The organism is Aliagarivorans marinus DSM 23064 (assembly GCF_000429485.1).
GTDB classification, from domain to species: Bacteria; Pseudomonadota; Gammaproteobacteria; order Enterobacterales; family Celerinatantimonadaceae; genus Aliagarivorans; species Aliagarivorans marinus.
On the sequence record NZ_KE386908.1, the window covers coordinates 369,109 to 426,779 of the forward strand.

47 protein-coding genes, 1 tRNA gene, 1 pseudogene and 1 other annotated feature (1 of these 50 running past the window's edge) are annotated in these 57,671 nt (G+C 54.3%); of the genes and pseudogenes, 29 read left to right on the forward strand and 20 right to left on the reverse strand.

Translation table 11 applies throughout. The features are described 5' to 3' along the window. The first annotated feature begins 1 nt into the window (after position 1). The 4 genes from G461_RS0119220 to G461_RS0119235 all read left to right on the forward strand — a co-directional run bounded on the left by G461_RS0119220 (position 2) and on the right by G461_RS0119235 (position 3,793). Positions 2 to 78 (forward strand) — tRNA-Arg (locus G461_RS0119220). A 508-nt stretch (positions 79 to 586) separates the two neighbouring features. Continuing rightward, positions 587 to 844 (forward strand): OadG family protein, encoded by a 258-nt coding sequence (locus tag G461_RS0119225; protein WP_026959721.1) that lies wholly within the window; start codon positions 587 to 589, stop codon positions 842 to 844. A 20-nt stretch (positions 845 to 864) separates the two neighbouring features. Then, a complete protein-coding gene (oadA, locus tag G461_RS0119230) occupies positions 865 to 2,649 on the forward strand; it encodes a sodium-extruding oxaloacetate decarboxylase subunit alpha (protein ID WP_026973058.1) in 1,785 nt (594 codons plus the stop codon). A 10-nt stretch (positions 2,650 to 2,659) separates the two neighbouring features. Beyond that, on the forward strand, positions 2,660 to 3,793 hold the full coding sequence (locus G461_RS0119235) for a sodium ion-translocating decarboxylase subunit beta (protein WP_026959719.1): 1,134 nt from the start codon (positions 2,660 to 2,662) through the stop codon (positions 3,791 to 3,793). Positions 3,794 to 3,861: 68 nt separating this feature from the next. Here G461_RS0119235 and G461_RS26245 read toward each other — a convergent pair whose 3' ends face one another. Further along, a complete protein-coding gene (locus G461_RS26245) occupies positions 3,862 to 4,029 on the reverse strand; it encodes a hypothetical protein (protein ID WP_169720175.1) in 168 nt (55 codons plus the stop codon). 311 nt (positions 4,030 to 4,340) lie between these two features. On the opposite strand from G461_RS26245, the gene G461_RS0119245 reads away from it, so the two are divergent. From G461_RS0119245 to luxS, 5 genes are all read left to right on the forward strand, one after another. Next, positions 4,341 to 4,769 (forward strand): YqaA family protein, encoded by a 429-nt coding sequence (locus G461_RS0119245; RefSeq protein WP_026973059.1) that lies wholly within the window; start codon positions 4,341 to 4,343, stop codon positions 4,767 to 4,769. Between the two features lies 1 nt (position 4,770). Beyond that, complete coding sequence (locus G461_RS0119250; RefSeq protein ID WP_035480732.1) at positions 4,771 to 7,620, forward strand: M16 family metallopeptidase; 2,850 nt, start codon at positions 4,771 to 4,773, stop codon at positions 7,618 to 7,620. Between the two features lie 156 nt (positions 7,621 to 7,776). Continuing rightward, positions 7,777 to 9,348, forward strand: a complete 1,572-nt coding sequence (gene gshA, locus G461_RS0119255; RefSeq protein WP_035480735.1) for a glutamate--cysteine ligase — start codon at positions 7,777 to 7,779, stop codon at positions 9,346 to 9,348. Positions 9,349 to 9,364: 16 nt separating this feature from the next. Further along, positions 9,365 to 9,979: a transglycosylase SLT domain-containing protein gene (locus tag G461_RS0119260; protein ID WP_035480737.1), complete on the forward strand. Its 615-nt coding sequence runs from the start codon at positions 9,365 to 9,367 to the stop codon at positions 9,977 to 9,979. A 31-nt stretch (positions 9,980 to 10,010) separates the two neighbouring features. Continuing rightward, on the forward strand, positions 10,011 to 10,520 hold the full coding sequence (gene luxS / locus G461_RS0119265) for an S-ribosylhomocysteine lyase (protein WP_026959714.1): 510 nt from the start codon (positions 10,011 to 10,013) through the stop codon (positions 10,518 to 10,520). Between the two features lie 57 nt (positions 10,521 to 10,577). Here luxS and G461_RS0119270 read toward each other — a convergent pair whose 3' ends face one another. Together G461_RS0119270 and G461_RS0119275 are read right to left on the reverse strand one after the other, a co-directional pair. Then, positions 10,578 to 11,858: an HlyC/CorC family transporter gene (locus tag G461_RS0119270; RefSeq protein WP_026959713.1), complete on the reverse strand. Its 1,281-nt coding sequence runs from the start codon at positions 11,856 to 11,858 to the stop codon at positions 10,578 to 10,580. 148 nt (positions 11,859 to 12,006) lie between these two features. After that, a complete protein-coding gene (locus G461_RS0119275) occupies positions 12,007 to 12,801 on the reverse strand; it encodes a cytochrome C assembly family protein (RefSeq protein ID WP_026973063.1) in 795 nt (264 codons plus the stop codon). 200 nt (positions 12,802 to 13,001) lie between these two features. On the opposite strand from G461_RS0119275, the gene ffh reads away from it, so the two are divergent. Further along, the gene (gene ffh, locus G461_RS0119280; protein WP_026973064.1) at positions 13,002 to 14,402 is read left to right on the forward strand and encodes a signal recognition particle protein; all 1,401 of its coding nucleotides are present in this window, start codon (positions 13,002 to 13,004) and stop codon (positions 14,400 to 14,402) included. Between the two features lie 71 nt (positions 14,403 to 14,473). Here ffh and G461_RS26655 read toward each other — a convergent pair whose 3' ends face one another. The 4 genes and pseudogenes from G461_RS26655 to hpf form a co-directional block, all read right to left on the reverse strand. Further along, on the reverse strand, positions 14,474 to 14,842 hold the full coding sequence (locus G461_RS26655; RefSeq protein ID WP_425393852.1) for a CZB domain-containing protein: 369 nt from the start codon (positions 14,840 to 14,842) through the stop codon (positions 14,474 to 14,476). Positions 14,843 to 14,902: 60 nt separating this feature from the next. Beyond that, a pseudogene (locus G461_RS26660) lies at positions 14,903 to 15,526 on the reverse strand (methyl-accepting chemotaxis protein); the annotation flags it as partial. Between the two features lie 275 nt (positions 15,527 to 15,801). Beyond that, positions 15,802 to 17,802, reverse strand: coding sequence for a 3-deoxy-7-phosphoheptulonate synthase (aroF, locus tag G461_RS0119290; protein ID WP_035480739.1), 2,001 nt, complete (start codon positions 17,800 to 17,802; stop codon positions 15,802 to 15,804). Positions 17,803 to 17,817: 15 nt separating this feature from the next. Continuing rightward, positions 17,818 to 17,940, reverse strand: a sequence feature (Phe leader region). 104 nt (positions 17,941 to 18,044) lie between these two features. Then, the gene (gene hpf, locus G461_RS0119295) at positions 18,045 to 18,407 is read right to left on the reverse strand and encodes a ribosome hibernation-promoting factor, HPF/YfiA family (RefSeq protein WP_026959709.1); all 363 of its coding nucleotides are present in this window, start codon (positions 18,405 to 18,407) and stop codon (positions 18,045 to 18,047) included. Positions 18,408 to 18,697: 290 nt separating this feature from the next. Between hpf and G461_RS24900 the strand changes: the two genes are divergently transcribed. The 6 genes from G461_RS24900 to G461_RS0119325 all read left to right on the forward strand — a co-directional run bounded on the left by G461_RS24900 (position 18,698) and on the right by G461_RS0119325 (position 28,563). After that, a complete protein-coding gene (locus G461_RS24900) occupies positions 18,698 to 20,911 on the forward strand; it encodes a putative bifunctional diguanylate cyclase/phosphodiesterase (protein WP_084429394.1) in 2,214 nt (737 codons plus the stop codon). Between the two features lie 83 nt (positions 20,912 to 20,994). Next, positions 20,995 to 22,767 (forward strand): extracellular solute-binding protein, encoded by a 1,773-nt coding sequence (locus G461_RS0119305; RefSeq protein WP_035480740.1) that lies wholly within the window; start codon positions 20,995 to 20,997, stop codon positions 22,765 to 22,767. 6 nt (positions 22,768 to 22,773) lie between these two features. Then, positions 22,774 to 23,868, forward strand: coding sequence for a microcin C ABC transporter permease YejB (locus G461_RS0119310; RefSeq protein ID WP_026973067.1), 1,095 nt, complete (start codon positions 22,774 to 22,776; stop codon positions 23,866 to 23,868). Continuing rightward, positions 23,868 to 24,926, forward strand: a complete 1,059-nt coding sequence (locus G461_RS0119315) for an ABC transporter permease (protein ID WP_026973068.1) — start codon at positions 23,868 to 23,870, stop codon at positions 24,924 to 24,926. The genes G461_RS0119310 and G461_RS0119315 overlap by 1 nt, the downstream gene beginning before the upstream one ends. 1 nt (position 24,927) lies before the next feature. Further along, positions 24,928 to 26,499 (forward strand): ABC transporter ATP-binding protein, encoded by a 1,572-nt coding sequence (locus G461_RS0119320; RefSeq protein ID WP_026973069.1) that lies wholly within the window; start codon positions 24,928 to 24,930, stop codon positions 26,497 to 26,499. A 138-nt stretch (positions 26,500 to 26,637) separates the two neighbouring features. Beyond that, positions 26,638 to 28,563 carry a transglycosylase SLT domain-containing protein gene (locus G461_RS0119325; RefSeq protein ID WP_026973070.1) on the forward strand — a complete coding sequence of 642 codons (1,926 nt, stop codon included), beginning with the start codon at positions 26,638 to 26,640 and terminating at the stop codon, positions 28,561 to 28,563. Positions 28,564 to 28,653: 90 nt separating this feature from the next. Here G461_RS0119325 and pdxH read toward each other — a convergent pair whose 3' ends face one another. After that, positions 28,654 to 29,307, reverse strand: coding sequence for a pyridoxamine 5'-phosphate oxidase (gene pdxH, locus G461_RS0119330; RefSeq protein WP_026959704.1), 654 nt, complete (start codon positions 29,305 to 29,307; stop codon positions 28,654 to 28,656). A gap of 185 nt (positions 29,308 to 29,492) precedes the next feature. Here pdxH and G461_RS0119335 point away from each other — a divergent pair, with 185 nt between their 5' ends. The 7 genes from G461_RS0119335 (at position 29,493) to G461_RS0119365 (ending at position 37,401) form a co-directional block, all read left to right on the forward strand. Next, positions 29,493 to 30,515, forward strand: a complete 1,023-nt coding sequence (locus G461_RS0119335) for a LacI family DNA-binding transcriptional regulator (protein WP_026959703.1) — start codon at positions 29,493 to 29,495, stop codon at positions 30,513 to 30,515. Between the two features lie 327 nt (positions 30,516 to 30,842). Then, positions 30,843 to 31,667, forward strand: a complete 825-nt coding sequence (locus G461_RS0119340; RefSeq protein WP_026973071.1) for an SDR family oxidoreductase — start codon at positions 30,843 to 30,845, stop codon at positions 31,665 to 31,667. Positions 31,668 to 31,688: 21 nt separating this feature from the next. Further along, complete coding sequence (ltaE, locus tag G461_RS0119345; protein WP_026973072.1) at positions 31,689 to 32,702, forward strand: low-specificity L-threonine aldolase; 1,014 nt, start codon at positions 31,689 to 31,691, stop codon at positions 32,700 to 32,702. After that, the gene (locus tag G461_RS0119350) at positions 32,702 to 34,003 is read left to right on the forward strand and encodes a CinA family nicotinamide mononucleotide deamidase-related protein (RefSeq protein ID WP_026973073.1); all 1,302 of its coding nucleotides are present in this window, start codon (positions 32,702 to 32,704) and stop codon (positions 34,001 to 34,003) included. The genes ltaE and G461_RS0119350 overlap by 1 nt, the downstream gene beginning before the upstream one ends. 89 nt (positions 34,004 to 34,092) lie before the next feature. Continuing rightward, a complete protein-coding gene (msrP, locus tag G461_RS0119355) occupies positions 34,093 to 35,097 on the forward strand; it encodes a protein-methionine-sulfoxide reductase catalytic subunit MsrP (protein WP_026973074.1) in 1,005 nt (334 codons plus the stop codon). A 17-nt stretch (positions 35,098 to 35,114) separates the two neighbouring features. Beyond that, positions 35,115 to 35,735, forward strand: a complete 621-nt coding sequence (locus G461_RS0119360) for a protein-methionine-sulfoxide reductase heme-binding subunit MsrQ (RefSeq protein WP_051333700.1) — start codon at positions 35,115 to 35,117, stop codon at positions 35,733 to 35,735. Between the two features lie 535 nt (positions 35,736 to 36,270). Beyond that, positions 36,271 to 37,401, forward strand: a complete 1,131-nt coding sequence (locus G461_RS0119365; RefSeq protein ID WP_051333701.1) for an extracellular catalytic domain type 2 short-chain-length polyhydroxyalkanoate depolymerase — start codon at positions 36,271 to 36,273, stop codon at positions 37,399 to 37,401. 35 nt (positions 37,402 to 37,436) lie between these two features. On the opposite strand, the gene G461_RS0119370 is transcribed toward G461_RS0119365, so the two are convergent. From G461_RS0119370 to G461_RS0119400, 6 genes are all read right to left on the reverse strand, one after another. Next, positions 37,437 to 37,640, reverse strand: a complete 204-nt coding sequence (locus tag G461_RS0119370) for a DUF2897 family protein (RefSeq protein ID WP_026973077.1) — start codon at positions 37,638 to 37,640, stop codon at positions 37,437 to 37,439. A gap of 199 nt (positions 37,641 to 37,839) precedes the next feature. Beyond that, positions 37,840 to 38,541: a hypothetical protein gene (locus G461_RS0119380; protein WP_026973078.1), complete on the reverse strand. Its 702-nt coding sequence runs from the start codon at positions 38,539 to 38,541 to the stop codon at positions 37,840 to 37,842. Next, entirely contained in the window at positions 38,535 to 39,227 is a 693-nt protein-coding gene (locus G461_RS0119385) for a M15 family metallopeptidase (RefSeq protein WP_026973079.1), read from the reverse strand. Before G461_RS0119385 ends, G461_RS0119380 begins: the two co-directional genes overlap by 7 nt. After that, a complete protein-coding gene (gene dapE, locus G461_RS0119390; protein WP_035480744.1) occupies positions 39,227 to 40,369 on the reverse strand; it encodes a succinyl-diaminopimelate desuccinylase in 1,143 nt (380 codons plus the stop codon). The genes G461_RS0119385 and dapE overlap by 1 nt, the downstream gene beginning before the upstream one ends. Next, positions 40,362 to 40,727 carry an ArsC family reductase gene (locus G461_RS0119395; RefSeq protein ID WP_026973081.1) on the reverse strand — a complete coding sequence of 122 codons (366 nt, stop codon included), beginning with the start codon at positions 40,725 to 40,727 and terminating at the stop codon, positions 40,362 to 40,364. Before G461_RS0119395 ends, dapE begins: the two co-directional genes overlap by 8 nt. 117 nt (positions 40,728 to 40,844) lie before the next feature. Next, positions 40,845 to 41,876, reverse strand: a complete 1,032-nt coding sequence (locus G461_RS0119400; RefSeq protein ID WP_026973082.1) for an AbrB family transcriptional regulator — start codon at positions 41,874 to 41,876, stop codon at positions 40,845 to 40,847. Between the two features lie 288 nt (positions 41,877 to 42,164). Between G461_RS0119400 and ompW the strand changes: the two genes are divergently transcribed. Next, entirely contained in the window at positions 42,165 to 42,800 is a 636-nt protein-coding gene (gene ompW, locus G461_RS0119405; RefSeq protein WP_026973083.1) for an outer membrane protein OmpW, read from the forward strand. 174 nt (positions 42,801 to 42,974) lie between these two features. Here ompW and G461_RS0119410 read toward each other — a convergent pair whose 3' ends face one another. Together G461_RS0119410 and G461_RS0119415 are read right to left on the reverse strand one after the other, a co-directional pair. Next, entirely contained in the window at positions 42,975 to 43,361 is a 387-nt protein-coding gene (locus G461_RS0119410) for a hypothetical protein (protein WP_026973084.1), read from the reverse strand. Between the two features lie 282 nt (positions 43,362 to 43,643). Further along, entirely contained in the window at positions 43,644 to 44,597 is a 954-nt protein-coding gene (locus tag G461_RS0119415) for a S1 family peptidase (RefSeq protein ID WP_026973085.1), read from the reverse strand. 629 nt (positions 44,598 to 45,226) lie between these two features. On the opposite strand from G461_RS0119415, the gene G461_RS0119420 reads away from it, so the two are divergent. Further along, on the forward strand, positions 45,227 to 45,598 hold the full coding sequence (locus G461_RS0119420) for a DUF6232 family protein (protein ID WP_026973086.1): 372 nt from the start codon (positions 45,227 to 45,229) through the stop codon (positions 45,596 to 45,598). A gap of 68 nt (positions 45,599 to 45,666) precedes the next feature. Here G461_RS0119420 and G461_RS0119425 read toward each other — a convergent pair whose 3' ends face one another. From G461_RS0119425 to G461_RS0119440, 4 genes are all read right to left on the reverse strand, one after another. Beyond that, on the reverse strand, positions 45,667 to 46,785 hold the full coding sequence (locus G461_RS0119425) for a fatty acid desaturase (RefSeq protein ID WP_211236302.1): 1,119 nt from the start codon (positions 46,783 to 46,785) through the stop codon (positions 45,667 to 45,669). Positions 46,786 to 47,092: 307 nt separating this feature from the next. Then, the gene (locus G461_RS24905; RefSeq protein WP_035480746.1) at positions 47,093 to 47,875 is read right to left on the reverse strand and encodes an FCD domain-containing protein; all 783 of its coding nucleotides are present in this window, start codon (positions 47,873 to 47,875) and stop codon (positions 47,093 to 47,095) included. 526 nt (positions 47,876 to 48,401) lie between these two features. Next, positions 48,402 to 51,299, reverse strand: a complete 2,898-nt coding sequence (locus tag G461_RS0119435) for a beta-galactosidase (protein WP_026973088.1) — start codon at positions 51,297 to 51,299, stop codon at positions 48,402 to 48,404. A 218-nt stretch (positions 51,300 to 51,517) separates the two neighbouring features. Next, positions 51,518 to 52,378 carry an AraC family transcriptional regulator gene (locus G461_RS0119440; RefSeq protein WP_084429396.1) on the reverse strand — a complete coding sequence of 287 codons (861 nt, stop codon included), beginning with the start codon at positions 52,376 to 52,378 and terminating at the stop codon, positions 51,518 to 51,520. 186 nt (positions 52,379 to 52,564) lie between these two features. Here G461_RS0119440 and G461_RS24910 point away from each other — a divergent pair, with 186 nt between their 5' ends. From G461_RS24910 to G461_RS0119460, 4 genes are all read left to right on the forward strand, one after another. Continuing rightward, complete coding sequence (locus tag G461_RS24910; protein WP_157360368.1) at positions 52,565 to 53,470, forward strand: carbohydrate kinase family protein; 906 nt, start codon at positions 52,565 to 52,567, stop codon at positions 53,468 to 53,470. Between the two features lie 10 nt (positions 53,471 to 53,480). Beyond that, the gene (locus G461_RS0119450) at positions 53,481 to 54,995 is read left to right on the forward strand and encodes an L-fucose/L-arabinose isomerase family protein (protein ID WP_026973090.1); all 1,515 of its coding nucleotides are present in this window, start codon (positions 53,481 to 53,483) and stop codon (positions 54,993 to 54,995) included. Positions 54,996 to 55,022: 27 nt separating this feature from the next. After that, positions 55,023 to 55,862, forward strand: a complete 840-nt coding sequence (locus G461_RS24915; protein ID WP_051326773.1) for a class II fructose-bisphosphate aldolase — start codon at positions 55,023 to 55,025, stop codon at positions 55,860 to 55,862. A gap of 497 nt (positions 55,863 to 56,359) precedes the next feature. After that, positions 56,360 to 57,671: the 5' portion of a beta-galactosidase gene (locus G461_RS0119460; protein ID WP_035480747.1), read on the forward strand. Its footprint extends 956 nt past the window's final position; 1,312 of the gene's 2,268 nt are visible here — the first part of the coding sequence; the start codon lies at positions 56,360 to 56,362; its stop codon lies off the right edge, out of view.

Consider the following 57,671-nt stretch of genomic DNA (forward strand, 5'->3'; position numbering starts at 1 on the left):
CGCGCGTGTAGCTCAGCTGGATAGAGTACCTGGCTACGAACCAGGCGGTCGGAGGTTCGAATCCTTCCACGCGCGCCATCTCTCTTCTTCTTTATAACTTCATTTTATTTCAATTGTTTGTCATGACCTTGTTGGCAGGCTGATTATCGCTCTCAACACATTTGATGACTCCATAGCGGCCACTATTGTTCGCTACAGGCCGCTGAATCCTTCCCAAGTCGTTTACCTTGTTCATGCTCGCTGGCATACGCTTTCGTAGGCTGTAGTACAAATTAGGACCTAAGTTTCAGACATTTGTGCATAAAACTTGTTAATTATTCAATCATATAGCGCCGAAGGCCTGTTCAGTTTGTGTACGCGTTATCAGCTTTTTAGTCATCAACAAGCCACTTTGATAAATGTAAACATTCTGTTAATGGCGTGACTTGGTTAAAAATAACAGCGCACACTGTATTAACAGTAAGTTTGAGCAAGATCCCAGTAGTGAGTGGAATATCCATAATTGCATAAACATTCACCATGTGTCGTTGCTTTTTTACAGAGTGCATGCAATTCTAGCTTGTCGTCTAAAAATGGAACTATTTGTATGACTAGCAATCTTTCTCATCCCTCAGTTGGGGAACAGTTGCTTGACGCAGCAGAACTCTTGGGTATCGGCATGGTGGCCGTATTCGCATTCTTGTCTCTGCTTATTCTGGCGATCGTGGTCCTGTCCAAGTTCGCACCACCTGTCGAAGCACCTGTAGCCGCAAAGCCTGCGGCGAAGCCAGTTCAAACTACTAACAATACTGCTGTTATGGCTGCAATCACTGCGGCTGTTCATCAGTATCGGAAGGCACAATAATATTTAGAGGAACCCCCCCCATGTCTAAGCCACTCGCTTTAACTGATGTCGTGTTGCGCGATGCGCACCAGTCTCTATTGGCTACACGCCTGCGTATCGAAGATATGCTCCCCATTGCTTCTGAGCTGGATAAGCTCGGCTACTGGTCACTGGAAACCTGGGGCGGCGCTACCTTCGATTCATGTATTCGTTTCTTGGGTGAAGATCCATGGGAGCGTCTGCGCGAACTGAAAAAGGTAATGCCAAACACCAAGCAACAAATGTTGCTACGTGGCCAAAACCTACTGGGCTACCGTCACTATGCTGATGACGTAGTAGCGAAGTTCGTTGAGCGTGCCGTAACCAACGGTATGGACGTATTCCGTATCTTTGATGCGATGAACGACCCACGTAACTTCCAGGCAGCGGTTAAAGCGGCTATCGAAAACGGTGCACACGCTCAAGGTACCCTGTCTTACACCACCAGCCCAATCCACACACTGGAGAACTGGGTAGGTCTGGCCAAGACTCTTGAAGACATGGGCTGTCACTCAATCTGTATTAAAGACATGTCAGGTCTGCTTAAGCCTTACGAAGCAGAAACTCTGATTAAGCGTCTGAAAGCAGAAACTGATATGGAGCTGGCACTACACTGTCACGCTACTACCGGTCTGAGCCTGCCAACCCAAATGAAAGCCATTGAAGCGGGCATCGACATTATCGATACCTCTATCTCTTCAATGAGCTGCACCTACGGCCACAGCCCAACAGAGACTGTTGTTGCTATGCTGCAAGGCACCGAGCGCGATACTGGCTTGGATCTGTCTAAACTGGAAAGCATCGCTGCTTACTTCCGTGAAGTACGTAAGAAGTACGCCAAGTTCGAAGGTAGCCTGAAAGGTGTTGATTCACGCATCCTGATTGCTCAAGTACCTGGCGGTATGTTGACCAACATGGAAGCGCAGCTTAAAGAGCAGGGCGCTGCCGACCGTATCGACGAAGTACTGGCTGAGATTCCTAAGGTTCGTGAAGACCTGGGCTACATTCCTCTGGTGACTCCAACCTCGCAAATCGTTGGCTCTCAATCAGTTATTAACGTACTGATGGGCGAGCGCTACAAAACCATCACCAAAGAGACCGCAGGCGTACTGTCTGGCCAATACGGTAAGGCTCCGGGTGAAGTAAACAAAGAGCTGCAAGCACGTGTACTAGATGGCGCTGAGCCAATCACTTGCCGCCCTGCCGACCTGATTGCTGCCGAGATGGACCAGCTGCAAGAAGAGATCGTTAAGCTGTCTAAGGAAGAAGGCTTCAAACTGGCTGAGAATGCCGTTGACGACGCTCTGACCTACGCGCTGTTCCCACAAATCGGTCTTAAGTTCCTTAAAAACCGTGGTAACCCAGATGCGTTCGAGCCAGTGCCAAGCGCTGACGACGTGAAGCCAGCCGCTGCACCTGCTAAAGCTGCTGCTAAAGGCGGCGTAGAGACTTACTCGGTACGTGTTGATGGCCAGCTGTACACCGTTGATGTAGGCCCAGAAGGCTCTATCGAAGGTGTTGCTCCAGCCGCCGCTGCTGCTCCTGCAGCTGCCGCCGCTCCAGCCCCAGCTGCCGGTGAGCCCCTGAGTGCACCAATGGCCGGTAACATCTTCAAAGTAATGGCTAAGCCAGGCGACCAAGTTCAGGAAGGCGACGTGCTGCTGATCATGGAAGCGATGAAGATGGAAACTGAAGTACGCTCCACCACTACCGGTGCAGTAAGCGAAGTGAACGTCAAGGAAGGCGATTCGGTTGCAGTGGGCGAAACCCTGCTGACCATCGCGTAAGGAGCGCTTTGTGGAAGGATTTAAGACCCTTTGGCTAACCACTGGTCTGGCGAACTTTGAGCTGGCCCAGTTGGTGATGATTGCAGTGGGCCTCGGCCTACTGTTTCTGGCCATTGCTAAGAAGTTTGAGCCGCTGTTGCTGTTGCCTATCGGCTTCGGTGCGGTGCTATCAAACATCCCGCTAGCAGGCTTTACCGATCCAGGCGGTGTGCTTTACTACGTGTACTACATGGGTGTTGATACCGGGGTATTCCCGCTGTTGATCTTCATGGGCGTAGGTGCACTGACCGACTTTGGCGCGCTGATCGCTAACCCTCGGATGTTGCTGTTGGGTGCCGCGGCGCAGTTCGGTATCTTCGCCACCTTGTTTGGTGCGATCTTGCTGAACTACGTACCGGGCTTCGAGTTCACCCTGGCTGATGCCTCGGCGATTGCGATTATCGGTGGTGCCGATGGCCCAACCGCTATCTTCTTGTCGTCTAAGCTGGCGCCACACCTATTGGGTGCGATTGCGGTAGCGGCCTACTCATACATGGCGCTGGTGCCAATTATCCAGCCGCCAATTATGAAGGCCCTGACCACTGAAGAAGAGCGTCAGATCAAGATGGACCAACTGCGTCCGGTAAGCATGCGTGAGAAGATTATCTTCCCAATTGCAGTACTGACCTTGGCTATCCTGTTCTTGCCAACCGCTACGCCGTTGGTAGGTATGTTCTGTCTGGGTAACCTGATGCGTGAATCGGGTGTGGTTGACCGTCTGAGCAAAACTGCGCAGAACGAGCTGATTAACATCGTGACCATCTTCCTAGGTCTGGCGGTAGGCTCTAAGCTGAATGCTGAGCAGTTCCTGACGTGGAACACCATCGGCATTCTGGTTCTGGGTATGATTGCCTTCGGTATCGGTACTGCCTCTGGCGTATTGATGGCGAAACTGATGAGCCGCTTGAGCGGTGGTAAGATCAACCCACTTATCGGTGCAGCCGGTGTATCTGCGGTACCGATGGCGGCACGTGTTGTGAACAAGGTTGGCCTTGAGTCTAACCCTCACAACTTCCTGCTGATGCATGCGATGGGACCAAACGTTGCTGGGGTACTGGGTAGTGCCGTAGCAGCAGGTATCCTGCTCTCGCTAGTTGGCGGCTAAGCCGAAACCTGAAACGAAAAAACCTGGTGCGTGCACCAGGTTTTTTTATGTCTGAACGTCACTGAATGCTAACGGGTCAGGTACATCATCAAGCTGAAAAAGCCAATCAGAAAGGTGCTACCACCGATGATGATGTAGTAACCAAGTCGTCCATCCTTCATGCTTTTGCCAAAGCGAAACAAGATCAAGGTCCAAAAAACCGACAGAATCAGGGGCAGTAAGAAAAATCTGGCCATGGTGAATTCCTATTGTTTTTATTCAATTTTAGTCCTATTTACGGGGGAATTCGTCAGCTGGCTTCACAGCAACGGGCTTTCTTTCATTTGTTGTCGCGGTTTATTCTAGTCGCAAAGAATATTGCGGGAAGCATGTGTGCTCGCGCTGATGGTAATTTAATCGAACGCGCAGCGCGATAGGCAATCGGGTAGAACATTTTGCTCGCACCGTCGTCTAACTCAACAGCTAAATCAACATCTTGTCATTGAGTTCAGCGCTCGAAACTGGACAATGAGCTCGCCTTACGCTGTTTACAAGGAGTGGCCCATCGATGTGGTGGTTGATGTTTTTTAGTGCGCTGTCGTCGGCAACGCTATTGCCCGGTAGCTCCGAGGTATTGATTGTCTCGTTGGCGGTACGTGAACCTGAGATGGCCCCAGCGTTGTTGGTGTCAGCGACGCTGGGCAACACCATCGGTGGCTATATCACCTTCTTTATGGGGTGGGGCGCGGTGGTGCTGGGCAGACGCTATACCGCGTGGCTGCCCTCTGAAAAAGAGCAAGCCAGAGCGATGCCGTGGCTCAAGCGCTATGGTTGGTGGAGCTTGCTACTGAGCTGGACACCGGTGATTGGCGATGCGCTTTGTCTGTTGGCCGGGGCCGCCAAGCTACCCATTATTCAAAGTGGGCTGGCGATGTTAGTTGGAAAGGCGCTGCGTTACGCGGTGCTGTTGTATGTTGCGGGATTTTTGGGAGGATAGTATGCAACGATGGTGGAAGATTGGATTGTTGCTCGGTGTACTTGCCGGATGTAGTAGTTGGCAGGACAACCCAGCGCAGTCAACGCTGCCATCGGGTGTGACGCTGATTGAAGACCATCTGCCGGAGCAGAACTCTCTCGGTGTGCACTATCAAAAGTACCAGCTCGACAACGGCCTGACGGTACTGCTCTATCCTAACGATGACTCACCGCTAACCCACGTTGACGTGACCTACCATGTTGGTTCCAGCCGAGAGGTTCAGGGTAAGTCTGGCTTTGCTCACTTCTTTGAACACATGATGTTTCAGGGCTCCAAGCACGTTGGTGATCAGGAACATTTCCGCATCGTAAACGAAGCGGGTGGCAGCATGAATGGCACCACCAACAAGGATCGCACCAACTACTACCAAACCGTGCCCTCCAACCAGCTGGAAACCGTGCTGTGGCTGGAAGCAGACCGCATGGGCTTTTTGCTGGAAGCGGTCAGCGAACGCAAGTTTGAGATCCAGCGCGATGCGGTGAAGAACGAGCGCGCCCAGCGCGTCGACAACGCCCCTTACGGCTTGATGCTGGAGCGACTCGACGAAGCGCTCTATCCGCGCGAGCATCCATACTCCTGGCAGCCTATTGGCTACGTGGAAGACCTCGACCGGGTTGATGTGAACGACCTGAAGGCTTTCTTCCTGCGCTGGTATGGCCCGAATAACGCGGTACTGACCATCGGCGGCGACTTCGACACCCAGCAAACTCTGGAATGGGTTACCCAGTACTTTGGCGGGATCCCTAGTGGCCCTGAGGCTGGCAAGCTGCCTACGCAGCCTGCCGAGCTTGATGAAAGCCGTTATATCACCTTGGAAGACCGCGTGCATATACCGGTCCTGCTGATGAGCTATCCAACGGTCTATCTCGGCCATCAGGATGAAGTGGCGCTGGATATGTTCTCTGAGGTACTCGGTGGCGGTAAAAGCTCACTGCTTTACCAGCGCTTGGTGGAGAGCGGAAAAGCCCTGTCGGCCAGCAGCTCCCATTACTGCCAGGAGCTGGCATGTACCCTGAGCGTGTATGTGCGGCTGAACCCTCAATCTGAATACACCCTGGCCGATATCGAGGCCGAGGTGGACTTGGCCATTGCCGAGTTCCGCGAGCGTGGCGTGACCGAAGAGGACCTCACACGGGTGCAAGCCTCGCTGCGCGCTTCATCGATCTTTGGCATGGAGAGTGTGCCAGACGTGGTGCGCCAACTGGCCTTTGGCGAAACCTTCCTCGATGACCCGCTGTTTGTCGAATCGGTGATTGCCCAGTTCGATGCGGTAACCCGCGAGCAAGTCGATAGCGCCTATCGCCACTATATCGAAGGCAAGCCGCGGGTGGTGCTGAGCGTGGTACCGCGCGGCAAACTCGAGCTAGCTGCTGCGCCGGTAAACTTCGAGCCTGAGCCGCGCCAATGGCCAGAGCATCACACCATCGACCCCGAGAGCTTGGCCTATCGCACGGTAGATGATGATTTCGATCGCAGCGCGCAACCGCCAGCCGGTAAAGCGCCCCAGATGAACCTGCCAGAGCTATGGCAAGTGGAGCTGAGCAACGGTATCGCCCTGCTAGGCACCTCCGAGCACAACAACCCGACGACGACCTTACGCCTACGGATGCCCGGCGGCGCCTTGTCGGAATCACCAGAGCATTACGGTATTGCCAAGCTTACCGCCGCGATGCTTAAGCAGAGCTCGCAGGTACGCAGCGCCTCAGCACTGACTGACCGCCTCGAAGAGCTGGGCGCGTCGATTAGCTTTAGCGCCGGGTTGAGCGATCAGATCATAGAAGTGCGTAGCTTGAGCGAGAACCTTGAGGAGGTGTTGGGACTGTTAGAAGATCAGCTGCTACGCCCAGCCTTTGATGAGCAAGAGTTCCAACGTGAGCAGGCGCGCTACCTGCAAAGCATAGAGCAGCGTTTTAACCAGAGCCAATGGCTGGCCAGCGTGATGGCGCAAACTCTCACATTTGGGCAAGACAGCCGTTTGGGTAGCTCCAGTTATGGCACCCGTGAGAGCATCGCCAATATCACCTTAGAAGATGTGAAGGCCTTCTGGCAGCAACACTATCAGCCACGACCGAGCCAGATGGTCGCGGTAACCAACCTCAGCGCCGAGCAACTGCAAGACAAGCTCAAGCCCTTGGTCGCCGAGTGGCAGGGTGAGTCGGCCTCTGCCGGTCGCTTGAGCCAACAGGGGCAAGCCAAGCCGGGGATCTACCTGATCGATCGTCCGGGCGCGGTGCAAACTGCCTTGCGGATCACCCGACCGGCCTTGGCCTATGATGCTACCGGTGACTTCTTCAAAGCCAACCTGATGAACTTTAACTTCGGCGGTAACTTCAACAGCCGGATCAACCAGAATCTGCGTGAAGACAAGGGCTACACCTATGGGGTGAGCTCCTACTTCTCTGGGTTTGAGCAAGGCGGCAGCTTTGTTATCTCCAGTGACATTCGCCGCGACGCCACCGCTGCTGCCATCTCTGAGCTGCTACAAGAACTGCACAGCTACATGGATAGCGGCCCCAGCGAGCAAGAGCTGGAGTACATGCGCAGCGCGGTAACACAGCAAGAGGCGCTCTCTTATGCAACGCCAAGCCAGAAGGCTTCTTTCTTGATGCTGATGCAGATGTATCAGCTGGAGCCGGACTTTGTCGAACAGCAACAGCTGATCACCAACAGCATCAGCAGCGAAGAGCTGCAGGCGCTGGCGGCACGCTTCTTCTCCCCCGAGGAGATGTGCATTGTGGTGGTGGGCGATAAACGTGCCTTGCTGCCGGATCTAGAGCGACTTGGCCTGCCGGTCCAAGAGGTGGAACTGTAAACGCTTATCCCGCCGCGTAGCGTGTCTTTACGCGGCGGGATATTGCGGTGAAAAATCAGCCGTAGAGTGCGCTGAGCGGTCGTGAAAGTAGTAATTGCCCGGCATTACCGCTATTCTTGGCGGCACTAACAGCGAATTAACAATACGGATCAAATTTTGTCGCAACTGAAGCACTTAGAGCAATTGCAGTCGCTCTTAAAGGACACCGGCTTATGTGGCATCAAACGCGGAATCGAGCGCGAAGCATTACGCATCACGCCGCAGGGCGCGTTGGCCACCGATCCCCATCCCGCTGAGCTCGGCTCAGCCCTGACCCATCCGCTTATTACCACCGATTACTCGGAATCGTTGCTGGAGTTTATTACTCCGGTATCGGAGAACGTGGCGACGTTGCTGTCGCGTCTGGCGGACATCCACCACTTCAGTGTTAAGCATATCGGTGAGCAGCGCCTATGGCCGCTCAGCATGCCATGCTACGTGGGCGACCCCGACGATATCAATCTGGCCGACTATGGTCAGTCCAATATCGGCAAGATGAAACGGGCCTATCGTGAGGGCCTTAAGCGTCGCTACGGTAGTCCGATGCAGATTATCTCGGGTGTGCACTACAACTTTTCGCTGCCGATGCACTTTTGGGAGATGAAGCAGAAGCTGGACGGCGATAGCCAGCCGCTGCAGGATTACATCTCTGAGCAATACATGGCGCTGATCCGTAATTTCTATCGCTATGGCTGGATGGTCGCCTACCTGTATGGCGCCTCACCGGCGGTATGTGGCTCGTTTGTCGATGGCAAGGGCTCCAAGCTGCCGTTTGAGACCTTGGGCCAAGGCACCCGCTATCTGCCGTTTGCCACCTCGCTGCGCCTCAGTGATCTTGGCTACACCTCCAACGAGCAGAATCACCTCGAGATTAACTACAACAGCGTGGCCGAGTACGTCAACTCGGTGCAAGCCGCAGTAAATCGCCACTCCGAGCACTTTGAAGAGTTGGGTGTGAAGGTGGACGGCGAGTACCGCCAGCTTAATGCCAACGTGCTGCAGATTGAGAATGAGCTGTACGCGCCGATCCGCGCCAAGCGGGTGGCTAAATCAGGGCAAACCCCGTCGCAGGCGCTGTCGCAGGGCGGGGTTGAGTATATCGAGATCCGTGCGCTGGACGTTAACCCATTCTCGCCTCTGGGCGTGACCGAGCAGCAGGTGCGGGTTATCGACAGCTTGCTGTTGGCGTGCTTGTTATTGCCATCAGCGCCGATGGGGCAGCTAGAGCTGCAAAACTGCCGCTACAACTTCAACCAGGTGGCAGTGCGAGGCCGTGACCCTCAGCTAAACCTGGCCATTAATGGCGAAGACGCGCCGATTGGCCAGTACATCGAACAGCTAATGACCAAGATGGAGCAAGCCGCAGAGCTGCTGGATACTTGTCGACTAGAAGCGGACTTTGCTAGTGCCTTGGCAGATGCCAAGCGTGAAGTTGAACAAGGCCATACTTACTCAGCGCGGGTGATGGATACCTTGCTCTCTCAGGATCTGGATAACAGTCGTTGGGGATTGGAGTTGGCCCAGCAGTATCGCGAGCAATTACTCGACCATCAGGGGCGAAATTGGCAGTACAGCGACTTCGCACAGATGACCCAGCACAGTTTTTCTCAACAATCTGAGATAGAACGCAACGATACGCTTTCTTTTGATGCCTTCTTAGAGCAATATTTTATCAACGCAAATCAATAGATTATCGAGACCTGACATGTTCAAACAGTGGTTGATTGTGGCGCTGACCGTGCTTAGCGTGAGCGCCTGTAGTAGCAAACCGCCAGCGCAGCCGGAAAACCTTTGCGAGATCTTCAAGGAGAAGCGCGACTGGTACAAAGCGGCCAAGAAGATGAACAAGAAGTGGGGCACCCCGGTACACGTGCCAATGGCGATGATGTATCAGGAGTCCAGCTTCAAACACAACGCTCGTCCGCCGATGCAATACTGGTTTGGCTTTATCCCGGTAGGGCGTGCTAGCGATGCCTATGGCTTTAGTCAGGCTAAGACCATGACCTGGGACGACTACATCAAGGAAACCGGCCGCCGCGGTGCGTCGCGCACCAACTTCGGTGATGCCATCGATTTTATGGGCTGGTTTACCAACAAGACCTACCAGATCAATGGTGTCTCCAAATGGGATGCCCGCAATCAGTACCTCAACTACCACGAGGGTTGGACCGGGTATAAACGCGGCACCCATCACCAGAAACAGTGGCTGATCAAAGTTGCTGGTCGGGTGGATGAGCGCTCGAAACGCTACGCCGCCCAGTACAACCAATGTAAAAAAGACCTCGATCGCAGCTGGCTGTGGCGACTATTCTTTGGTTAAATTGCCCGCTTAATTCACAGAGAGAACGACTATGCCTCTACTAGACAGCTTTACCGTGGATCACACCCGTATGCAGGCACCTGCGGTACGTGTGGCGAAGACCATGGCTACCCCGAAGCAAGATACCATCACGGTATTTGACCTACGTTACTGCCTGCCGAATCAGGAGATCCTGTCCGAAAGAGGTATTCACACCTTGGAGCACCTGTTCGCCGGCTTTATGCGCGACCATCTAAACGGTGACCAGGTTGAGATCATCGACATCTCGCCGATGGGCTGTCGTACCGGTTTCTACATGAGCCTGATTGGTCAGCCTGAAGAGCAAGCCGTGGCCGATGCCTGGCTGGCCTCGATGCACGATGTGCTTAAGGTTGCCGCGCAAAATGATATCCCAGAGCTGAACGAGTACCAGTGTGGTACCGCCGAGATGCACTCGCTGGAAGAAGCTAAAGCGATTGCGCAGAACATCATCGACCGCGGTATTGGGGTGAATAAAAACGACCAGCTCGCGCTGGGCGAAGAGATCCTAGGTAAGCTCTAGGCGTAACCGCGAGGGATTAAAAAAGCAGCTCTTGAGCTGCTTTTTTTGCGCCTGCCGCTAGCGGCTGCGCGGTTTGCGGTAGTAGCTGGGGATGACACGAGCGAGTGTCACGGTGTTGTTCTCCACCTCGATAATCTCCATCGGGTAGCCAGACAAGCGCACGCATAGGTTGGCATCGGGAATATCTTCAAGGTGCTCCACAATTAAGCCGTTAAGCGTTTTTGGCCCGTCGGTGGGCAGCTTCCAGCCCATCTCCTTATTGAGGTCGCGGATGTTGGCGGTGCCATCAACCAGATAGCTGCCATCGATCTGCGGGTGGATCTCATCGGAGGGATCCGGCGCCATATTGGTGGTGAAGTCACCGACAATCTCTTCCAGAATGTCTTCCAGCGTCACTAGCCCTTGGATATCGCCATACTCATCGACAATCAAGCCGATACGCTCTTTCTTCATCTGGAAGTTAAGCAGCTGCACGTTGAGCGGGGTGTTCTCGGGAATAAAGTAGATCTGTTTCAGTGCACGCAGCAGCGAGGTCTTATCGAACTGGCTACGCGATAGTAGGCGCAGGGCATCACGGGCGTGCACAAAGCCTACCGCATCGTCGATATTGTCGCGGTAGACCAGCACCTTGGTATGCGAGCTCTGGGTGAGCTGGCGCTGAATGTCTTCCCAGTCGTCGTTCACATCGATGGCGACGATCTCGTTGCGCGGCACCATGATGTCATCCACCGTCACCTTCTCTAAATCGAGAATACCCAGCAGCATATCTTGGTGGCGCTGGGGAATCATCGCCCCCGCTTCATGGACCACGGTACGCAGCTCTTCGCGGCTTAGGGCATCGCCCTGACTTTGGTCTGGCTTTATACGCAGCAGCCACAGTACTCCGCCAGTCACGCTGTTGGTCACCCACACCAGCGGCATCAGCAGCTTCAACATAGGGGTATACAGCCACGATGCGGGGTAGGCGATCTTCTCCGGATACATGGTGGCCAGCGTCTTTGGTGTGACCTCGGCGAAGACCAAGATAACGAAGGTCAGGGTAAAGGTGGCGATGGCGATACCCACGCTACCGAACAAGCGCAAACCAATCACGGTGGCGATGGCCGAGGCCATAATGTTCACCAAGTTGTTGCCGATCAGGATCAGGCCAATCAGTTTGTCGGGGCGTTTTAGCAGCTTGTCGACCCGCATCGCGGCCCGGTGCCGTTTGTTAACCAAGTTGCGCAGACGATACCGGTTGAGTGACATCATGCCGGTTTCAGAGCTGGAGAAGAAGGCGGAACAACAAATGAGAAATGCGAGTATCAGCAGTAAGGTACTCGTCGAGAGCTCGTCCAAGAATGGCGATCCTTATGAAATTCAACCCGACTATTTAACTGGCCTTACCAATCACTGTCAAGTATTGCTCAGTCATAGCTAACTATGGGCAACTGCAGGTGATTTTCAGGCACTGGCAAGAGCTATTTAGCGAGCCAGATAACGCGGCCTAGCGACCGAGGATCAGCTCCCGGACGATGCGCGAGCCAAAGTAAGCCAGCGATAGCAGCAGCGCGCCCGAGACACTCATGGTGGTGACGCGGCGGCCGCGCCAGCCTTGTTGGTAGTGGCCCCACAGCAAGAGCGCATACACTAACCATGCCAGCACGCTGAACACCGCTTTATGAGCTTTGCCGCTGGCGAACAGGTCACCCAAGAAGAAGTAGCCCGATACCAGACTCAGGGTGAGCAGCACAAAGCCCAGCGAGACCAAGCGAAATAGTTGGCGTTCAATCACCATCAGCGAGGGCAGGGCGGGGTGCAGTGCACTTGCTTTATGCTCTTTGAGGCTGCGGTCCAGATAGGCCAGCTGCAAGGAATAGAGCGCAGCAATCATCAGCACGGTAAACGAGGCCAGAGCCAGGCTGATATGAATCAGGATCTGCGGGCGCAACTCGAGGTGGATGATGTAATGGCTAGGGATAAAGTTAGCCAGCAGCAGCGCCAGAATGGCGAATAAGTAGATCACCGGCAATACGAACCACAGCTTGAAGGTGCGAGCCAGCACGGTGGTGGAGGTGGTGATCAGCAGGGCTATCAGGCAGGCGATGTTGAAGATACTTAAGTCTTGCCCGCCAGCAAAGAACAGCTCTTGCCACAGCCAAATGGCATGCAGGGCGATGGCAGCACCGGCGCTCATCGATAGGGGAAGACTGGCTACTGTTTGCTTATCCTTCAACGCGCGGATACATACGTAGCCAGCAAGAACATAGAGGATGCAGATTGCGACAACCAAAACACTCATAAAAAACAGTAGCCTGGAAAATGAATTGCACCAGTATACGCATGCGGGCAGGGCTCTGCCAGAGCCGATTCATAGGAAAGGGAATGCTGAATTCTTGCTGCTGGATGAGCGCTGTACAAAGCACTGCCTATTCTCGATGCTTGCGGGTATAATACCCCGCTAAATTAGGTAGTCGCTTTTTCGGAATCACAGGATAAGGCATGTTTCAAAATCTCTCAGACCGACTCTCCAAAACGCTGAAGAACATCAGCGGACGCGGTCGTCTTACCGATGACAACATCAAAGAAACCCTGCGCGAAGTGCGTATGGCTTTGCTGGAGGCTGACGTCGCCTTACCGGTGGTACGCGAATTTGTAAAAACCGTTAAAGAGCGCGCCCTCGGCCAAGAAGTTAACAAGAGCCTAAGTCCGGGCCAGGTATTCGTTAAGATCGTCCAGCAAGAGCTTGAAAAGGCGATGGGCGAAGCCAATGAAGAGCTGAACCTGGCCTCGCAGCCGCCTGCCGTAGTGATGATGGCGGGTCTGCAAGGTGCCGGTAAAACCACCTCGGTGGGTAAACTGGCGCGCTTCTTAAAAGAGCGTCACAAGAAGAAAGTGATGGTGGTGAGCGCCGACGTATACCGTCCGGCCGCGATCAAACAGCTGGAAACTCTGGCCGGCGAAGTGGGCGTTGAGTTCTTCCCAAGCAGCGTAGAGCAAAAGCCGGTTGATATCGTAAACGGCGCCATCGATGCTGCGCGTAAGCAGTTTGCTGATGTGCTGCTGGTGGATACTGCCGGCCGTCTGCACGTCGACGAGCAGATGATGGACGAGATCAAGTCCTTACACGCGGCGGTTGAGCCGGTGGAAACCCTGTTCGTGGTCGACTCGATGACCGGTCAAGATGCGGCCAACACCGCCAAGGCCTTCAACGATGCACTGCCGCTGACGGGTGTGATTCTGACCAAGGCCGACGGTGACGCCCGTGGCGGTGCTGCCCTGTCTATTCGTCATATCACCGGTAAGCCGATTAAGTTCATCGGTATGGGCGAGAAGAGCGATGCGCTGGAGCCCTTCCACCCTGAGCGTATTGCCTCGCGTATTCTCGGCATGGGCGACGTGCTGTCGCTGATCGAAGAAGTTGAGCGCAAGGTTGATAAAGACAAGGCGCAAAAACTGGCGCAGAAGGTCACTAAGGGCGACGGCTTTGATTTGGAAGACTTCCGTGAGCAGCTGGCGCAGATGCGCGACATGGGCGGCATGATGGGGCTGATGGACAAGCTACCCGGCATGAGTAATATGCCTGCGCATATGAAAGATCAGATGGACGACAAGCTCACTGTGCGGATGGAAGCGATTATCAGCTCCATGACTCCCGGCGAGCGTGCCCGCCCTGACATTATCAAGGGCTCTCGCAAGCGTCGTATCGCCGCCGGTTCTGGCGTGCAGATCCAAGACGTGAACAAGCTGCTTAAACAGTTTACCCAGATGCAAAAAATGATGAAGAAGATGAAGGGTAAAGGCGGCATGCGCAAGATGATGAGCCAAATGAAAGGCATGATGCCTCCCGGCGGAATGGGTGGCATGGGCGGTGGCTTTGGTGGCGGCCGCGGTCGCTTCTAAGCGACTCCCAACCCCGAATAGTAAAAAACGCGCCTCAAGGCGCGTTTTTTGTTTAACAGTGCGGGTTTAGGTTAGCTCGCCAATCGCGCAAAGCAGGCCATCACCTCATCGCTGGCGGTTTCTAGCTGTTCCAGCAATTGGTTACGCTGGGACTGCTGCTCCGCAGCTAGCGCCTGCTCGGCCAAGCGATGGGCCTCTTGATGTGGGCGCTCTAGGGCGCGGAAGGCTTGGTTGTCGGCAAACTGGTCGCGGCCTTGGCCTTGTAGCCACTCGCCTACGCCACAGGCGCTAGGGTCGCCAATCTCAGCCGAGCCACTGTTTGCGTCAATGGCCTCGTACACTCGCGCTTTCCACGCCAGGTGCTGGGCACGGGCTGCTTCAACACTGCCCAGATCGGCGTGCTGCTCGAGCACACTCTGCATGCTTTTCGACAGCAGCATCGCTTCATCGATGGTTTCGGTGCCTTGACCGGCCTGTTCGACCAGCTCGGTACAGATGCTGTGGGTTTCGCTCAGGTGTTGGTCGGTGGTTTCGGTGTCCGCTTCAATCTGCGATACCAGCGATGCTACCTCGCTACTGGCTTCGCTGGCGCGTTTCGCCAGGGCGCGTACCTCATCGGCCACAACCGCAAAGCCACGGCCTTGCTCACCGGCGCGTGCCGCTTCAATCGCTGCGTTGAGGGCCAGCAGGTTGGTCTGCTCTGAGATATTGGCGATGATGCCCACGAACTGAGTGATGTTGCCGGCCACTTCTTTCAGCTTCGACAGGCTCTCCATGCTCAACGAGGCGTGCTCACTCAGGCGCTCTAACTCCTTGTTGATACTGGCAAGGCTTGCCGAGGAGTAATCAAAGGCGCTGGCGCCGTCGTTATACTTCTGGCGCTGCTCTTGTAGCGAACCGCTAAGATGGCGCAGGTTATCTTTAACTGCGTCTACACCTTGGAAGCTGCGCAGCAGCAGCTGGCTGTGCTTGTCTTGCTCTGGGTCACCGAGGGGGCGGGCTGCCAGTGCTTGATTCTCTGCTTGAAGCTCGGCCACTTGCTGCTCAAGTTGCTGGTTCTGTTTCTCCAGCTCCAGATGGCGAGCTTGTAATTCGTTTAGTTCCTTGGTGTTCTTCCAAAACATGCGTTTACCTATTAAAGCGAATAGTAATAACAGCGAGAATGTGGCGACATGCTACGCGGCGGATATGACGTTAAAGTTAACGTAAACAAACTGCCTTGGTACTTTAAACAATGTCGTGGGTAGCGCCTAGTGATAATCCGTCAAAATGCCAAATTAAGCAGATTTATCAGAGGATTAAGTGAGGCAAAGCAAGGCGAGGAGCTGGTTCGGGTAAGTATAGGAGTGGGCAAGGGGGCGCTGAGCCGCCGGCATGGCCGGCGACTCGTTTAGGGTAGTTAGCTGTATAGCTCGCTCAAGGTATGTGAGAACTGCGGGAAGTTAAGCGACTTGGCATTGTCGACCTTGGCTTGCTCTGGGTCCGGATGCAGCCACAGCAGCAGGCCATCGGCCCCGAGCTGTTTGGCGGCCTTGGCCAGTGGTGCAATCTGTTCGCGCCGCTCGATGGCCTCGCCAGGGTTCACTATCACCGGCAGGTGGGTGCGTGAGCGCAGCAGCGGGATGGCACTTAGGTCCAAGGTCGCCTTGCCTTGGCCCTCGAAGGTGCGCACGCCCGATTCGCACAAGATCACCTGTTGGTTGCCCTGCGCCAAGATAAAGTCGGCGGCTTTGAGCCACTCATCCAGCGAGGCAATGTTGTTGCGCTCGAGTACCACCGGACGGGTGGTTTTACCCAGCTCGCGCAGCAGGTTGAAGTTTTGCATATGGCGGGCGCGCACATACAAGATGTCTGCTTTGCTTGCCAACGTGGCGACTTGGTCGAGGTAGCTGACCTCGGTCATCACTGGAACATGGTAGTGCTTGCCGGCTTGACTGAGGTAACCCAGCCCTTCTTCGCCCAAGCCCTGGAAGCTGTAGGGCGAGCTGCGCGGCTTGAAGCACCCGGCTTGCAAGATGGCACCGCCGGACTCTTTAAGCTGCTGGGCACAAGCCATAATTTGGTTTTGGCTCTCCACTGCGCCGGGTCCTGCGATGGTAATAAACTCGCCGTCGCCAATCTGCACATCACCAACTCGAATAACCGTTGAGCTCGGCTTGTGGCTGCGACTAGATAGCGCGCCATCGTCTTGCTCGGTGTTAATCAGGGTGCTTGGCTGTTCGTCTTGCTTGCTGACCAGCGCGGTCAGTGGGATCTGGGTCGGGTCGACATCTTCGCTAGGGTAGCAGCCGAGCACTTTTACGTAGCGGGTGATGCGGCTGAGTTCCGCCAGAGCCGATTGCATCTGATCGGAGCGCACATTGGCTGACACATCGATGTAGAACATCTCTTCCCAAGGGTTGCCCTGTACCGGGCGCGACTCCAGCTTGCTCATGTTGATCTTGTGCTCACGTAGCACCAGCAAGGCTTCCACCAACGAGCCGGGCTGTTGGCTGGTGCTCATAATCAAGGTGGTACGCGCCGGCACCTGATCGGCCACTTCGATGGGCGAGGCCGATACCACAATAAAGCGGGTTTCGTTGCGGGTTTGGTTAGCGATATCAGTTTGCAGGGCTTGCAGGCCATACATCTCGCCACCGGCCGAGCTACCTAGCGCAGCAATATCCGGGTCATCGCTGTTAGCTACAATCTCCATCGCTTTGGAGGAGCTGTCGACAAACTCTACTCGTATGCCCGGCACGGTGCGTAGGTAACGGCTGCACTGCTGATAGGGCTGTGGATGAGCGTAGAGGGTGGTTAGCTGGTCGATGCGGCTACCGGGTTTGGCAAGAATGCCGTGGTCGATGTTGTTCGACAGCTCGCCGACAATCGACAGGCTGGTTTGCTGCAGCACATCGTACACCTCGTTGATACTGCCCGACGAGGTGTTCTCAATCGGCAGGATACCGTAATCGGCTTGGCCGCTTTCCACGCTATCAACAATCTCTTGGAAGCCAACACAGCCCAGTTCCACCACTTGTTTTTGGTAGCGGGAGAAGTAGCGATGGGTAGCGATATTGCTGTAGGAACCCTTGCTGCCCAAAAACGCCACGCGCACTGCGCTTTGCTGTTGGTCGGGGTTGGTCAGTTCTTGTAGAAAGGCTTGCTGGGAGAGCACCGAGTCTTCAATGATGGTGTGGTAGAGCTGGGTCACGTAGTGAGCATCCAGACCCAATTCGCGGCCTTTGTTGACCAGCCTGATCAGCAGCTGCTGCTCACGTTCTTGGTCTCGCACCGCCTTGGGGTTGGCCAGTTTGCTCTTGGCCACTTCCACACTTAGCTGGCGACGCTCGTTGAGTAGCGTCAGCAGGTTTTGGTCGAGCGAGGTTATGCGCTCGCGTATATGTTCTAGTGAAGACATCTTTTCATCCCTACATAATAAAAAACCTCCCGAGTGGGAGGCTTTAATTTGTTGTGTGCTTTCTTTTTTGCACCACCAAGGCCTCCCTAATTAGGTGGAGTAAAAAAGAAAGCAAACAAAAATCGAATCTGAACAGTTTTCATGCGTTTAAAATAAAAAGCTCGGAGAGATAAGTCAAGCGCCCCGGACAAGGGCGCTTGTATTAGGCAGTGTTAAGTGTGTTGTTTAGTTAAATATATGGACTAAGCTACGTGGGTTTCAGCCTCCTGCTCTGGTAGCTCGTGGTTACGAATCTGTTGTTTGCCCGAACGGCTGGGGCGCTTGGCTAAAGGTTTGGATTGGAACTTATGTAGCTGCCGCTCGAGCTTGTGACCCATATTGTTGATGGCTACATAAAGATCTTCGTGTTCGTCACTGGCAAATAACTGGCCGTGAGGCAGATTGATAAGAGCTTCAATTTTCATCGAATTTTTACCTTCGATGATAATCACCTTGGGAGAGATAAGTGGGATTTGATTCTTTTCTAGTTTGCTTAATCGAGCCTCAATTGCAGTTCTCATGGAAGGGGTAATGGCAACGGTTTTACTGGTAATGTCTATAATCATAGGCCTCCCTCATAACGCCAGTGAATCTAGTTCCAGATTACGGTTTTGGCAGATAAATAATGTGATCCAGCTCGCTGGTTATAGCCATTTGTTCTCGTGCTTTAAGCATTTGTGACGCCCTCAGGGAAAACCCTTTCCCGATGCCAAAAAGTTCTTGCATCACTGCCACAGACAAGGCAAATTGGAATGGATAACACAGCGATTGACTATTCACAGGGCAGTGATACGACACCTAAAAGTGATGCAAATAGCAACATTTAGCAGATGCGGGTGTGACAAAAAATTGATGCATGGAAGGCAAAAACAACCTGGCTGAACGCTCCAGCCCCCCGGCTGAGCTACCTGCTAAATCCCTCCTTGAGCTTACCCAAGTGTTGGCAAATGCTGTCAGCGCCGATTTCCTGTGCCTGTTTGCCAAGACCATTGCCCAGATTACCGAGGCCAGCGAAGTGTTGGTTGCGCCACTGCCTTCCCGCGCCAAACCGGCCAAGACCTTGGCTTATTGGACCCACCAGCAGGCGCTCGATGCTCGCCTCAGCCCAGTGACGGGCGAGCTGGCGGGTCTGATTGCGCAGCACGCTAGCCTGCGCATCGACGATTTTGCAACGGCATATCCGGGCTATCGCCTTCCCGCAAGCTTGGCCAGCGAGCCACCACATACCTTTTGCAGCGTGCGCTTAGACAATGAGCACGGCCAGCCCATCGGTTACATCGCGGCCAGCTATTCACAAGGGGCCCCCGAGCAGTTTGCCGGGCTATGTCAGCCTTTTATCGCGCGCTTGTTGGCCGAGTTTGAGCAACACAGCCTGAATCAGGATATGCGCCTGTCGGCCGTGGCCTTTGAAACCAATGAAGGCCTGCTGGTTACCGATACCGAGCTGACCATCGTGCGGGTAAACCAAGCGTTTAATCGCATTACCGGCTATCGCCAAGATGAGGTGCTGGGCCGAAAACTTAGCGAGCTCTTTCCTGGTATCGAGCTGCCAGGGATTGATCGGACCAAACTATGCGGCAAGAACTGTGAGCAGCGCTATCACGCCGAGGTGAAGCGCGAACGTAAAAATGGTCAATCCTACCTGCAGCTGGAAACCCTGACGGCGGTGACCAACAGCGACTCGCAGGTCACCCACTATGTGTTGTGCCTGCAAGATGTTAGCGCCCGCAAAGAAAGCGAGCAGAAGATCCAGCACCTCGCTTACTACGATGAACTGACCGGCCTGCCCAATCGGCGTAAATTGCGCGAAGAGCTAATGCGTTGCTTTGAGCTGGCGCGCGAGCAAGATAGCGTGGGCGCTCTGCTGTTTATCGATTTGGACCATTTCAAGAACATCAATGACTCGCTGGGCCATGCTGCGGGTGATTGGTTGTTGCAACAGGTATCGAGCCGCTTGCAGAACCTGATTCGTCAGGGGGATGTGCTGGCGCGCCTCGGCGGTGACGAGTTTGTGTTGTTGCTGGGTGAGCTGGGGCACAGCCCTCCGCAGGCCGAGCAGCAAGCCAACATGGTGGCCAAGCGCCTGATTAAAACTGTATCGCGCCCCTATTCGCTGGATGGCCAAGAGCTGCACATCGGTGCCAGCGTCGGAATTACCCTGTATCCCGGTAAACAGCAACAAGCCGACGACCTGCTCAAGCAAGCCGATACCGCCATGTATCAGGCCAAATCAGCCGGGCGGCGCACCGCGGTGTTCTTTGAGCAAGGCATGCAGCGGCGCGCCGATAAGCGCCTCAAGCTGCACAATGCCCTGCGTAGCGCCTTGGTGAACGATGAGTTTTTGTTGTACTTCCAGCCCCAGCATATGGTCTCCAATGGCGAGCTAGTCGGGGCCGAGGCCTTGGTGCGCTGGCAGCGCGAGGGCCAAGGCTTGGTATCGCCCACCGAGTTTATTCCGGTTGCCGAGGAATCAGACCTGATTATCGACATCGGCATGTGGGTGCTGGAGCAAAGCTGTAAGTCCATCGAGACGTGGCGCGAGCTAGACCTTGAGCTGCCCGAGCTGTCGGTTAATATCAGCGCCAAGCAATTCCACCATCCAGATTTTGTTGATCGCTTAGAGGAGCTGCTGTGGCGCTACAAGGTCGACACCTCGATGCTCAATCTGGAGATCACCGAGGCGGTGATCCATGGCCACGCTGAAGATACCATTCAAAAGATGGAGCAGCTCAAGGCCTTAGGGTTACGTTTCTCCATCGACGATTTTGGCGCCGGTTACTCTTCGCTTAGCTACCTAAAACGTCTGCCGGTGGACGAGCTTAAGATCGACCGCTCGTTTATTCGCGATATCCCACGGGATCGCCGCGATATGGCGATCGTTGAAGCGGTGTTGGCGATGGCCCGTCATCTAGGTTTTACCGTCACCGCCGAAGGGGTAGAGACTCCCCAGCAGCTGGCATTCCTCAAGCAGCAAGGCTGCACCTTCTATCAAGGCTACCTCTCCAGCAAGGCAATCCCCGCCGACGCCATGGAGCGATACATCCGCCGTTTTCAGCGTAAATTTGCCTAAGCCCCTTATTTTTAAGGGCCTGCTCAGGTATAACTAAGTCCACAACCGGATACTTTGCATCTTATCAGGAGGATTGGCTGACTATGCTGCGGCTTTTCGTTTGGTGCTTCAGCGTGCTGCTTGGGGTGGCGCACGCTCAGGACTTTACTCGTTCTCACGCCCTTATTATGCATGGTGAACCGGCGCTGGCAGCCGATTTTGCCCACTTCGATTACGTCAATCCCGAGGCGCCTAAGCAAGGAATGGTTACCTTCGATGCCACCGGTACCTATGACACCTTTAACCCTTTTATTGTTAAAGGTAACTCGGTGGCAGGCATCGGCCGGATCTACGATACGCTGCTAACCTCCAACCCTGATGAAGCCTTTACTCAATATGGCCTGCTGGCTGAGACCATTGACTTGGCCGAGGACTACACCTGGGTGCGCTTTAACCTGCGCCCTGAGGCGCGCTTCCATGATGGCCACCCCCTGCGCGCCGAAGATGTGGTGTTTACCTTCAACACCTTGATTGAAGAGGGCGCGCCGTTTTATCGCGCTTACTACGGCAACGTAGTGAAGGTGGAAGCCGAAAGCGAACTGGCGGTGCGCTTTACCTTCAAAGACGGCAGTAACCGAGAACTGCCGCTGATCTTGGGTCAACTGCCAGTATTGCCCAAGCACTATTGGGCAGACAAAGAGTTTAACAAAGCCGATCTAACCCGCCCCTTGGGCTCAGGGCCTTATCAGATAGACAGCTTCGATGCTGGGCGCAGTATCCGCTATGCCTTGGTCAAAGACTACTGGGGCAAGGATCTGGCGGTTAATGTGGGGCGCAACAACTTCGCCCAGATTAACTACGAATACTACCGAGATTCTTCCGTTGCGTTGGAAGCCTTCAAGGCCGGGCGTATCGATTACCGATTAGAGACCAGCGCCAAAGATTGGGCCACTGCCTACACCGGCCCGCAGTTTGACAGCGGTGAAGCACTCACGGTCAGTCTAGAGAATCATAACCCGCAAGGGATGCAATCCTTCGCCTTTAACACCCGCCGCGACAAGTTCAGCGATATTCGGGTGCGTCAGGCGCTGGGGCTGATGTTCGACTTTGAATGGACCAACCAACAGCTTTTCTATGGCGCCTATAGCCGTAGCGAAAGCTTTTTTGCTGCCTCCGAGCTGGCCGCCACTGGCCTGCCCAGTGAGGGTGAGCTGGCGCTTTTAAAACCATTTAAGGCGCAACTACCGGAAGCGCTGTTTACCCAGCCCTTCCGACTGGACAAGACCGGCGGCGATGGCAACCTGCGCCCGCAGATGCGCCAAGCCTTGGCGCTGCTAAAAGAAGCGGGCTGGAGCCTGCAGCAGGGCAAGTTGGTGGACGACAAGGGTGAGCAGTTTAAGATTGAGTTCTTGCTGTTCCAGAAAAACTTCGAGCGCATCGTACTGCCTTACACCCGCAACCTGCAGCGTATCGGCATTGCCAGTGAAGTGCGGTTGGTGGATGTATCGCAGTACATCAACCGGGTGCAGAGCTTTGACTTCGATATGATGGTCGCGAGCTTCCCGCAGTCTTCCTCGCCAGGCAACGAGCAGCGCGAGTTTTGGGGCTCCAAAGCGGCCGACCAAGTCGGCTCACGTAACGTGATTGGGATTAAGAGCGAGGTGATCGACAGCTTGGTTGAGACCCTGATCCACGCCCCGGATCGCCAAGCGCTGATCGACGCCAGCCGTGCCCTGGACCGGGTGTTGCTGTGGTCCTACTACGTGGTCCCGCAATGGCACTTAAGCGCCTGGCGGGTGGCCCACTGGAACAAGCTGCAGCGCCCCGAGCGCAATCCGCAATACGATATTGGCCTTGATTCATGGTGGGTTGAATAAGCCTTTATGACCGCTTATATCATTCGACGTTTGCTGTTGATGATCCCCACCTTGCTGGGGATCATGACGCTGAATTTTGTGATCATTCAGTCGGCCCCGGGTGGGCCGGTTGAGCAAGCCATTGCCAAGCTACAAGGGCTGGATACCTCGGCAACCCGCCGGGTCGATGCCGGGGTGGATGGCGAGCTACTCTCCACCACCATTAGCAGCGGTAGCCAGAGCCAGTATCGCGGCGCACAAGGTATGCCGCCGGAGCTGATCGCCGAGCTCGAGGAGCTGTATGGCTTTGATAAGCCAATGCTCGAGCGCTACGTGGACATGCTGTGGAATTACCTGCGCTTTGACTTTGGTGATAGCTTCTACCGCGACTCCAGTGTGATTGAGCTGATCATAGAGAAGATGCCGGTCTCGATATCACTGGGTTTATGGACCACGCTGCTGGTCTATGGCATATCGATACCCTTGGGGATCCGCAAGGCGGTCAGCCACGGCTCACGCTTCGATATCTGGAGCTCGACGGTGGTCACCATTGGCTTTGCCATCCCCAACTTCCTGTTCGCGATTATGCTGATAGTGGTGTTTGCCGGTGGCTCCTACCTAAGTTGGTTCCCGCTACGCGGCTTGACCTCGCCGGATTGGGAAACCCTTAGCGCCGGACAGAAGGTGCTCGATTACTTCTGGCACTTAGCGCTGCCGGTGACCGCTATGGTGATCTCAAGCTTCGCCACACTAACCATGCTCACCAAGAACTCCTTCCTTGATGAGATCAACAAGCAATACGTGCTGACCGCACGCGCCAAGGGCCTGACCGAGAACCGGGTGCTCTATGGCCACGTGTTCCGCAATGCCATGCTGCTGGTGATCTCCGGCCTGCCAGCGACCTTGGTCAGTATCTTCCTGACCGGCTCGTTTATGATTGAGGTGATCTTCTCCCTCGATGGTCTGGGGCTACTCGGCTTTGAGTCGGTGGTTAACCGTGACTATCCGGTGGTGTTTGGCACCTTGTATATCTCGACGCTGATTGGTTTGGTGCTCAAGCTAGTGAGCGATATCACCTATACCCTGATCGACCCTCGTATCGATTTTGAGAGGAGGGGCTAATGGGATTAGTTACCCAATGGCAGCGTATTAAAGCCAGCCCAATCAACCAACGCCGTTGGTCGCAGTTTCGTGCCAACAAGCGCGGCTACTGGAGCCTGTGGCTGTTTCTGGCGCTGTTTCTGCTCTCGCTGGTCGCCGAGCTAATTGCCAACGACGAACCGCTGCTGATTCACTATCAAGACCGCTGGATGAGCCCGCTTATGAACGCCTACAGTGAGCTGGACTTCGGTGGGGATTTTGATATTCCGGCAGACTATCGCGATCCTTATATCGTCGATCTTATCGAAGCCGAAGGCCGGCTGTACTGGGCGCCGGTGCGCTTTTCCTACGATACCATTAACTTCGATCTGACCGAGCCCGCGCCATCGCCGCCGACCTCGGTAAACTGGCTCGGCACAGATGACCAAGGGCGCGATGTGTTCGCCCGCCTGATCTACGGATTCCGCATCTCGGTGCTGTTTGCGCTGGTACTGGCTACGTCCTCGTCGGTGATCGGTGTGGCGGCAGGGGCGATGCAGGGCTATTTTGGTGGCCGTATCGACCTGCTCGGGCAGCGCTTTATCGAAGTGTGGTCGGGCATGCCGCAGATGTTCTTGCTGATTATCCTCTCCAGCTTGGTGCAGCCAAACTTTTGGTGGCTGCTCGGCATCTTACTGCTGTTTAGCTGGATGGCGCTGGTGGATGTGGTGCGGGCCGAGTTTTTGCGTGGCCGCAACCTTGAGTACGTCAAAGCGGCGCGCGCGTTGGGCCTGGGCGATGTGGCGATTATGGCGCGCCATATTCTGCCGAATGCGATGATTGCCACCGTGACCTTCCTGCCATTTATCTTTATTGGCGGGCTGACTGCACTGACTGCACTGACTGCGCTGGATTATCTTGGCTTTGGTTTGCCGCCGGGCTCGCCGTCGCTGGGCGAGATGGTGGCGCAGGGCAAAAATAACCTGCAGGCACCTTGGCTCGGCCTGACCGCCTTTTTCTCCATGTCCGGGATCTTGGTTTTGCTGGTGTTTATCGGCGAAGCGGCCCGCGATGCCTTCGACCCTCGTAAGCGGATGTAGTATGAGCGCCTTATTAGAAATTAACGACTTACGGGTTCGCTTCGGCGACGGTGATGAGGTAGTCAAAGGGGTTAACCTGGCACTAAACAGCGGCGAGGTGTTGGCGCTGGTGGGCGAGAGTGGCTCGGGTAAGTCGGTCACCGCCTTATCGGTGCTTTCGCTACTGGAGCATTCGGCCAAGGTTGAGGGCGATATCCGCCTCGATGGCGAGGCCATCCTTAATCAGCCCAAAGAGATCATGCGCGCACTGCGCGGCGACAAAGTGGCGATGGTATTCCAAGAACCGCTGACTTCGCTCAATCCTCTGCATTCCGTAGAAAAACAGATCGCCGAGATCTTGTTTATCCACCGCGGCTTAGCCCGCAAACAGGCGCGCGAGCGGGTATTGGAACTTTTGGAGCTGGTGGGCATTCCCGAGCCAGAGAAGCGGCTGGGCGCTTATCCCCATGAGCTAAGCGGCGGACAGCGTCAGCGGGTAATGATTGCCATGGCGCTGGCCAATGAGCCGAAGCTATTGATTGCCGATGAGCCAACTACCGCCTTGGATGTGACTATTCAGCGGCAGATCCTCGACTTGCTGCGCGAGCTGCAGCAGCGTCTGGATATGGCAATGTTGTTGATTACCCACGATTTGAATGTGGTGCGCCACTATGCCGACCGGGTGGCGGTGATGCGTCATGGCGAGTTGCTAGAGGAACAGACCTGCCAACAGCTGTTTGCCAACCCACAACACCCCTACACCCAAGAGTTGCTGGACGCCGAGCCGAAACGCGGCGAACTGCCGGATATGCAGCCGCAAACCATCCTGACCGCCGATGACGTCAAGGTGTGGTTCCCGATTAAGCAGGGCATCTTGCAGCGCACCGTTGACCATATCAAAGCGGTCGATGGGGTTAGCCTCAGCCTCAATCAGGGCGAGACGCTAGGAATTGTTGGTGAGAGTGGTTCGGGCAAGAGCACGCTGGCACAAGCGCTGCTGCGCTTGCTCGACAGCGAAGGCGAGATCCATTTCGAAGAACAGCCGCTTCATAGCTACAACAGCAATCAGATGCGGCGGATGCGCCAGCAGCTGCAGATCGTCTTCCAAGACCCTTTCTCATCGCTCAGCCCGCGGATGTCGGTGTTTGAGATTATCGCCGAAGGCCTGCGCCTGCACAGTGAGTTAAGCGAGAACGAGTTGGTCGAGCGGGTCAACCAAGCACTGGTCGATGTGGGTCTTAGCGCCGATCTGTCCCACCGTTATCCCCATGAGTTCTCCGGTGGTCAGCGCCAGCGGATCTCCTTGGCCCGTGCATTGGTGCTCAAGCCCAAGTTACTGGTGCTGGATGAGCCTACCTCGGCACTGGACCGCTCGGTACAGAGCCAACTGCTCGAGCTGCTGCTTGAGCTGCAGCAAAAATACAACCTCAGCTACCTGTTTATCTCCCACGACTTATCGGTGGTTCGCGCCCTTAGCCACCGGGTGATGGTGATGCAGCACGGCGTGGTAGTGGAGCAGGGCGACACCGAACAGCTGTTTGCTGCGCCACAACAAGAATACACTCGCAGATTGCTACAGGCTGCACTAATCTAAGCCGAGGGCCTGCTTGTTATTAGGGTTCATATTTAATGAATCCGAATTAACAACAGACCCTTGTGGTTGGTTGGTGCTTACTGCTAGCCTAGCCATTCTCTTTCAAGCCAAGTGACTAGCGATTCCGGGAGTGTTCTAGTGAAAGGCTTTATTCGTGCGGGGATAGCGTCGCTGCTGCTGACGCTAAGCATTCAACCTCTGCAAGCATTTACCGAGCAGCAAATCGAGTATCAACAGGTCCGAGACTGGCAGCGCAACGGCAAGTGGAAACAGGCCGATAAGGCGCTGTCTGAGCTTGAGGACTACGTGCTCTACCCCTACCTCAAGTACTACCAGCTTAAGGGCAATCTCACCCGGGTAAAACGCCAAGAGGTTGAGTCCTTCTTGCAGGCATACCCCAACTATTATCTCAGTGACGCGCTAGAGCGGCGCTTTTTGCTAGAGCTTGCCCGGCGTAAAGACTGGGCCGGTTTTCTGGCTTTCTATCCGCGCCAGCCTGCCAGTACCGACCTCCGCTGCCATCACTTTGTTGCCCACTACCAACAAGGCAACTTGGAGCAAGCGTGGCAAGGCGCTGAGCAGATGTGGCTCTATGGCAAATCACGCCCTAAGGCCTGTGACCCACTGTTCGAAGCCTGGAAGAAGGCTGGCAAGCTGACCCATCAGCTGCGCTGGGAGCGGATGCTGCTGGCCTTCGATGCGCGCAAGCCGAGCTTGATGAACTATCTGGCAAGGCCTTTTGATGGCAGCTTAGCGGCTGATGCCAAGCTGCTTGAGCAGGCTTACAAGCAGCCTAATGGTTTGCTCGAGTCTTCCAAGCTCACCATGAGCAAGGCGCGCCACCAGCAGATCGCCAGCCTGGCCATCAAGCGCTTGGCACGCAGCGATGTGGAGCAGGCGATTGCTCACTGGCAGCGCTTCGATGCGCAGATCCAACAGCAGCCACCGCTTTATCAAGTCTCGACCCGCTATTTAGTGCAGCGGGTCATCGGTAAAAAAGCTGAGCCGCTGATGCCTTGGGCTGACAAGCAGTTGGCATGGCTGGAAGACAGCGACAGCATCGAGCGAAGGCTGCGCTTGGCGGTGACCCAGCAGCAATGGAGTGAAGTGCTGCGCTGGACCGCGCGTCTGCCGGATGAGGTGAAGAAGAAAGATCGCTGGCTCTACTGGGAGGCGCGCAGCTATGCCGAACAAGGGCAGATGCCGCTGGCACGGCGGATCTGGCAGCAGCTGGCCAATGAGCGTAGCTACTATGGCTTTATGGCAGCCCAGCAGCTGGACTTAGCACCTAACCTGCGTGAACAACGCCACGAGGTGAGCCCGCTTCGTTTGCAGCAACTGAGTGAACATCCGCCAGTGCAGCGGGTGTCCGAGCTGTATAGCCTTAGCCAGATCGTCTCGGCGCGCAGCGAGTGGATGAGCTTGATGCGCAGTGTACCGCCCTCGGTGATGCTCGATTATGGGCGAGTGGCCGAAGACAAGGGCTGGCACGATCTCAGTGTGCAATCGGCGATAGTCGGCAAGCAGTGGGACCAGCTCGAGCTGCGTTTTCCACTGAGCTACAGCGATGAGTTCCGCCGCTTTGCCGACATGCGCAAGGTCGACCATAGCCTGCTTATCGCGGTGGCGCGCCAAGAAAGCGCGCTCTACCCGCGTGCGGTAAGCTCGGCCGGGGCGCGTGGACTCATGCAGCTCATGCCTGCCACCGCCCAAGAGACCGCCAAAAAGATTGGCTTCCGCTACGCCTCGCGCAGCCAGCTATATACCCCAGAGGACAATATTCGCCTCGGGAGTGCCTACCTGCAGCAGCTACTCAAACGCTATCAAGGCAACCGGATATTGGCAACGGCCGCCTACAATGCGGGGCCGCACCGGGTGTCGCGTTGGTTGGATGAGCGCGGCGATGTGCCGGCCGATGTGTGGGTGGAGAGCATTCCCTTCCGCGAGACCCGCTTCTACGTGCAGAACGTGCTGGCCTATCAGGTGATCTACCAACATCGCTTGAAGCAGCGGCCGACTCAGGTGCTGCTAGATAGCGAGTTAAAGTATGCCTATGGCGGCTAGTGAACCGTTACTTTGAACACAAAAAAGCGAGCAGGTTGCTCGCTTTTTTAATCACTGTTTGTTTTGCATGTAGTGAGTCATTTGGAACGACTACGGGCTAAGTCTATCCGCCATCCACCCTTTAGCATCGAAGCTGTAGCGGAAGCGGTCGTGTAGGCGGTCAGCCTTGCCCTGCCAGAACTCGATATTGTCGGGGATCACGCGATAGCCGCCCCAGAACGAGGGCAGAGGCACCTCTTTGTTCTCAAACTCTTTGGTGTATTGCACCACCTGACGCTCCAGCGATTCGCGATCGGCGATCACCTGGCTTTGGTGGCTGGCCCAGGCGCCGATCTGGCTACCGCGGCCGCGGCTGTGGAAGTATTCCTTCGACTCTTGATGCGACACCCGCTCAACCCGGCCCTCAATGCGCACCTGACGCTGCAGGATATTCCAGTGGAAGGTTAGACAGGCCAATGGGTGGGCCTCCAACTCTTCGGCCTTACGGCTGCCGTAGTTGGTGTAGAACACAAAGCCGCGTTCATCAAAGCCTTTTAGCAGCACCATTCGGGCAGAAGGGCGCCCGTCTGGGCCAACCGTGGCCACATTCATGGATTCAGGCAACACAATGCCTGAGCGTTTGGCATCTTCAAACCACTGGCCGAACAGGGCGTACGGGTCTTCATTACCGGTGGGTTCCGGCATATCTAACAGTACCCCTTGACCAAGGGTGAAGGCACAACGAATTTTGCTTAATAAAGACATAACGATGGAGTTCAACAAATACCAAAAATTTGACTTAGTCTAGTTGCATGGACTAGCTAAGTGCTTGGAAGTTCTTTACAGTTTACACTCAGTTAAACGATCAGACTATGCTGATTTCTATACCCTTGGTATCATGTCGCATCGTTTTTTATAGAGAAATATCATGGGCATCGAGGGAGTACTCTGTGGCAACCATTAAAGACGTTTCGCAACTAGCTAACGTGTCTATCTCTACTGTTTCACGTGTTATCAACAATACCGCTCAGGTTGCTCCTGAGAAAAAGGAAGCGGTATTGCGCGCCATGGAAGAGCTGCACTACCGTCCTAACAGCTTTGCCCAAGCCCTGGTCAGCAAGCGCTCCGATTGTATCGGTCTGGTTGTGGGTGATTTGGGTGGCGGCCCCTTCTTCGTGCAGATGATGAAAGGCATTGAAGATGTGGTGGCTGAGTCTGGCAAGTACGTTATCGTGATGTCAGGTCGACACGACGCCGACAAAGAGCGCCATGCCATCGAGATTCTGCTGCAACGTCAGTGTGATGCGGTGATTGTGCACTCTATGGCCTTAAGTGACGAAGAGCTGCAGGAGATTGCCGACTGCGACACTCCATTTATCTTTATCAACCGCTTGGTGCCAGGCTTTGAGGACCGCTGTATTCACCTGAACAACAACGAGGGCTGCTACAAAGCGACTCAGTTCCTGATTGAGAAGGGCCACCGCGATATCGCGTTTGTGACCACCGATGACTTGGCCTTTAGCGATGGTACCCATCGTTACAACGGCTATGTGCAGGCGCTGGAAGATGCCGGGATCTCACTCAATGAACAGTTGGTGGTTCGCGCCTTCCCTGATGAGATGGGTGGCAGCCGAGCGGTTGAGATGCTACTTGAGCGCGATACGCCGTTTACCGCAGTGGTTGGCTACAACGACTCGATGGTGGCGGGGGCGCTTTCGGCGCTGCGTGACCGTGGCTACAACATTCCGCAGCAAATCTCAGTGGTTGGCTTCGACGATAACCACTATGCACGCTTCGTACACCCGAAACTGACCACCGTACGCTACCCCATCGAAGACATGGGCAAGCGCGCCGCGCAGCTGGCATTGGATATCCTCGACACCAAGGATAAAGAAGGTCAAATGCCAAATATCATGGACTTAGAGTTCCATCCACAGCTGATCGTGCGCGACTCCGCAGTCACCAAAGCTTGATATTTATCATCTAATTAATAAAAGGCATGTTCTGCCTTTTATTTTCCTCTTGCTTTGAAAACCTTTTCTGGTATCGTTTTCAACACAAATGCATCATATTAGCCGCATTTGTTGTCGATGAAGCCTCGGCTTTATCGCTACTTTCCCGCTGTTTGGAAACGCGTTACCGACTCAGCGAAAGCTGTTTGCGTTTCTATAACATTTATCACGACCTAAATTTATTTAGGTCGTTTTTTTTGCCTGTCACTTTATCCTCAACAGCGCCTCTATCTCTCTGTTATAGTTCTATGCTTGCGCGCCACATAGGCCGATTCAGGGAGTGTAAGGATGTCCATTAACCGTATCAGCATTGTTGGGCTTGGCTGGCTGGGCATGCCTTTGGCTAGCCGCTTAATCGAGCTTGGCTACCAGGTGGTGGGCAGCAAACGCGCCGCCGCCGAGGTCGAGCAGGCCCGTTCGCTGGGGATAGACGCCTATCCGCTGGAGCTGGCTCCTCACATTATTGGCGACACACCTGCCGAGCTGTTCGACGCCGACTTGCTGATTATTAATATTCCCCCCGGGCGCAAACAGCACAGCGCTGAGTATCATCAAGCGCAGATAAACGCGCTGCTGGATGCAGCCAAACAGGCTGGTGTAGCCAAGTTACTGTTTATCTCCTCCACATCGGTGTATGGCCCGCAGCAGGGCAAGGTGACCGAGCAAACCCCCGAGCAGCCTGAGGAGGGCTCAGGCACCACCTTGTTACATATCGAGCAGCAACTGTTGCCGAATGGGCCTTGGCAAGCTAGTTGTCTGCGCTTTGGCGGCTTGGTGGGTGGCGAGCGCAAGCCCGGACGCTTTCTTTCTGGCAAGACCCTTTCTGGTGCTAACAGTCCGGTCAACCTTATCCATCGCGATGACTGTATCGGGGTGATTAGCGCGCTGATCAAGCGTGATATCTGGGGGGAGACCTTTAACGTATGCGCCGACGGCCATCCTTCTCGTCAGCAGTTTTACACCCGTGCCGCTGAGTGCCTGGCGCTGCCACCGCCACAGTTTAATGACCAGCCAGGGAGCAACAAATGGGTGGATAACGCCCTTATCAAGCAAACCCTGGACTACCAGTTTGTATTCCCCGACCCGATGCAGTGGCTCAGTGCCACTAAGTAACAGCTGTTTTAGAGGTAAACCATGATAGATTTTCGCAGTGATACCGTCACCCAGCCTTGTAATACCATGCGCCAACTGATGGCCGACGCCCCGGTCGGCGATGATGTCTATGGCGATGACCCCACGGTAAACGCGTTAGAGCAGTATGCGGCGGAGCGCATGGGCAAGGCCTCGGCGCTGTACTGTAGCTCTGGCACCCAAGCCAACTTGTTGGGGATTATGGCGCACTGTGGGCGCGGTGATGAGTACCTGTGTGGCCAACAGGCCCACAACTACAAATATGAAGCTGGCGGTGCAGCGGTGCTGGGCAGCATTCAGCCTCAGCCGCTGGCCAATGCCGCAGACGGCTCTATCCCGCTAGAGCTGCTAAAAGGCGCGCTAAAGCCGGATGACTTCCATTTCGCGATGACCCGCTTGCTGTCGCTGGAGAACACCATCGGCGGGAAGGTGTTGCCGCAGTCCTACGTGCTGGAAGCGGCGACCTTTGCCAAGGCGCACCAGCTCAAGTTCCACCTCGATGGCGCGCGCATCTTCAATGCGATCGTTAAATCGGGTATCGATGAGCGAGCAGCTGTTGCCCCCTTCGACAGCTTTACCATCTGCCTCTCCAAAGGCCTGGGTGCGCCAATTGGCTCGCTGCTGTTAGGCGATGAAGCGTTTATTCAGCGGGCTAAGCGCCTACGCAAGATGCTAGGAGGCGGCATGCGCCAGGCGGGTATTATTGCTGCCGCTGGTCGCTATGCGCTGGAGAACAACGTGGCGCGGCTGGCTGATGACCATAACAACGCCTTACTACTGGCCGAGCTGCTGTCGCAAATAGACGAGCTGGACAGCGATCCGAGTCAGGTGCAAACCAACATCGTCTACGCCCGTTGCCGTATGGGTAAGGCCAAGCAGTTATCTGCGGCCTTGGCAGAGCAGGGCATCTTGGTCAGCGCCGGTGAGCCGATCCGCTTTGTTACCCACCTGAATGTGGATGAGCAAGCGGTGCGTACTCTGGTGAATGCCATCAAACAGTTCTATCGGGAGGCCTAGTGCTAAAGATTGAAATGCTGAGCACCGGCGATGAGGTGCTCCAGGGCGATATTCTCGACAGCAATGCTGGCTGGCTCGGCCAGCAACTGGCTGAACACGGCCTGAAATTCAGCCGTCGCCAAACAGTGGCGGATGAGCTTGTTGATATCATCGATGCCATGGACCAAGCGGCCAAGCGCGCGGATTGGGTCATTGTTAACGGTGGGCTGGGGCCGACCTCGGATGACCTTAGCGCCGAAGCTGCCGCCAAGCTGGTTGGTAAGCCACTAGTCTGCTTTGACGATTGGCTGGACAAGCTGCAGGGCTGGTACGACGCGCAGGGCAAGAGCATGCCACAAAGCAACGTCAAACAAGCCATGCTGCCAGAGGGCTCTGAGCTGGTAGACAACCCCATCGGCACTGCTTGTGGTTTTGTGGTTGAGCACCATGGCGCCCGCCTGCTATTCACCCCGGGGGTACCGAGCGAGTTTAAGCGTATGCTAAGCGACTACTGGTTCCCGCTGCTCTCTGCGTATCAGCAGCAAGAGCAACAACAGCAGCAAGGCCAGCAGTTGGGAGTGAAGCGTTTCTACACCTTCGGCCTGTCCGAGTCATCGTTAAGCGATCGCTTGGATAGCATGGCGCTGCCACAGGGCATGCGTTTGGGCTACCGCTCCGCCCGACCTACCATCGAGGTTAAGCTGTTTGGTGATACCAACCAACCCGAGTTCGCGACCTCTGCCCAGCAGTTAGCCGAGGAACTTGGTAGCCATGTGTTTAGCGAAGACCGTGGTGATTGGAGCAAGTACCTTGGCGAGCTACTGATTGCTGCCAAAGCTAAGCTGGCCTTGGCCGAGTCCTGCACCGGCGGGTTGATAGCCAGCGAGCTGGTGGCGATCCCCGGCAGCTCCGCCTATCTGGAGCGCGGCTTTGTTACCTACAGCAATCAGGCTAAGATGGAGTGTTTGGGTGTCGACGAAGCCTTGCTCGAATCCTTCGGTGCGGTTTCCATCGAGGTGGCACAGGCCATGGCCAAAGGCGCGTTGGCCAATAGCGAGGCGGATATTGCTCTGTCGGTCACCGGCGTGGCAGGCCCTGGTGGTGGCTCGGACGAGAAGCCGGTTGGAACGGTGTGTTTCGCGCTGGCCACCCCAGAGCAATGCTTCAGCCAGCGACTAAAACTGGCGGGTCGCTCGCGTTCGGCGGTGCGGCTGGTATCGGCCTATGTGGCGTTGGATATGCTACGCCGCTATCTCACCGGCCAAGAGGTGTGCGCCGTTTACGACAGTATGCAAACGGTGGATAGACAGCAATCTCATTGAATTAAATGAAATGTTCTCCCTGACTGGCAGGTCTAAGCTATTACATATACCCGTATAGCAATGTAGACACTGACCAGTTTGGGAGCCCTATGTTTATTAAAAAGAACCGTCCCTGGGAAGAGCCGGAGTCGGCCGTTACCCCCGAGCACATCTACAAAGAGCGGCGTAGCCTGCTCAAATCCATGGGCTTTTTAGGCGCGGGCACCTTACTGGCGCAATCGGCTCCCGCTAATGCCTTCTTGTTTGGCGGCGGCGATGATCAAGCAAGCTTTGTCCGCCAGCCGCTGCAGTTCGATGATATTCCCCCAGAGCATAAAGACGGCCTAACGCCCGAGAGCAAAGCCATCTCTCACAACAACTTCTACGAGTTTGGTACCGCCAAGAATGACCCGGCTGAGAATGCTCAAGGCTTTAAGGTCGAGCCCTGGACGCTGCGCATCGACGGCTTAGTGGATAAGCCTCTGACGCTGGATTACGACGACTTGTTTGCCCGCCCGCTAGAGCAGCGGATCTACCGGTTGCGCTGTGTGGAGGCGTGGTCGATGGTGATCCCTTGGGTGGGCTTCTCGCTCAGTGACATACTGGCCCAAGCCAGCCCCAAAAGCGATGCCAAGTATGTGGCCTTTGAAACCCTCTACGACCCAGAGCAGATGCCCGGGCAGAAGAGCCGACGCATCGGTGGCGGCATCGATTACCCCTATGTGGAAGGACTGCGTATCGATGAAGCGATGCATCCGCTAACCATGCTGGCTGTAGGCATGTATGGCACAACCCTGCCACCGCAAAACGGCGCACCAATCCGCTTGGTGGTGCCGTGGAAGTATGGCTTTAAGAGCATCAAATCGATTGTGCGGATCCGCTTGACCGATCGCCAGCCGCCCACCACTTGGAATCTGCTAGCGCCCCATGAATATGGCTTTTACGCCAATGTGAACCCGGCGGTGGACCACCCGCGCTGGACTCAGGCAACCGAGCGGCGCATCGACGACTCAGGGCTGTTGGGGCGCACCCGTATTCCCACAGAGCCATTTAATGGCTACGGCCATTTGGTGGCTAACCTATACAAAGGCATGGACTTAACCAAGTTTTACTAGCGCAGGTTAATCGAGGTATGAAGCAGTTTAATCAGCATCTGGCCAAGCATACCTTGGCCTACAAAGTTGGCCTACACAGCCTGTTGTTGTTGCCCCTGTTGTACATGGTACTGGCCGTTACCAGCCAAAGCTGGGGCGGCGACCCGGTACAGGCGATCATCCACTTTCTGGCAGAGACTGCGCTACATGTGTTGATACTGACACTATTGCTGGCGCCATTGTCGCGCCGCTATCGCTTGCCAGCACTGCTGAAGTTTCGACGGATGATTGGTCTGTATGTGGCGTTCTATGCACTGGCCCATGTGTTGGCTTATTGGCTGCTTGAGTTGGGCTTATCGCTGCAACTGTTTATCACCGAACTCGCCAAACGTCCCTATATCTGGCTGGGAATGCTCTGCTTTGTGGTATTGCTGGCGCTCAGCCTCACGTCGTTCCGGGCGATTCAATCAAAACTGGGCAAACGCTGGTTGCAGCTGCATGGCCTGTTGTTCCCTACCGCGCTGCTGGTGATCTGGCACTACTGGTGGTCACTGAAATCCGGCTGGCAGGAGCCCGCTATCTATCTGGCGCTGGTAGTCGCACTGCTGCTGTGGAAGCGGCTACAGGTGCAGCGTTGGCTGCTCAGCTTTCGATCTTAACGGCTAAGTTTCGATCTTAAATAGTCTCGCGGTAGGGCTTTAGGCCCTATCGCCAGCTCAAACCTTGTAGCACTTCTCCTAGTTACTCTTCCGTTTAGCCTTTTCTCTTCATCGCTCTCTCGCTGGACATGTCGCTCGGTTAATTGAGTCTGATTCGTTTTATCTAACTACAAGTTCGCCAAAGAGTTCACAAAAATGCAGGCTGTGCAGCAAAACGTAACTATCAAATAAGTTAATAATTGCAGCCTAAAGACGTGCCAACGATTGCAACAGCCTCGCAGTGGACAGGTCGTAGTGGCTAACGATTAGAAGTTTGCGAGGTTGGTTAGTTAGTCTTGCCGTGAACCTGTCCCCATTCGTCCTTTGCCAGTCTTCAGCCTATCGGCTGAAGACTGGTATTTTTCTTTTAATCCGATGCTATCCATCGCTTTATAAGCCCGCAGTGTGTAGCGGTATCTATCATTCTTTGATTAAGTGATAAAAAAGTCAATATAAGCTAGCTTTAGTGGGTGACTTCATTAAAAGGACTGCTCAAATGGAACGCTCGAACTTAGGCTTTACCCGAAATGCAATTTCCTGCTTGCTGCTGAGTGCCGCGATAGGCACGTGGCAAGCCAATGCCAGCCCCGCCATGTTGCCGCAGATGGGGGCCGATACCCAGGGCACTTCAGTGTCAGGCTTATCCTCCGGCGCTTTTATGGCGGTGCAGTACCACGTAGCATTTAGCGCCGAAACCATCGGTGCCGGTGTTGTTGCGGGCGGCCCGTGGAACTGTGTGAACGGCGATAGCAGCTTGCTGCCGACCCTGACCAAAGCCCTGCAAAACTGCATGTATCTGAGCAACGGTGGCAAGGTGCCGCCCACCCATGCGTTTCTCGACCTATCAAAGCGTGCTGAGAAGAAAGGGGAGATCGACCCTACCAGCAACCTGAGCAAGGATAGGGTCTACGTGTTTACTGGCATCGACGATAAAACCGTGAAGCCACCAGTGGTGGTGGGCACCAAAGAGCTCTATCTGGCCTTTGGGGTGGATGAACAAAGCATGCAGTTTGTCCAAGACCTACCTGCCGGGCACGCTTTTATTACCGACTTGCCGGATAGCGAGGTCAACGACCAGTGCGAGATTACCCAATCGCCCTATATTAACTACTGTGAGCAGGACGACTACTATCAGGCGCAAGCACTGTTGGATCATATCTATCAGCAAACCAATCCTCCTTCTAAGTCGCCCCAAGGCGAGTTGATTGCCTTTAACCAGTTCGAATTTGTCAAAGACTCCGATTTAGCCCGAGATAAGAGCAGCTTTAGCGAAACCGGCTATGTGTATGTGCCGCCGAGTTGTCAGCAAAGCGCCGAGAACTGCAGCATTCACGTGGTGTTCCATGGCTGCAAGCAGGGTGTCGAGTACAGCGATCTGCGAAATGGCACCTTCGGCATGAAGTATATCGAGCACACCGGTTATCGCCGTATGGCCGATACCAACCAACTGATCATGCTCTATCCACAGGTGAAGGCGCGGGCTGGCTCAAACCCGAATGGCTGCTGGGACTGGTGGGGTTATACCGGTAACCATAAGAGTTTTTATCGCAAAGACGCAGTACAGTTACAGGCAGTCAATCAGATGGTGAAGCGGCTACAGGAGTCGGTTGAGTTGGCGAGTCAGTAAGGAAGTTCGGGTATATCTAAATAACAAGAGAGGGCCTAGTCCCTCTCTTTTTCGTCTTTGTCCCAATCATCCTTTTCCCAATCGTCGGCCTTTTGGTTGTTTGACTGGATCTTTTTTTTCAGCTCCGGGGTGATGCGAAATCCACCCATGCGGCGAAGTGCCATGATATTGCTGAGGATAACCCCAATCACTACCACAATAATTAGCAGTGCTTGCCAAAGGCTGAACGGCTCTTCCATGTTGCCTCCTGAATTGCACCAATCTACATAAGTAACTGATCATTCTTGCTGGTTAAAATCATTGATGACAGCGTCAACGCTTTTGTAATTAGTCCACTAGTTACGGCAAGCGCCTCCTTGTCCTCAATGATTTTCCCTGCGCAATATCTGAACATTAACTTATCCAGATTGGTATGGGCGGGTGTTGCCCGTATACTCGCTAGCTTAACAGGTTTTGCAGCTGCACGGTGCTGGCAAGGGTGCCCAGCATGACCACTACCAAGGCGCTGGCGGCGGGCTTGATATTGCGAAACATCGGCAGTAGCCACAGCAACACGCTGGAGAGCAGCAACACCGCGAAGATCATAAAGCCTTGCTGGTACTGAGCCATCGCCGCGCGATCGGCACCCAACCATAGCGCTAGCGCCGCGCTTGACATGCTGAGCATACCAAACAGAATCCCGGCAAAGGGCAGGATCTTGTCGAAGGCGCTCAAGCGATGCTTGGCCTTAACTAGCAGCCAGTGACCGAGGCTGGCGCCGCTAAGAGCAAAGGCGAACAGCAAAAACGGATTGGCAACTACCACTGCCAAGGCATTCAGGCACAGTGGCGCGCCCAGCAGCCACCACCAGTTTTGGTCGAGGCTTTGCTTGATGCGCAGTTTTGAGAGTTTCCAGCTCATGCCCCAGCCCATTACCGCGGCCACAATCAACAGGCCGGTTTGCCAAAAGGCTTGGCCCGCCTCAAAGGCACACAGCGCGCCCAAGGTGGCGCAGCTGGTAATGGTGGTGAACTGCCCCTGTACCCGCGCGCGTTGACCGGCGCATAGTTCACCATGTCTCAGTACCACCATCTGCAGTAAAAACGCCACGGCGGCACTGCCGCTGAGGGCAACAAACAGGCTGGGGTAAAGATTTAGCATGATGGCTCCGGTAAACAGATATTGGTGATATAACGCGTGAAAATCGTGCTTAGCTCAGCGGCAACCAGCTCGCTGCCCTCAATAGGATGGCTGGCAAGCACCTCGGCTAACAGCTCGGGGGTGAGCGCCGCTAAGCAAGATTGGGCGCAACTATAATGGCTCAGGTGCCAAGGCTCAAATGCTACGCCACCTAAATCGTGCTGATAGGGATAAAAGAAGCCGTACTCTGCGGCATGTTGCTCCAGCCAGCGGGCCAATGGTGCTTGGCAGCCGCCAGCTTGATACTCAGGCTGAATTAATTCCAAGCGCTCACCTTCAGCCAGTAGTGCCGGCGAGTAGAGGTCGAAATCGGTGCCCCAATGGTGGCGACTAGCCCCGGGCAGGGCTGACCAGCGTAAAATGGCGTGTAAGCGCTCGCTCTCGCTAAGGCTGTTGTAATCCAGGGCTTGGCTTTGGTCATCGAGCAGGGTGCGCTGGCCCAGCCATTTGGCGTTCCAGATCCGCGCCTGAGCATCAAAGTCGCGAAAGCCACTGAATACCTCAAGCGCTAAGCCATCGCGCTGGGCGGCTTGGCGCAGCCTGCGCAGATCGTCGATAACCGCACGGTTGACCCAGCCCAGTTCGGCGTCTTCCAGCAGGTGTTCGCGGTGTAATCCGGTTAAGCTGAGTGGGTCAAGTGTGTGCATTAGCCGAGTACCTTCACCAACAGTTGGTAATACATCTCTTCAAGCTGCTCCAAGTCGGCCACTTTGACGCACTCGTTCACCTTGTGAATGGTGGCATTTACTGGCCCCAGCTCGACCACTTCGGTGCCCATCTTGGCAATAAAGCGACCGTCGGAGGTGCCGCCAGTGGTTAAAAACTCTGGCTGCTGCTTGGTGACGCTATAGACCGCATCACCGACTGCCGACAGGAACGGCCCTTCTTCGGTGAGGAAGGGGCGACCGTTGTAGGTCCAGTCGATGTCATAGTCCAAACCATGGGCATCCAGTACGTTCAGTACGCGCTTGATCAGCTGATCTTCCGTCGATTCGGTGGAGTAGCGGAAGTTAAACTGCACCTTCAGCTCACCGGGGATCACGTTCGATGCGCCAGTGCCAGCGTGGATATTGGCAATCTGGAAGCTGGTGGGCGGGAAGAAGGCATTGCCATCATCCCAGTGGGTGGCTGCTAGCTCGGCCAGTGCCGGAGAGGCAAGGTGCACCGGGTTGCTGGCCAGGTGCGGATAGGCCACGTGGCCCTGCACGCCTTTTACCACCAAGTCGCCGGTTAGCGAGCCGCGACGGCCATTTTTCACCACATCGCCCACTTTGTGGGTGGAAGAGGGCTCGCCCACCAAACAGATGTCGATAAGCTCGTTGCGCGCCATCAGGGTGTCGACCACGCGGGTGGTGCCGTTAATAAACGGGCCTTCTTCATCGGAGGTAATCAAAAAGGCAATCGAGCCTTTGTGGTTGGGGTAGTCGCTAACAAAGCGCTCGGTGGCCACTTGCATGGCGGCCAACGAACCTTTCATATCGGCAGCACCACGACCGTGTAGGTAGCCGTCGATAACCGTTGGCTCAAACGGCGGTGTATGCCAGTGCTCAGCCGGGCCGGGTGGTACCACATCGGTGTGGCCGGCAAAGCAGAACAGTGGCTTCTCTTTACCGCGGCGGGCCCACATATTGGTGGTGTCTTCAAAGATCATCGGCTCGATATGAAAGCCATGCTGGGACAGGCGCTCGCCCATCATATCCTGTAGGCCACAATCTTCCGGAGTGACCGAGGGGCGTGAAATCAGCTCCTTGGCCAGCGTCAGTACTGCGCTATCTGCTTGCTTAGTCATTGGCAACCTCGGCGAAAAACTGCTGGTACTGGTCGGCCTTAAAGCCGAGTAGCTGCTGCTCGCCAGCTACCAGTAGCGGGCGTTTAATCATTGCCGGGTGCTCCAGCATCAGGGCAATCGCCTTGGCTTGGTCCAGGCCGGCCTTTTGCTCGTCGCTCAGTTGGCGGAAGGTGGTGCCGCGCTTATTAAGCAGCGCTTCCCAGCCCAAGGTTTCGCACCATTGGGTCAGTTGGGCTTGTTCCAGACCGTCTTTGCGGTAGTCATGGAAGCTGTAATCAATGCCGTTGTCACTCAGCCAACGGCGCGCCTTGCGGATGGTGTCGCAGTTGCTGATACCAAAAACAGTCGGGTGTTGCATGTTTCATCCAAGTTGAAAGAGTTGCAGGCATAATAGCAAAGAGCTGGGCCGCGCTGTAGCAACTTCACGTTAACAACTGGCCCGATCTGGCTAACAACTTCAATAGACGCTGAGACTTCAACCGACCTCACTCTTGTGCAAGCTATGTTGCAGCGGTCGCTTAAACAGTGCGGGTGCCAGGTTGAGCAGGGTTAAGCGCATTACATGGCTGATGGCTACAAAGGCGGGTTCCAGCCCCAGCAGTAGCCCCACTGCTGTCATCGCCTCGACACTGCCGGGTGCCCAAGCTAGCAACAGCGCCTGCCAAGGTTTGTCGGTCATCAAGGTAAACAACAGGGCAAAGCCAAGGGTGATTAGCACGCCTTGCAAGGTAATCACCAGCCCAGCACGGGCGTAGCGGCCGGCTTCGCGCCAGCTGGCTTGCACCAGCCGAGAGCCCATCAGCACGCCAAGAATCGAGGTCGCCATGCTAAGCAGAGGAACTGGCACCAGTACATCGCCGCCCATCACATAGCTGTTATACAAAGCGGCAACCAACAGCGCGGTCAGCATATACGGGGCAGGAATACCTAAACGTACCGCCAGCTTGCCTGCGAGTATGGCCAATACGCCGAGCACTAAGAGGTGGGGGATATCTTGCTGCAGTAGCTGATGGCTTAGGTTGTCGGCGGCCTCGCCACCGCTGGCAATATAGCCAGCAATTAGCATTAATAGCAGTAACCGCACTGAATGGGCGAAAGCAACTCGAGGGGAGGGGTTCTGTTGGGATTCGCTAATCATCAGCACTACGCCCAGAGCGCCAGGCACCGCGCCTAGCATCGCCTCGAACGAGGGCCATTTTTCGCGCCGTACCAACCACAGGTAGTTAGCGGTGGTTTGGCTCAGCATACACAGCACCAAGCCGCAGAATAACAATAGTGAGAAGGAGTTAAGAAGCTCTTGCACGCCAATCGACAGACCAATGCTTATGCCGAGGATGATCTGCACTACGGTGATTAAAGGCCGTGGCAGGCGCACCTGCTGCCGGGTCAGTTTCAGGAACACCACTACCGCGATGGAGGCCCCAAACAGCTCCCCCATGGGCAGGGCGAGCCATCTGCCAATCCAAGCGCCTAATAAACCCACCACCAAGGTGACCACAATCATCATCAGCTACCACTCTACAACTACTGCCGGTAGCCAATAGGTTACCACTAAAGTAATAAACCAAGATGAACAACCTTGCGGGCGAGTCAATGCAGTGGCGTGGTTTGTTGAATTGCCGAAGGGCGTAGCGTGGAGGTTGCTAGCGCTTACTCACCGGTAGAGCGAGAGCGGCCTTAGACAAAGGTCTAAACTGCTGGTCGCGCATGATTCAGATCAAAACATTGCGTTAACAAATGTCACATCGTGGTCACGCTATTGAGAGGTAAATATAACAATCAAAGGATGGCAAGGATGAAAAGAACGTTAATTGCAGTGGCAACCCTCAGCACCCTACTGGCAGCCCCCGCTTTCTCCCATGAACAAGGCACATTTCTGTTTCGCTTCGGCGCAGCAGGCGTGCTGCCCAATGAGAGCAGCGACGACGTACTCGGCGCAGGCGAGTTTAAGATCGATGACAACTACCAACTGGGCCTGACCTTCGGCTATATGCTCACCGACAATATCGCGGTCGAGCTGCTCGCCGCCACGCCCTTTAAGCACACCGTATCGCTAAATGGCGTGGGCGATATCGCCGAGATCAAACACCTGCCACCCACCTTGATGCTGGAATACTACTTTGGCAATGCTCAAAGCCAGTGGCGCCCGTATGCGGGGATCGGCCTCAACTACACCACCTTCTTTAGCGAAAAGCTAAGTGGTACAGCGCAAGACTTGGGGCTGTCGGATATCTCCCTGGATGACTCTTGGGGTGTTGCCGTGAACGTGGGTCTGGACTATCAAATCAACGACCGCTGGTTTGTCGGCGGCTCGCTATGGTGGGCGGATATCAATACCGATGTGAATGTGAAGGTCGGTGGCTCTCCGGTGAGTATCAGCACCGAGGTAGACCCTTGGGTGGTGATGTTGTCGGCGGGGTATAAGTTTTAGCAGCAGTAACGAGAGTCTTTGATAAAAAGGCCACGATTTTGACCGGGCATGGTTAAATCGTGGCCCTTACTGGCATTTGGGTTCCATCGGTGCACCAACTAGGCAGATAGTTGTAACGATGTCGCTTCTTCCACCGAGCTACGTCCAAGTTTATCAATCAGCAACGTTAGTTAATTAGGTAATGGCTGTAGCAATAGCTTGAGCTTGTTGGTCGAAGATGGCCAACACCGAGTTTTTGTTAGATTTAGCGACACTGATCCACTGAAACCCCGTTTCATCGGAGTGCCGAAACTCAATTTGAAGCTCATAGCGGTAGCTGGTTAGCAGTGCTCCTATCACACCAAGGCAAAATGATAGCGGACCGAAAAATCTACCAAAACCTTCGGGGCAGATTATCCAGACAATGCTGGATACGACTAGGCCAATGGCGATGATTCGAACAATTGAACTTACTAAGGAGTTTTTCACGAACCGGGCATTGCGAATTCTGTTTAGATTGTACTCGTCATCTTTAAACGATAACTTATTGTCTTGGATGATAAAATCGTCTTGAGTAATCATACAGCTTCCTTGTCATACCTTATGAGAATCCATTCAGGCTAGATACTTGTCTAACAATATAAATAATCATATCAATATGCTGCGATGACTTCGACTTCTATGAGGCTAGGTTGGCCCGCTCAAGTCAGTTCTCGTTGATAAGTATAGGATTGTCGGTGGTTGACAAGGGGTGATGGCACTCCGACGAGTATTAGTACAAAGGTGGCCTTTAGGTGGTGGTGTTTACGGCGTTTAGTTAAGAGCTAAGGCAAGAGGGCCGCTTGCCTTAGCAGCGAGTTTTATCTAGCGGAGATGGAGTCGTTGCTGAACAAGCAAAGTGCCTGCGAGTATTAGACTAAGCAGCAGACCGGTGCTTCCACCACTACTGCCACCGCCATTACCACCTGAAGCAGATGATTGGCCAGAGACCGAGTCTGGTTCAATACCCTCGCCCGACATGACTTGTCTAAGCCAAGGAGACATGCTTCCCACATCCGCATACCCACTGAGGCCCTCATCGCACTCACATGGCGCCCAGCTGGAGATGCCGACAACATGATAGGAACCTGGCTCGCCCCAAAGCAGCGGCCCTCCACTGTCGCCTGCGCAAATACTTTTACTTTCATCAAGCGTGCATACCATCGTATCGGTGACTTGATTGGCCACCAAGCTGCATTCCTGATTACTGATTAGCGGCGCATCTATTTGCATCAGTGCCGATGGTGACGTGAAATCTTCTCTTCCAGTCGTAGAGCCAAAACCGATAGCTGTGAGCTTGTCTTGAACAACTAAAAACGATTCAGGGACGGGTACGTCCAACAGAGTAGGAAAGTTACTCGGATCGAAATCTAGTTGCGCTTGTTTGAGTTTTAGTAGAGCTAAGTCGCGGTCAACCGTAGTTTTACTCCCATCACTCGGTTGATAGTTAGGGTGGATGTACACTTCTTCTACGAACTCTTTGCTCTCCTCAGAGGTCTCATAGGTGCGGATCTCTAACGAAACTCGGATGTCGTCAGCAGGGTACGCTTTGCGATTGCCGTCATTAGTGACGCAATGACCGGCTGTTAGCACCCACTCTGGGCTGAGTAGCACTCCGCCACACTGTAGATGTGTCCCCCCATAGGCGAATATCTTCACAAAAAACGGAAAGTGTGAGGTATCAGCCTCATCCCCGTCGATGATTCTGGCTTGCTTTTCACCGGCAACACTCTGCAGGCAAAAGCAAGCCAACAGCAACACAATAAAACGTACGCGCATAGCAATTTCCTTTTGCTTATCTTTGATATTTATAGGAATTATTGAAGCTGCCACAATGCAATCTGTGTCAGCTTTAGGTGGAGCGAGTAAGAGCAAGGCTTAAAAATACGTGGTACAAAGGGGTTGGTTTATAGCGGTACCCTATGGAGTATCCCGTTATTTTTAGGCGTCCTGCCAGTAGGCATTATGCCCAGCTTAAGGGGACTGGCACTAACACCCCATCTCATAATTGTTAAGTGAATCAATTAAAATAAATATGCTTATCAGTAAGTTGCGCTTATGGTTTCAATAAAAATGCAGCGTAATTTGCGTATGCAGTTACAGTTATCAGTATCAAACTTAAGTGGGCAGCTCATCGCTGAAGCGCATAGTTAGCAACGGCTTTGATGCACCTAGTTTCATCCTTTCTTCACCAGCTTGACTATTTTTCCATCACTATCACTAACTCATTGATTTCATATTGAAGTCGCCGCTTTGGGCTGCCTACATTGATGATATCCAGCATCTTGCTTGGGCGTTGTGCGTGGTCTTGAACATGCCTTTAAGCAGTGATGCCAATCCGTTAGTGAGGGCTTGCCGCCCTTGGTGTATGACGGAGTCGTCATAGTGATAAGCCAGAGGAAACAGCGATGGAAGAGAAGGTCATTCTTGATAAGGGTAAGGTCTGCGTCTCGAACAATAAGTTTGTGGTGGACGACCAAAGCTACGATATGGCGGCGATTAAGTCGGTCAAAACCACGGTGACAAAAGGCAATAAGCTTCCTGGCGTGGTGATAGGTTTTGCGGGACTGATGATTATGTTGGCCGCCAAACAGCTCATTATCGGCTTGGCGGTCGCCGCGGCGGGGATCTATTTGGCGATTAATGCCAAGGACCGTTTCTCGGTGGTACTCAGTACCGAGTCTGGCGATGACAATGCCCTCACCAGCAATAACCGCGAGCATATCGAGAGCATTGTTGCGGCGCTGAATGAGTCGATCTTGAGTCGAGTGTATAACTGACGTTAACGCTGCGAGGATACAACAATGGCCTTGAACAAGGCCATTGGGTGATTACCTGTTAATACGCCCTAGGCGTACTGGTGGGCAAAGCTGCGCCACATGCGTTTTTGCTGGGCCAGCCGAGCTTTGGCCATGCGGTAACGGGCTTTTAGGATGGCCCGCTCATAGCGCTGGCCGATGTCCTGTTTCTTCAGCTCCATCATCCGTTTTTTCATGTCGTAGTACTCCGACATATTGCTGAGCAGCTGCTCGTAGTGCCCCTGCAGCTTGGTGGCAAGCTGGCCGTAGTCGGCGCGCTTGCTGAGCTTTTGCTTTAGCCCTTCCATTTGCTGGCGGTAACGGGCCTTCTCAATCTTGTCGCGCGATACCGTGCGCAGCTTGCTGCATAGCCCAATCATCGCCCCGCTTTTAATCAACCACTTGGTGGGATCGTACTGCCACCAGTAGATGCCATTACGATAATCGTTTTCGAACAGGTGGTGGAAATTATGGTAGCCCTCGCCAAAGGTGAACACCGCTAGCACGGGATTGTCACGAGCTGTGTTGTTACTGGTAAAGGGCTGCGAACCCCAGAAGTGGGCCAGCGAATTGATAAAGAAAGTGGTGTGGTGGGTGAGCACCAAACGCAGCACGCCAACCACCAGTACCATGCCTAACACATCACCGTAGATAAGCCCAAGGCCAATCGGCAGCGCCAGGTTGGCGGTAATAGCCAGCAACAGATAGTGGCGATGCTGCCACATCACAACCGCATCTTTTTGCAAGTCGCGGCAGTTGCTGTAGTCGTTGCTCTGCTGGCCATGGTAGTTACGCAGCATCCAGCCGATATGGCTGTACCACAGGCCACGCTTGGCCGAGTAGGGGTCTTTGTCGTTGTTATCGACATGGCGATGGTGGATGCGGTGATCGGAAGACCAGTGCAGCACGCTGTTTTGCAGGGCGAGGGCACCGCCGATGGCGAAGATCACCCGCAGCACCGGGTGGGCTTGGTAGGCCTTGTGTGACCAGAGGCGGTGGTAACCCGCGGTGATCGATAAGTTAGCAAAGCTGAAGGCTGCAAGTAGCCACCACCAATGGGCGACGCTGTAGCCGTGGCTCAGTCCGTACCAAGGCACGGCTATCGCCGCAACGAGAAAGGTGGCAACGAACAGAATTAGGTTGGTCCAAATCAACGGGGGTTTTTGCATCTCAGCCATGGCAATTAATTCAGCGTACAAGTGTGCGCTTAATGTAGTCAGCGTACACGTGTAAGTCAAGATTTGCTTAACGTTTAAGCTGGCATCGACACGCGTAACTCATCAAATCTCATATTTTGCATTTCGTATCGGAGAGAGGGGCATGCAGTGGAACAAAAGTATAGGCACGAATTGCCGAGTGGGGAGGGGTATAAGGAAGGGAATGAGAAGATGGGGCGAAGCAGGAAGGTAGGGAAGCCACAACTTGCAGGCACAAAAAAGGCAGGTGGTTAACCTGCCTTTTCGAGATATTAAGTGCTTAGGCTTCTGGTGTATTGAAGTCCGGGTCGAAGGACATGGCGAAGAAGTAGTCGTCGTCACCGGTGTCGCCTGCTTCGATATTAGCGATCTTCATCAGTTGGCGCTTACTGTTCTCAAGGTGCTGCCATACCGCATGGCGCGCTTCGTCGGCAGAGCGTTTTTGCAAAGCCGCCAAGATTGCCTTGTGATCGTTCAGCCACTGATTCTTAAGCTTATCTTCGTGCAGGAATTGAGAGTTTAATTCTTTCCACAGTGGGTTAGTGGTGCGCACTGAGCTCCACATATCAACCGCTTGGTTAATTAGTACGCGGTTTTGGGTGGACTCTGCAATAAGCATATGGAACTGTTGATCCAGCGCTTCAAACTTTTGGCTATCGCCGCCGAGTTCTTGCTCTTGCTGGTTTACCACGCTTTTAAGTTCGCGTAGTTCATTAAACTTAATTTGAGTGGCTGCGAAAGCGGCTATATTGCTTTCTATTAATTGGCGGGCCTGTAGTAGCTCAAAGGGGCCGATATCGCTTTGCGGGACTATCGTTCGACTGGTGACCTTTTCAGGGGAGTCGATGAAGAAGATCCCCGCGCCTTGCTTCACCACCACTAAGCCCTTGAGCTCCAACATAATTATCGCTTCGCGAATAGTGGCTCGGCTGGTTTCGAAACGTTCGCTTAACTCGCGCTCTGATGGCAACCTTTCGCCCGCGTTGAAGATGCCAGAGAACAGCATTTCCTCAATTTGCAGACCAATGTCGTAGTAGCGACGTTTATTCTTAACTTTGTCCATCGATGGGCCCCAAACAGGTAAATCTTTTTTAGGTAAATTGTTGCAATCAATTACCTTTTTTCATCTCCTGCACTCTATCAAGAGCCTGTTTTGTAAACAAGCATTTAGCCGGATTCGCGAATGTAAATATCAGCTTTTTGAGTAATTGCTATACAAGTCGCGAAAATAGATTTACCAATTAGTGACGCTCGTCATGGTAATGGTAAACCAATGATCATAATATACAGATATTGGTTATCCAGATGGGAGCCAATATCGTAGGTATTGGGGTGCTGTCTCGCTTGATAAGCTATTTGTAGGTGGCCTGTTAAGAAAACCCTTTCATTCCTGCATGGGTGGTTGAAGGTATTAGGTTCACTCCTCCTTCGCCATCCACGACCAAGCATAGCGTTTTTGCCCCAGTTTTTACTGGGGCTTTTTTTTGCGTGCGATATATTGTGTTGACAGATTGATTAGCCATTGTGTCGTTGCGAAATAAAAAAGGGCCCGAAGGCCCTTTTACGATATTTAGTTTTTACTTGATGGCTTACTTGCCAAAGCGACGTTGGTACAAATCTTTGTGGGTGCCTTTCGCATACTCAACCAGAGTCTCGTATGGCGTATCGGTCACAGTTACAAAGCCGTTGTTGTAGTTCTCGCCGTCCCAGGCGCGTCCAGTTGTTGGAGAATCCAGGTACTGGAACCAGTGGGCACCCACGAAGTAGGGGTTCTCTACGATGCTCTCCAGGAAGTGTACGTAGCTTTCGCCGCGCCACTCTTGAGTCTCACCGCCCATAGGGCCGGGGTGGAACAGGCCGCTATCGGTTGAACCGAAGGCGAACTCGCCGATAAAGGCTGGCTTGTCATGGCGCTCCAACATGCTCCAGTCACCTTTGGCGTACAGGTCGGTTGCGTATTGGTTGTAGCTCATTACATCGGTGTACTTGGCCGCAGCATCTACTGCTTCAGGCGTCATACCCCATACCGAGAAGCGCGCCCCCATGTAGAGGTGGTTTGGCATGGCTTCTTTCACTTCCTGCTGCACGATGGAGAAGAACTCTTCTGCCACGTCGGTCAGGAACTGGCTGAAGTCAGCTCGGCTCGCGTCGTTGTAGTTGCCATCGAAGTTAAAGCCTTTGGCGAAGGCATCCCAAGACTCGGCATCGCTGCCCCAGGCCTTGTTAAGCGCACCAATCTTCTTGTACTTCGCTTTCAAGGTTGCAACCAAGTGCGCCTTAGCAGGGCTCTCTGCAGCATCTGCACGCAGCGCGCCGGTAGCCAGTGAGTAGTGGTTGGCTTCAAAGGCGGTGTTACCCCAAGTCAGCTCGTTGTCGATGAACACACCGATACACCATGGCGAGTTGCTAACCTCTGCCGCTACGCTCTGCGCGGTGGCTTTCACCGAATCGCGGAACGCTGGGTCGAATGGGTCATGCAGTGGGCCCCAGTAGTCGTTACCGGTGACGATGCGTTTGTGGCCGCCAGTGATCCAGCCGTGAGCGGTGTAAGGGATCTTGTCGTTGCTGTAGAACGTTGGATTAGACCAGTTACCCAGCGAGCTGAAGCCCCAGTCCATCATCCGCGCGATAACCAAGTCATGCCAAGTCTCGGAGGCTTTCTCGAAAGACTCTGGGTTGAACTTACGTTGCAGGTTGGCACCGTAGAAGCTGAACACCTCACCGTGGTTAAGCGGGCCGGCATGCATAGTCGGTGCATACTGGAAGTTTTGCGCCAGTGCATCGTCAAACTCAGGCAGCCAGTTAAACATGCTGTGACGCAGCTCCGACATTACCGCGCGCTCTTTGGTCTCTTCGAGGTATGGCACATCAGAGATTTCACTTGGGCGGAATGAGGCATGGTCAAAGCCCGCATAGTCGGTGAAGGCTCGGCCGGTGGTGGTAAAGGTGTCATCCATACGGATGTTGTCCAGGCCGGTGGCGAAGTACAGGTAGCCCTCAGGGTCAACAAAGGCCCACTTGCCATCGACTTTCTCGGTGCGGAAGAAGCCAGTGCCTTCCAGTTTTGGTCCATCTTTCCAGCCACCGAACTTGGCGCGGTCATCGGCCAGCTTAGCGTTGGCAATCAGCTCAAGGTCTGCTTTGGCGCGTGCCGCCAGTTCTTCATCGTCGTGTACTTTCTCTGGCCAATCGGTTTCGGCGTACTGACCATATTGGTCAATCAGTCCGGCGAAGCGAGAGGTATCGTTGCTCAGGTTGGGAATCAAACGCAGTGAATCGATAACAATCGTTGCTTCTTCGGCAGGCTCCATCATATATAGCTGGATGCTCACGATGTTGCTTGCATCAAGCTCTTGCTCACCCCAGGCCAGACCAACTTGCTGCGCGGCGTAAGACTTACGAGGAGGCAGGCCGCGCATGCCGGGATCCAGCAGCTTGTTCGCTTCAGACATGGTGAAGTAGTAGGTGCCCGACTCGCCTTTTGGCAGCTGGAAGTAACCGGTACGGCTGTTTACCACACCACTGGCGGTGCCGCCGAACTTCTCATCGATGGCATCATCGACACGAATAAACAGGGTGGCAGTGCTGTCGCCAATATTGTCCAGATCGAAGGCCAGTGCAAAGTCGCCATGGCCGCTCCAATCGAATGGCTTCTTCGGTGCAAACTTAACGGTCGGGTAAGCTTCTTCGGTGCCGTAGTGCACTTTCAGGCCGTGGCCCTCATCGCGCTTGATCACCTCAATCTCGCTGCCGGTGTGCAGCTCAATCACTTCCTGCTTACCGGGCTTGAAGGTCACCGCTTCGGCAATAGTTGGCACGCCATCGGCAACAATCACTTCGGCAAGTACTTCTGATTTCACCAAGTCACCGGTACCGGCAATGAACTCTACATCGTGAACCTTAACCACTTGCTCACCGATAGGGCCTACGGCATAGAACTGCAGCTCGGCCAGGTTACGCAGGTCTAGCTCGTCGCCGCCACGGTAGCCGGGGATCTGCATTTGCGAACCCAGGAAGTAGAAGTCGATGGTTTCCGTTGAGTTGGCGTCCATCTCTACAGGCAGGTCTAGCTGGTGGGTAGCTGCACCCATGATGCCGAGGTTATCGGCCAGTTTGATCTCAAAACGGATTGGCTGATCGCTAGGGTTTTCAAAGGTAAAGCGTAGGCCACCTTTGGTGTTCCAGTCCCAAGTGCCTTCAGGCGCTGCGATCTTCACGTTTGGCCATTTGCTGTTGGCCTCTTCTTCTGAGATGGCGTCGAAATCGAGGGTGAGCGCGTCACCTTCAACGTCGTAGCCAGCATCAGAGCTGTTCATGTAGTCGAGTTGTTGTTCCGAGGTGAGTACCAGCTTGGCAATCTCATTCGAGTTGCTAGCGTTTATTTCGCTGTCCTGTGCCTGCGCAACGGCATGGCTGGTCGTATAGCCGGTAGACAACAGCAGGGCGCTACAAATGGCCATGCTGAGTGTGTTTAGTCGTAGCTTCACGGTGACTCCTTGGGTGTCTGGTGTTATTGGTACACGAAAACCTTTTCGTTGGTTAACCATTGATCGAAATGGTACACCTGTGGAAGGGGTGGAGTGTGATCCAGCAGGTAATTTGACAACTTAGTCATCGAGATAAGGCGGTTACTGCGAATCCGATCACACTAATTTCTGGCGGGGTTAAGGCTGCTGGAACACAGCGTTGGTGTTTACTTACCAGCTTAAGGAAGTTGGCTCAGCAAATGGTACTGTTTGCGGTATTGGAGCGGGGTCTGGCCGATCTGCTGGCGGAACTGGCGGTGGAAAAACGCCATGTTGTTATAGCCGCAGCGGAAGGCAACTTCTTCGACATTGTGTTCGTCTTGAATCAACAGGGCGCAGGCGCGACTGATGCGGTATTCATTTAAATAATTGGTAAATGTCTTATTAAAAGTACGTTTAAAATACTTGGAAAAAGAGACGGTGGTCATGTTGGTGAGGTTAGCCATATCGTCGGCGCTGATCTTGGTTTGGTAGTGCTCGGCCACAAACTCCAAGATCGCATCAATCCGTTTCGAGGCGCCACTCATTTGCTGCGGTGTGACCTGTTCTGCCAGACGCTGGCGAGGGCTACTGGCCAGTTGCTGAAGAATGCCCAGCAGGTTAATCAGTCGCTCAAACGGGCTTTGCTCCGGAAACTGGCACAGCTTGCGGCCGATCTCCAGGCTTAGCTCCCGATCAAAGCTCAAGCCGTTTTGGCTGTCTTCCAGCAACTTGGCGATGGCCTTAAATTCGCGCCCTGCTATCCAGTTCTCGCCCAGTAGCTGCTCGTCCCACTGAATAAACAGCGACTTGGCGCTGTCGCCGCGGCCTTGGTAGCTCTTCCAGCAGTGCGACACGTTCGGCCCAATCAAACACAGTTCGCCAGCACTGAAGTGGCGGATGGCATTGCCGGTGTAGGCGGTGCCTGACCCTTCGATGATATAGGTGAGCTCCCACTGGGGGTGGTAGTGCCAAGGGGCGTTAAAGGTGCTGTCGTTGTATTGACCCAAATAGAAGGACTGTTGGCTGTTGCTGGGGATGTGTTCTAGTACTGGTCTCATGGTGCAAATCTGGGCAATCGTGGAACAAACAAGAAAGGTGATATTCTTCTAAATTTCTCGAAAATGCACTACCTAAACGCGTATATAGGAAAAATAGTACACAAATAGTTTAATTCCGCATTTACCCCCTTTTCAAGTGCCGCGCTAACCTCCAAGCATACTAAAGCTAAGAGTTAGGAGAGAGCGTTGAAATTTGACGTATTAGTTTCAGGCATGAACGTAGTGGATTTGCTACTGACCATGCCCGCCTCATACAAAGCGGGGCATAAGCATCAGGTAGATGAAATCCTGATTCAGGGAGGAGCGCCAGCGGGCAACGCGGCGTGCGGTATGGCGTCACTCGGCTTGAATACTGCTTTCTTGGGTTTCTTGGGGAATAACCCCCAAAGCAACATCGCCAAGGGTGAGTTGGAGCGCTGCGGCGTGGTGACCGACTTAATGCTGCGTGATGGCACTGCAGTGCCGGCTACCGCGCTGGTGCAGGTTGACCCAGACAACGGCGATCGCACCGTGTTCTATACCACCAATGGCTACCGCGCACTGTCGCCGATGGATATCGATGACGGCTGGCTGGCTAGCACCAAGCTGGTGTTCGTCGATGGCTACGATATCGAAGGCAACCTGGCGCTGCTGGAGAAAGCCAAAGAGTTGGGCCTGCCATCGGTGGTGGATATGGAAGCCGGCGATCGCGGCCAACTGATGCACATGCTTAAACTTGGCGGCCACGTGATCTTGCCGCTCGAAGCCGCGCAATTCCTTGCCGAAGAACAGCTTCCCGAAACCTGCCTGCGCAAACTCAGCGCCCTGACCGACGGCCAAGTGGTGATTACCGATGGCGCCAACGGCAGCTGGGCGCTTGACGGCGAAGAGCTGGTTCAACAGTGCTGTTTCCCGGTTGAGGTTGTCGATACCACCGGCTGTGGTGATGCCTACCACGCCTCTTACGCCTATGGCCTGTTGAAAGGCTTTGACTTGGCCAAGCGCATGCAGTTCGCCTCTGGCTTCGCGGCGATTGTTGCCACCCATTTTGGCGGTCGTACCCGTTTCCCGAGCGAGGAACAGGTGTGGCAGTTTATTCAGAATTATTCATAAGGAACCTTCCATGAGCATAGATTTTACCCAACGCCAAGGCGTGGTTGAGCAAGCGATGAGCGAGCTGGTTAGCCCACGCACTGCCCGCAAAGATGTACCGGTTGGCTTTATCGGTATCGGTTTTGAGCTGCACTTCGACTGGGCCAAGGCCAAGCAGTCGTACACCCAAGCGGTGGGCGATGTAAAAGGTGTATTCAGCGAATACAACTCGATGCTGGCTGAAGAAGAGCCCATCCAAACCAAAGACGACATGCTGAAGCTGTTGAACGCCTACCGCGCTCAGGGCATGCAAGCATTGGTGGTGTACCAAGCCTCATACATCTCTGGTGATATGGCGCTGGCCTTGGCCACTTGGTTGGCCGAGCACGATGTGCCAGTACTGAGCTGGTCACACACCGAAACCACTGGTGGCAGCCTGACGGCTAACCGCCTGTGTGGTCAAAACTTCCTGCTGAACATTCTCTCCTCGATGGATGTGCGCTACTCGTGGATCTTCGAAGAGCCAGGCGCCGACAGCTTGGGCGAGTCACTGGGCCGCTTTATCGATGCAGTATCGGCCAAAGCACGCCTTAAGCACGCCAAGATCCTGATGGTAGGCGGTATGCGCGTACCGGGCTTCTACGACTGTGAACTGAACGAGATGTCGATTGCCAAGCACTTTGGTCTGGCGGTGGATCGCATCGATATGCAAACCATCTGGAAGCACGGCGAAGAGAACTTTGCCGAAGCGCAGGTTAATGCAGTGGTCGACAAGCTGCTGTCTTCGCCCTCTGTAGCGGGCAACGGCGTATCGGATAACGAGCTGTTCTTGTCAGTACGTTTGGCGCTGGCGATTGCCGATTATGCTAACAGTAACGAGTACGTGGGCGTGGCCCTGAAGAACTGGCCAGAATTGTTCGATAACTACGGCATCGCCGGTGATGGTGCAGGCGCGTTGGTACAAGATCTGGGTATTCCAGTGGCCGACGAATCTGACATGGGCGCGCTGCTAACCATGGTGGCCTTTAACGAGCTGACCATGAGCAAAGGCCTGCCAACGCTGATGGACTTCTCCTTCGTTGACCACGCCAACAACAAAGTGGGCATGTGGCACTGTGGCGGTACCTCCACCAAGTTGATGCGCGAAGGCACCCAGTTTGAGATCCGCAACCACAGCATTCTGGACAACTACGATCCAGAAGACTCCTACGGCATGCTGTTTGAGTTCCTGCAAGAGCTGGGTCCGGTCACCATTGCCAAATATCAATACCCTCACGCATCAACCATCTTCGCCTTCGAAGGTGAGCTGGTGGACTCGCCAATGCGCTATCGCGGCTGTTATGGCGAAGTGGCGCCCAAAGAGCTGTGCTCTAAGCAGATTGCCGGTTCAGTGATGAACTACGGCATGGACCACCACTGGGTGATGGCCCGCGGTGAGCTGCTGGAGCTGCTACGTGAATTCAACTTCTGGGTGGGCATCGAAGAGCTGGCACCTACTGAAGCGAAAACCTCTGGTCGCAGCATCCCTAAAAAGATGGACTTTTAATTAACCGACAAGCAATTGGGAAACATTATGTCTCAGGCATTATCTTCACTGTTGAATCAATACCGCGCCAACCAACGTTGTCTGGCCGGCTTTAACATCAACGACATCTACGATCTGCATGCGGTTGCGTTGGCGGCCAATGAGCTGGACCTGCCGTTTATGGCAATGACCTACCCACCGGTTGCCGAGCTAAACGGCACCTGGCTGTGCCGCAAGATGGTTGACGGTTTTGAGCGTATCGCGAAAAACAAGATCTACCTGCACCTGGACCACAGCACCTCAGTAGACCTGTGTAAAAAAGCCATCGACGACGGCTATGACTCGGTGATGATCGACGGCTCGCACCACGACATCAAAACCAACATCAAGATGACCCAGGAAGTGGTGAAATACGCCCGCAGCGCTGGCGTCTGTGTGGAAGCGGAGATCGGCAAAATCATGGGCCGTGACGTGGTAGTGAAATCAGAAGATGACTACCTGGCCTCGGTGGCCGATGTGGTGGCGCTGTGCGAAGAAGCCGGCCCTGACATCGTCGCCGTTGGTATCGGTACCGCCCATGGCTTTACCCCAACCACGCCGAAGATCCACTTCGAGCGCCTAAAGCAGATTGCTGATGCCGTGCCAAACCCACTGGTACTGCACGGCGGCACCGGGATTGCCGATGAAGATATCCAGAAGTCGATCACCATGGGTATCGCCAAGATCAACATTGGCACCATCGTGCATACCACCTACATGCGCGAAACCCACAACGAGATCAGCAAAGACGTGAAAGCGGCCTACCCGCCGTTCATCATGAAAGACGTGATCCCACGTGTGCAAGAAGTGGTGGTAGACCGCCTGAAAGCGGTAAATCCACACCTGTAATAGCAAACGCCCCCGGCATGTTCGGGGGCGGTCTTAACTGCTAACAGTTAACAGTGGCCGGCCTACCTTCACCTGAGCCAAGTTGCTTCTTGGGATAACGCGATGGTTTAGCCTACTTTCTTTCGTGTTATTCCGAAAAGCGCATGCACTTAAGGCTCTATGTCGATTGCAAGCCGAGTGTGCGGAGTGGGTCGGCCATTTTTCAGTGTTTTCAAGCGTGTAGTTAGCCTCTTTTCAGCCCTCACCGCAGTACTCCCTTCTAGTGAGCTAGTAAGCTTTCCAAGAGAAATAACGAAATAGTGGTACGGGTCACATTGGTAGAACCAAAATTCCAAATTGGTTGACCAGAAAAACAGGGGCGGGGATACTACACGACAGCTAGAAATGGAATGACAGCAGGCGCTGTCACTGCAGACTTAGAGTAACGCTCGCATCGGTTTAAATGCAAGGTGGCGTGGCGAGCACGACAAGACTACAACCTTTGAAGAGGATTCAACATGAACGCCAAGTTTTCGCCAGAGCAGGTAGTGGCGGTATCGGATCAGGAACAATCTATTCTGATTTACGATTTCTCCGGCGACGCCTTACCTTCGGCTTTTTCCTTCAACAATATCGATGCTGAGTTGGTTAGCCAAGGCGCAGGGATTACCTGTGGCGAGCAAGCCCTGAAGATCCACTGCAACAGCGCAGAGAACATGTACACCTCGGTGTATATCGAACCGGAAACGCCGTTTGACTGGAGCAAACTGGCTGATTTTAGCTTCGCCTTCGACACCACCAACACCGGCAGCCGTTGCACCCAGATCTTTATCAACATCTTCGACCACAAAGGTCAGATGCACAGCCGCAGTGTGAATGTGGCAGCTGGCGTAACCCAAACCAACTTGGTAGAGCTTAAAGGCGAGTTCCTGCGCAATACCACTAGCTGTGAATCAGGCTTGCGCTCCGATCCCGCATCGTTCGATACCCCCTTTGAGTACGCTACTTGGATGTGGGGTTTGATGAACATCGACCTGACCGCCATTGCCAAGATTGAACTGAGTATTCACGGCACCCTGATCGACCACGACATGGTGCTGGATAACTTCCGCCTGATCATGAGCCCAGAGCACAATCGCGACTTCTTGAAAGCCAGCATCGACCGCTTCGGCCAAGACGCCAACACCGAGTTCGCTGAGAAGGTACAAAGCGAGGAAGACTTGCTCAAGCGCATGGACGACGAGCTAAGCGTGCTTGAAGAAGGTGCTATGGCCGACCGCTCGCGCTTTGGCGGCTACACCGCCGGCGAGCGCTACGAGGCCACCGGTTTCTTCCGCACCCAAAAACTGGGCGACACCTGGGCGCTGATCGACCCAGATGGCTACCCCTATTTCGCCACCGGTATCGACATCCTGCGTCTGGCCAACTCCTACACCATCACTGGTGTGGACTACGACCACGACCTTGTGACTCAACGTACCTCTGAAGATCTCACCCCAGAAGACTCCATGGAGAAGCTGGTGGTGAGTAAAGCGGCCATGGCCAGCGGGAAGGTTATCAACCAGTGGCGTCGCGACTTCTTCCAGTGGCTGCCGGATATCGATGATCCGCTGGCCGAGCACTACAGCTACGCCCGTGAGGTATGGGAAGGCCCAGTCGAGCAAGGACAGATCTTCAGCTTCTACGGCGCTAACCTGCAGCGTAAGTACGGCAAAGACTACATGGAAACCTGGCGTAAGGTGACCATCGACCGTATGGTGAACTGGGGCTTTACCTCGCTGGGTAACTGGACCGCACCTGAGTTCTACGAGAACGAAACCGTACCGTTCT

Excerpts from the sequence above, each read along its gene's own strand:
- G461_RS0119225 (WP_026959721.1), top strand. The coding sequence starts at position 587 with ATGACTAGCAATCTTTCTCATCCCTCAGTTGGGGAACAGTTGCTTGAC.
- oadA (WP_026973058.1), top strand. The coding sequence starts at position 865 with ATGTCTAAGCCACTCGCTTTAACTGATGTCGTGTTGCGCGATGCGCAC.
- G461_RS26245 (WP_169720175.1), bottom strand. The coding sequence starts at position 4,029 with ATGGCCAGATTTTTCTTACTGCCCCTGATTCTGTCGGTTTTTTGGACC.
- G461_RS0119245 (WP_026973059.1), top strand. The coding sequence starts at position 4,341 with ATGTGGTGGTTGATGTTTTTTAGTGCGCTGTCGTCGGCAACGCTATTG.
- G461_RS0119250 (WP_035480732.1), top strand. The coding sequence starts at position 4,771 with ATGCAACGATGGTGGAAGATTGGATTGTTGCTCGGTGTACTTGCCGGA.
- G461_RS0119260 (WP_035480737.1), top strand. The coding sequence starts at position 9,365 with ATGTTCAAACAGTGGTTGATTGTGGCGCTGACCGTGCTTAGCGTGAGC.
- luxS (WP_026959714.1), top strand. The coding sequence starts at position 10,011 with ATGCCTCTACTAGACAGCTTTACCGTGGATCACACCCGTATGCAGGCA.
- G461_RS0119275 (WP_026973063.1), bottom strand. The coding sequence starts at position 12,801 with ATGAGTGTTTTGGTTGTCGCAATCTGCATCCTCTATGTTCTTGCTGGC.
- ffh (WP_026973064.1), top strand. The coding sequence starts at position 13,002 with ATGTTTCAAAATCTCTCAGACCGACTCTCCAAAACGCTGAAGAACATC.
- G461_RS26655 (WP_425393852.1), bottom strand. The coding sequence starts at position 14,842 with ATGCTGCTGTCGAAAAGCATGCAGAGTGTGCTCGAGCAGCACGCCGAT.
- aroF (WP_035480739.1), bottom strand. The coding sequence starts at position 17,802 with ATGTCTTCACTAGAACATATACGCGAGCGCATAACCTCGCTCGACCAA.
- hpf (WP_026959709.1), bottom strand. The coding sequence starts at position 18,407 with ATGATTATAGACATTACCAGTAAAACCGTTGCCATTACCCCTTCCATG.
- G461_RS24900 (WP_084429394.1), top strand. The coding sequence starts at position 18,698 with ATGGAAGGCAAAAACAACCTGGCTGAACGCTCCAGCCCCCCGGCTGAG.
- G461_RS0119305 (WP_035480740.1), top strand. The coding sequence starts at position 20,995 with ATGCTGCGGCTTTTCGTTTGGTGCTTCAGCGTGCTGCTTGGGGTGGCG.
- G461_RS0119310 (WP_026973067.1), top strand. The coding sequence starts at position 22,774 with ATGACCGCTTATATCATTCGACGTTTGCTGTTGATGATCCCCACCTTG.
- G461_RS0119315 (WP_026973068.1), top strand. The coding sequence starts at position 23,868 with ATGGGATTAGTTACCCAATGGCAGCGTATTAAAGCCAGCCCAATCAAC.
- G461_RS0119320 (WP_026973069.1), top strand. The coding sequence starts at position 24,928 with ATGAGCGCCTTATTAGAAATTAACGACTTACGGGTTCGCTTCGGCGAC.
- pdxH (WP_026959704.1), bottom strand. The coding sequence starts at position 29,307 with ATGTCTTTATTAAGCAAAATTCGTTGTGCCTTCACCCTTGGTCAAGGG.
- G461_RS0119340 (WP_026973071.1), top strand. The coding sequence starts at position 30,843 with ATGTCCATTAACCGTATCAGCATTGTTGGGCTTGGCTGGCTGGGCATG.
- ltaE (WP_026973072.1), top strand. The coding sequence starts at position 31,689 with ATGATAGATTTTCGCAGTGATACCGTCACCCAGCCTTGTAATACCATG.
- msrP (WP_026973074.1), top strand. The coding sequence starts at position 34,093 with ATGTTTATTAAAAAGAACCGTCCCTGGGAAGAGCCGGAGTCGGCCGTT.
- G461_RS0119360 (WP_051333700.1), top strand. The coding sequence starts at position 35,115 with ATGAAGCAGTTTAATCAGCATCTGGCCAAGCATACCTTGGCCTACAAA.
- G461_RS0119365 (WP_051333701.1), top strand. The coding sequence starts at position 36,271 with ATGGAACGCTCGAACTTAGGCTTTACCCGAAATGCAATTTCCTGCTTG.
- G461_RS0119370 (WP_026973077.1), bottom strand. The coding sequence starts at position 37,640 with ATGGAAGAGCCGTTCAGCCTTTGGCAAGCACTGCTAATTATTGTGGTA.
- G461_RS0119380 (WP_026973078.1), bottom strand. The coding sequence starts at position 38,541 with ATGCTAAATCTTTACCCCAGCCTGTTTGTTGCCCTCAGCGGCAGTGCC.
- G461_RS0119385 (WP_026973079.1), bottom strand. The coding sequence starts at position 39,227 with ATGCACACACTTGACCCACTCAGCTTAACCGGATTACACCGCGAACAC.
- dapE (WP_035480744.1), bottom strand. The coding sequence starts at position 40,369 with ATGACTAAGCAAGCAGATAGCGCAGTACTGACGCTGGCCAAGGAGCTG.
- G461_RS0119395 (WP_026973081.1), bottom strand. The coding sequence starts at position 40,727 with ATGCAACACCCGACTGTTTTTGGTATCAGCAACTGCGACACCATCCGC.
- G461_RS0119400 (WP_026973082.1), bottom strand. The coding sequence starts at position 41,876 with ATGATGATTGTGGTCACCTTGGTGGTGGGTTTATTAGGCGCTTGGATT.
- ompW (WP_026973083.1), top strand. The coding sequence starts at position 42,165 with ATGAAAAGAACGTTAATTGCAGTGGCAACCCTCAGCACCCTACTGGCA.
- G461_RS0119410 (WP_026973084.1), bottom strand. The coding sequence starts at position 43,361 with ATGATTACTCAAGACGATTTTATCATCCAAGACAATAAGTTATCGTTT.
- G461_RS0119415 (WP_026973085.1), bottom strand. The coding sequence starts at position 44,597 with ATGCGCGTACGTTTTATTGTGTTGCTGTTGGCTTGCTTTTGCCTGCAG.
- G461_RS0119420 (WP_026973086.1), top strand. The coding sequence starts at position 45,227 with ATGGAAGAGAAGGTCATTCTTGATAAGGGTAAGGTCTGCGTCTCGAAC.
- G461_RS0119425 (WP_211236302.1), bottom strand. The coding sequence starts at position 46,785 with ATGCAAAAACCCCCGTTGATTTGGACCAACCTAATTCTGTTCGTTGCC.
- G461_RS24905 (WP_035480746.1), bottom strand. The coding sequence starts at position 47,875 with ATGGACAAAGTTAAGAATAAACGTCGCTACTACGACATTGGTCTGCAA.
- G461_RS0119440 (WP_084429396.1), bottom strand. The coding sequence starts at position 52,378 with ATGAGACCAGTACTAGAACACATCCCCAGCAACAGCCAACAGTCCTTC.
- G461_RS0119450 (WP_026973090.1), top strand. The coding sequence starts at position 53,481 with ATGAGCATAGATTTTACCCAACGCCAAGGCGTGGTTGAGCAAGCGATG.
- G461_RS24915 (WP_051326773.1), top strand. The coding sequence starts at position 55,023 with ATGTCTCAGGCATTATCTTCACTGTTGAATCAATACCGCGCCAACCAA.